At 38.4% G+C, this 57,671-nt stretch carries 36 protein-coding genes (1 of these 36 running past the window's edge); 29 read left to right on the plus strand and 7 right to left on the minus strand.

The window, feature by feature from the left end; translation table 11 throughout:
• Nucleotides 1-571 precede the first annotated feature (571 nt).
• Complete coding sequence (locus DHD80_RS13190; RefSeq protein WP_251741840.1) at nucleotides 572-1,909, plus strand: serine hydrolase; 1,338 nt, start codon at nucleotides 572-574, stop codon at nucleotides 1,907-1,909.
• A 242-nt stretch (nucleotides 1,910-2,151) separates the two neighbouring features.
• Here the strand turns inward: DHD80_RS13190 and DHD80_RS13195 are convergent, their stop codons facing one another.
• From DHD80_RS13195 to DHD80_RS13210, 4 genes are all read right to left on the minus strand, one after another.
• Nucleotides 2,152-2,667 carry a YqhA family protein gene (locus DHD80_RS13195; RefSeq protein WP_251741842.1) on the minus strand — a complete coding sequence of 172 codons (516 nt, stop codon included), beginning with the start codon at nucleotides 2,665-2,667 and terminating at the stop codon, nucleotides 2,152-2,154.
• Nucleotides 2,668-2,764: 97 nt separating this feature from the next.
• Nucleotides 2,765-4,267 carry an aldehyde dehydrogenase family protein gene (locus tag DHD80_RS13200; RefSeq protein WP_251741844.1) on the minus strand — a complete coding sequence of 501 codons (1,503 nt, stop codon included), beginning with the start codon at nucleotides 4,265-4,267 and terminating at the stop codon, nucleotides 2,765-2,767.
• A gap of 181 nt (nucleotides 4,268-4,448) precedes the next feature.
• Nucleotides 4,449-5,288, minus strand: coding sequence for an AraC family transcriptional regulator (locus DHD80_RS13205; RefSeq protein WP_251741846.1), 840 nt, complete (start codon nucleotides 5,286-5,288; stop codon nucleotides 4,449-4,451).
• A gap of 302 nt (nucleotides 5,289-5,590) precedes the next feature.
• Nucleotides 5,591-6,625 carry an ROK family protein gene (locus DHD80_RS13210; RefSeq protein ID WP_251741848.1) on the minus strand — a complete coding sequence of 345 codons (1,035 nt, stop codon included), beginning with the start codon at nucleotides 6,623-6,625 and terminating at the stop codon, nucleotides 5,591-5,593.
• 420 nt (nucleotides 6,626-7,045) lie between these two features.
• Here DHD80_RS13210 and DHD80_RS13215 point away from each other — a divergent pair, with 420 nt between their 5' ends.
• On the plus strand, nucleotides 7,046-7,777 hold the full coding sequence (locus DHD80_RS13215) for an N-acetylglucosamine kinase (RefSeq protein ID WP_251741850.1): 732 nt from the start codon (nucleotides 7,046-7,048) through the stop codon (nucleotides 7,775-7,777).
• Nucleotides 7,778-8,285: 508 nt separating this feature from the next.
• Here the strand turns inward: DHD80_RS13215 and DHD80_RS13220 are convergent.
• Nucleotides 8,286-8,969: a response regulator gene (locus DHD80_RS13220; RefSeq protein WP_251741851.1), complete on the minus strand. Its 684-nt coding sequence runs from the start codon at nucleotides 8,967-8,969 to the stop codon at nucleotides 8,286-8,288.
• A 120-nt stretch (nucleotides 8,970-9,089) separates the two neighbouring features.
• Entirely contained in the window at nucleotides 9,090-9,884 is a 795-nt protein-coding gene (locus DHD80_RS13225; RefSeq protein ID WP_347709970.1) for a histidine kinase, read from the minus strand.
• 432 nt (nucleotides 9,885-10,316) lie between these two features.
• Between DHD80_RS13225 and DHD80_RS20015 the strand changes: the two genes are divergently transcribed.
• From DHD80_RS20015 to DHD80_RS13320, 19 genes are all read left to right on the plus strand, one after another.
• Nucleotides 10,317-10,973 carry a glycoside hydrolase domain-containing protein gene (locus DHD80_RS20015; protein WP_347709971.1) on the plus strand — a complete coding sequence of 219 codons (657 nt, stop codon included), beginning with the start codon at nucleotides 10,317-10,319 and terminating at the stop codon, nucleotides 10,971-10,973.
• Complete coding sequence (locus tag DHD80_RS13235; RefSeq protein WP_251741853.1) at nucleotides 10,973-12,904, plus strand: sodium:solute symporter family protein; 1,932 nt, start codon at nucleotides 10,973-10,975, stop codon at nucleotides 12,902-12,904. Before DHD80_RS20015 ends, DHD80_RS13235 begins: the two co-directional genes overlap by 1 nt.
• A complete protein-coding gene (locus DHD80_RS13240; RefSeq protein WP_251741854.1) occupies nucleotides 12,867-13,838 on the plus strand; it encodes a glycoside hydrolase family 130 protein in 972 nt (323 codons plus the stop codon). Before DHD80_RS13235 ends, DHD80_RS13240 begins: the two co-directional genes overlap by 38 nt.
• A 1-nt stretch (nucleotide 13,839) precedes the next feature.
• Entirely contained in the window at nucleotides 13,840-14,901 is a 1,062-nt protein-coding gene (locus DHD80_RS13245) for a carbohydrate-binding family 9-like protein (RefSeq protein ID WP_251741855.1), read from the plus strand.
• Nucleotides 14,902-14,952: 51 nt separating this feature from the next.
• A complete protein-coding gene (locus DHD80_RS13250; protein ID WP_251741991.1) occupies nucleotides 14,953-16,059 on the plus strand; it encodes a putative glycoside hydrolase in 1,107 nt (368 codons plus the stop codon).
• A gap of 466 nt (nucleotides 16,060-16,525) precedes the next feature.
• Nucleotides 16,526-19,672 (plus strand): glycoside hydrolase family 2 TIM barrel-domain containing protein, encoded by a 3,147-nt coding sequence (locus DHD80_RS13255; protein ID WP_251741856.1) that lies wholly within the window; start codon nucleotides 16,526-16,528, stop codon nucleotides 19,670-19,672.
• A 16-nt stretch (nucleotides 19,673-19,688) separates the two neighbouring features.
• Entirely contained in the window at nucleotides 19,689-22,013 is a 2,325-nt protein-coding gene (locus tag DHD80_RS13260) for a glycoside hydrolase family 20 protein (protein WP_251741857.1), read from the plus strand.
• 11 nt (nucleotides 22,014-22,024) lie between these two features.
• Entirely contained in the window at nucleotides 22,025-24,322 is a 2,298-nt protein-coding gene (locus DHD80_RS13265) for a GH92 family glycosyl hydrolase (RefSeq protein ID WP_251741858.1), read from the plus strand.
• Between the two features lie 54 nt (nucleotides 24,323-24,376).
• A complete protein-coding gene (locus DHD80_RS13270; protein WP_251741859.1) occupies nucleotides 24,377-25,570 on the plus strand; it encodes a PNGase F N-terminal domain-containing protein in 1,194 nt (397 codons plus the stop codon).
• Between the two features lie 20 nt (nucleotides 25,571-25,590).
• On the plus strand, nucleotides 25,591-27,846 hold the full coding sequence (locus tag DHD80_RS13275) for a GH92 family glycosyl hydrolase (protein WP_251741861.1): 2,256 nt from the start codon (nucleotides 25,591-25,593) through the stop codon (nucleotides 27,844-27,846).
• Between the two features lie 452 nt (nucleotides 27,847-28,298).
• A complete protein-coding gene (locus tag DHD80_RS13280) occupies nucleotides 28,299-31,421 on the plus strand; it encodes a SusC/RagA family TonB-linked outer membrane protein (protein ID WP_251741863.1) in 3,123 nt (1,040 codons plus the stop codon).
• Between the two features lie 21 nt (nucleotides 31,422-31,442).
• Nucleotides 31,443-33,353, plus strand: a complete 1,911-nt coding sequence (locus tag DHD80_RS13285) for a SusD/RagB family nutrient-binding outer membrane lipoprotein (protein ID WP_251741864.1) — start codon at nucleotides 31,443-31,445, stop codon at nucleotides 33,351-33,353.
• 103 nt (nucleotides 33,354-33,456) lie between these two features.
• Nucleotides 33,457-35,391, plus strand: coding sequence for a glucosamine-6-phosphate deaminase (gene nagB / locus DHD80_RS13290; protein ID WP_251741866.1), 1,935 nt, complete (start codon nucleotides 33,457-33,459; stop codon nucleotides 35,389-35,391).
• 336 nt (nucleotides 35,392-35,727) lie between these two features.
• Entirely contained in the window at nucleotides 35,728-38,322 is a 2,595-nt protein-coding gene (locus DHD80_RS13295; protein ID WP_251741868.1) for a prolyl oligopeptidase family serine peptidase, read from the plus strand.
• Nucleotides 38,323-38,379: 57 nt separating this feature from the next.
• Entirely contained in the window at nucleotides 38,380-38,682 is a 303-nt protein-coding gene (locus tag DHD80_RS13300; protein ID WP_251741870.1) for an isoaspartyl peptidase/L-asparaginase, read from the plus strand.
• A 429-nt stretch (nucleotides 38,683-39,111) separates the two neighbouring features.
• The gene (locus DHD80_RS13305; RefSeq protein WP_251741872.1) at nucleotides 39,112-40,020 is read left to right on the plus strand and encodes a dihydrodipicolinate synthase family protein; all 909 of its coding nucleotides are present in this window, start codon (nucleotides 39,112-39,114) and stop codon (nucleotides 40,018-40,020) included.
• A gap of 194 nt (nucleotides 40,021-40,214) precedes the next feature.
• Nucleotides 40,215-43,385, plus strand: a complete 3,171-nt coding sequence (locus DHD80_RS13310; protein ID WP_251741874.1) for a TonB-dependent receptor — start codon at nucleotides 40,215-40,217, stop codon at nucleotides 43,383-43,385.
• Between the two features lie 11 nt (nucleotides 43,386-43,396).
• Nucleotides 43,397-44,902, plus strand: coding sequence for a RagB/SusD family nutrient uptake outer membrane protein (locus DHD80_RS13315; RefSeq protein ID WP_251741876.1), 1,506 nt, complete (start codon nucleotides 43,397-43,399; stop codon nucleotides 44,900-44,902).
• A 90-nt stretch (nucleotides 44,903-44,992) separates the two neighbouring features.
• Nucleotides 44,993-46,603, plus strand: coding sequence for a hypothetical protein (locus DHD80_RS13320; RefSeq protein WP_251741878.1), 1,611 nt, complete (start codon nucleotides 44,993-44,995; stop codon nucleotides 46,601-46,603).
• A gap of 15 nt (nucleotides 46,604-46,618) precedes the next feature.
• On the opposite strand, the gene DHD80_RS13325 is transcribed toward DHD80_RS13320, so the two are convergent.
• Nucleotides 46,619-47,335, minus strand: coding sequence for an FCD domain-containing protein (locus DHD80_RS13325; RefSeq protein ID WP_251741879.1), 717 nt, complete (start codon nucleotides 47,333-47,335; stop codon nucleotides 46,619-46,621).
• 172 nt (nucleotides 47,336-47,507) lie between these two features.
• Here DHD80_RS13325 and DHD80_RS13330 point away from each other — a divergent pair, with 172 nt between their 5' ends.
• The 8 genes from DHD80_RS13330 to DHD80_RS13365 form a co-directional block, all read left to right on the plus strand.
• Nucleotides 47,508-47,801, plus strand: coding sequence for a hypothetical protein (locus DHD80_RS13330; protein WP_251741881.1), 294 nt, complete (start codon nucleotides 47,508-47,510; stop codon nucleotides 47,799-47,801).
• A 1-nt stretch (nucleotide 47,802) separates the two neighbouring features.
• Complete coding sequence (locus tag DHD80_RS13335; RefSeq protein WP_251741883.1) at nucleotides 47,803-49,623, plus strand: alpha-L-fucosidase; 1,821 nt, start codon at nucleotides 47,803-47,805, stop codon at nucleotides 49,621-49,623.
• Nucleotides 49,624-49,696: 73 nt separating this feature from the next.
• On the plus strand, nucleotides 49,697-51,910 hold the full coding sequence (locus DHD80_RS13340) for an alpha-L-fucosidase (protein WP_251741885.1): 2,214 nt from the start codon (nucleotides 49,697-49,699) through the stop codon (nucleotides 51,908-51,910).
• 438 nt (nucleotides 51,911-52,348) lie between these two features.
• Complete coding sequence (locus DHD80_RS13345) at nucleotides 52,349-54,721, plus strand: glycoside hydrolase family 95 protein (protein WP_251741887.1); 2,373 nt, start codon at nucleotides 52,349-52,351, stop codon at nucleotides 54,719-54,721.
• Nucleotides 54,714-55,073 (plus strand): hypothetical protein, encoded by a 360-nt coding sequence (locus DHD80_RS13350; RefSeq protein WP_251741888.1) that lies wholly within the window; start codon nucleotides 54,714-54,716, stop codon nucleotides 55,071-55,073. Before DHD80_RS13345 ends, DHD80_RS13350 begins: the two co-directional genes overlap by 8 nt.
• 41 nt (nucleotides 55,074-55,114) lie before the next feature.
• Nucleotides 55,115-55,267, plus strand: coding sequence for a heterodisulfide reductase-related iron-sulfur binding cluster (locus DHD80_RS13355; protein WP_251741890.1), 153 nt, complete (start codon nucleotides 55,115-55,117; stop codon nucleotides 55,265-55,267).
• A 33-nt stretch (nucleotides 55,268-55,300) separates the two neighbouring features.
• Nucleotides 55,301-57,205 (plus strand): acetate--CoA ligase, encoded by a 1,905-nt coding sequence (gene acs, locus DHD80_RS13360; RefSeq protein WP_251741892.1) that lies wholly within the window; start codon nucleotides 55,301-55,303, stop codon nucleotides 57,203-57,205.
• Nucleotides 57,206-57,282: 77 nt separating this feature from the next.
• On the plus strand, nucleotides 57,283-57,671 hold the start of the coding sequence (locus tag DHD80_RS13365; protein ID WP_251741894.1) for a glycoside hydrolase family 27 protein. It continues 856 nt past the right edge of the window; the window shows 389 of its 1,245 coding nt (coding positions 1-389); its start codon is at nucleotides 57,283-57,285; the stop codon falls past the right edge of the window.

The following is a 57,671-nucleotide window of genomic DNA, read 5'->3' on the forward strand; positions in this document are numbered from 1 at the left end:
ATACAGGCCCTCTCAATGAGGGTACTACTTTTTTTTCATAACTTTCAATCTTATGTTAATACCTACTTAAAGGTAGTGAATAGTGATCTAATGATTGCTTGAAGCTACCTTTAGGTTTAGTTCAACAACATATAACGAAAATGGCGGGTTTTATAGAAAAGAACTAAATTAGTTTCCATAACAAACAAAATCGTTAAGCCGTCAAGAACGCCTCGCTCTTAGAAGTGAACCCTAGCATAATCTGTTACAAGCTTAGGAGACTTATATCCATCCTTGGAGTAAAAAAGCTGAAGAACAGTACCAAAGAGCTTCGCCCTAAGATTTTGACCATTTTCCGTCCAATTCTGGCCAAGGTATGCCTACCTGCATACACCCCTAATCTTCAAGGCCCAAAATTGCAGTTCAACAAAACTTCCCCTAATTTACCTAAACTACACTGGAAGATGCTTTTTTTATAAAAAACGGGGTTGTTGCGCAGACTCCTGTTGTGCGCTATTTCCGAAATGCGCTAACTAACTAAGAAATTAGATTACATTGTCATAACAATGTAAACCTGGAAAATTCGAAGTCTTTGAAAAAACATTTAGCAATATTCTCCTTAGCTACATTACTTTTAATATATGCTTGTTTCATAACTAAGAGTGGCTACTTCAATCATCCCTACCCCAATATCGATGAATATATAGCTTCTTTTTTATTGCTGACTTATACTATTATCTTGTTGTTCTGGAAAAAGAATCGTAGAAAAAAAGCGATTTATGGATTTAGTTTTGTTGTTATTTTGATGATATCAGTAAATGTGTTGAATTATTATAATGAATGGCACCCTATACGCTTAAATTTACCTTTAAATTCTTCTCAATCATTTAGGGTTGGTCATGAGCCTTTTGAATGGCGCAAGGCAAAACCTGCAGCATATAATTATGATATCGTAACATTAGGTAACTATTATTCGAAACTGAAAAATTGGAAACGCCTAAGGGGTTTGTTAGTAGTGCAGGATGATAAACTTATTATAGAAAAATATTTTAAAGGGACAGATAAATACAATGCTTTTAATATACATTCCATAACTAAATCTATTACTTCTGCACTGGTTGGAATTGGAATTGACAAGGGAATGATTCCTTCAGAAGAAGAAAAAGTGATGAAGTATTTCCCTGAATATCAAAATCAGGTAGATAGTCCGAAAAATGATCTTACACTAAAACATTTGCTGACAATGAAAGGTGGATTTGCACATTGGGATGCCTATTCAACACCAAAAGAATGCTTGGTTGAGATTGGTATAAATAAAAAACCCGGCACTAATTTCAAATACTTTACTGGTTCTCAAGCGCTATTATCTGCAATTGTTACTAAATCTACTTCACAAAGTACCAAAGAGTTTGCGCAAGAGCATTTTTTTGAGCCTATTGGTATTAAGAATGGTTTTTGGAGATTGCAAGATGGCTATTACTGTGGAGGCGGAGAATCATATTATACAGCGAGGGATTTAGCAAGGATTGGACAGGTATATCTAAACAAAGGAAAGGTAGGTTCAAAACAAATAGTTAGCGAAAATTGGATAGATAAATCATTTACCAATTATACCGATTCCAGTTCTGAATTTAGAATACTAGATGACTATTATGAAGAGGGATACGGATACTGTTGGTGGATTCTAAACTACCAGGGACATAAAATTTACACAGCTAGAGGTAAAGGCGGACAATACTTAATGGTCATTCCGGAAATAAATGCGGTTGTAGTAGTCATTCAGGAATGGAATTTAATGAAAGAGTTTGAAATTGAGAATAATTTACTTTGTGATCTATTTTCTATTTTGTTTAATAATGAAAAAAATAGCTTGGAACAAAAAGATAAGCTTGGATTAAGTCTTGCTAAATTAGATAATGAATTGAAATAAACAGTGAACAACAAGTCAGTTCATCGCAAACCTGCCCAGCCTGCAGGTGGGTAACGGGAATTGTCGAAATAGTGTAATTTTAGAAACCAGGAAATAAAATGGTTAAGCCGGTAAGTATGAGTTCTTTCCTTTTTTGAACTCTGGCTTAAAAACTAATAGAGATTTCTTGATATGGACAAAGCACTACACTGGTTTTAATTCATTCGCATTGCATTCTAGATGTTGAATTGCTTTCATAAATTTTAGTTTTTCTTATTAATATTATCTTCTTTATTGAGGTTTAGAAACTTTAAACCAAGAGCTAGTAGAAGGATTGAAATAGGAAGTATCACAATTTCCCATTTAAGGTTATCGATATTCACAAAAACTACCTCCAGAAATTTTACAAAAAGGATAATGACAATAACTTCTGCAAGTACATTTTTTAAATGACCAATATTTGGTGTTCTTATCCATTTTAGAACGTTTTTTCCGTCATCATATTTTTTGTTTGAAATAAATAAACTGTAAACACCATGCGCAAAAATAAAAAGCACCAGGGCAATTAAAAACGTATCTAAAGATTTTATAAGATACGTAGTTGCTATATCTGCGGGATGTAGATGTGCCTTGTCTTCTGGAATGTAATTAAAGACAACCACTCTAAATGCATTAATGGTTTTTAAAGCCCCTACAATAAAAAGGAGCAGGGAGCCAAGTAGTGATCCTATGATGGCTGTCCAGCTTACATAACGAAATAAAAAGAATATTTTTTTCATGATATTTAATGTTGTTAGTGTTGTAATTAAGGCCTTGAACAATAAAACCCCGGCATAACCGGGGTTTCTATTATAAACTTATTTTATTAAGTTTCAATTAAAAGAATCCCATTGGTTTCTTGTCGTAAGAGATCAACATGTTTTTTGCAACACGGTAATGATCTAAAGCCATTTTATGGTTTTCACGACCAAATCCAGATTCTTTAACGCCACCAAAGGGAGCGTGAGCAGGATAGGTATTGTATTGGTTTACCCAAACTCTACCAGCGCGAATAGCACGAGGAACCTGGAATAATTCGTGAGCATCACGAGACCAAACCCCGGCACCTAAACCGTAAGGTGTATCGTTTGCGATTGCGATAGCTTCTTCAGTAGAACTGAAAGTTGTTAAAGCGACAACAGGACCAAAAATTTCTTCCTGGAATACACGCATATTATTATCGCCTTTTAATACCGTAGGTTGAACGTAATACCCTTCAGAAAGTTCACCCTCGTAGTTTCCAGCCTCACCACCAGCTAATACAGTTGCACCTTCTTCTTTACCAATATTGATATAGTTAAGGATTTTTTCGTATTGTGGTTTAGATACTTGAGAACCGATCATCGTTTCAGGATCTAATGGGTTTCCTGTTTTAACTTCTTTTAAACGCTCTTGCATTTTCTCGATAAAAAGATCAGCAATATCCTCGTGCACTAAAATACGTGTTGGTGCCGTACAAATTTCTCCCTGGTTTAATGCGAACATTAAGGCGCCTTCAATAGATTTACTAAAGAATTCGTCATCGTGGTCTGCTACAGATGGGAAAAAAATATTTGGAGACTTTCCTCCTAATTCCATAGTTACAGGAATAATATTTTCAGCTGCATTGTGCAGTACTTTACGACCTGTTTCCGTAGAACCAGTGAATGAAAGTTTTGCGATACGAGTAGATGTAGCTAATGCTGCACCAGCTTCTGCACCAAAACCAGTTACGATGTTTAATACACCTGCAGGTAAAATGTCACCTATAAGTTCCATTAATGCGATAACACTAGTAGGAGTTTGTTCTGCTGGTTTTACAACCGCCGTACAACCTGCTGCTAAAGCCGGAGCTATTTTCCAAGCTAGCATTAACATTGGGAAGTTCCAAGGGATAATTTCACCAACAACACCAATAGGCTCGTTTAATACAATACTAACTGTGTCTTTGTCGTGTTCTGAAATACTTCCTTCGTCTGCACGAATCACACCTGCGAAATAACGGAAGTGATCTATACAGTAAGGGATATCTGCTGCACGGGATTCCCGAATTGGTTTTCCATTATCGATGGTCTCTAAAGTTGCTAAGTATTCGAAGTTGTCTTCCATTACTTGTGCGATCTTTAATAACGCATTACTACGCTCTGTTGCTGAAGACGTGCTCCAAACTGGGAACGCTTCGTGTGCTGCGTCTAGTGCAAGATCGATGTCTTCTTGTGTTGATCGTGCAGCTTGTGTAAAAACTTTACCGTCTACTGGCGATACGTTATCAAAATACTGACCTTTAACAGGTGCCACGAATTTACCGCCAATAAAGTTCCCGTATCTCTCCTTGAATACAGGTTTTGTTACATTTGCCATAATTATATATTTAATTTTGATTCTTAATTACAGTGCAAATATATATTGGGATGTTTCTTTTTTATTTATTGATATGGTTCAATAACTTATGAAAACAGTTCAAAGTGGGTAGGTGATGTGAATTAAGAACTTCTAATTGGTTTTAAATAACTGTTAAACAATAACTTGTATGATTTGTTTTTTAATTCGTAATTTCTGTTGGACTAATTCCGAATTTGTTCTTAAAGGCTACGCTAAAGTTGGACAGGTTGTTATAGCCAATATCTAAATAAATATCAGATGCTTTTAATTCGCCACCTTGTAGTAGTTCCCTGGCCTTTTGAAGACGCTTGTCCTGTAGCCATTTTCCGGGTGGTTCGTTGTATTCAGAAGTAAAACGACGCTTAAATGTCGAAAGACTCATATTACAGAGGAAAGCAATTTCTTCCAATTTTAAATTAGAATGAACATTACTTTCTACAATATTTTTGAATGGAGAAACTTCATTAGAAATTAGTGAGTGTAAATAAAATTCGAATTTATTACCATACTTGTTTAGGAGATACAGCAAGATCTCTTCAAATTTCAAAGTTATTAGAACATCACTATAATTACGATTTGTATAGGAGTTAGACGATAAAGAGTTAATAAAAGATGCAATATAGTCGTCGTTTTCAATAACGAAATAGGGGACTTTCTCCTTATATGGCTTTACATCATTAGTATACTTGCCTAAAAATTCGATGAGTTTTTTTTCTGAAAAAAAGAAAAGTTTACAATAGTAAATGGCTTCAGTATCGAGTAATTCTGTCCATAGCCAATTCCCTTTTTTTAGTAATAATGATTGTTGATTGTTTACAGCCATAGAGGTATTTGCAAAATGAACCTGTTTTTTCCCCACTTGTAGAAAGCTAAACATATTCATGCTTAGATTGACCTTACTTTTAACAACATCACTGGTCATTCTAAAGTCATACACAAATATATCTGGACTTTTGTTATTGTTTTGAATGTAAATTTCAGGTATATTTTCTGTTGGCATCTGTATTTTTTTATCAGCGTGCAGGTAGCGGTGGTAATTACCTCAAGTATGAGTAAGGTCTCGTATTTGTCGGCTTTTTAGTTTTATTAAATGCTCTCTAAAATATCACTTTCCTCTCGAAATCCCGCTATTTGCTGGTGCCGATATTGACGGTTATTATTATTCCTTATATCCATTGCCTGGTATTAAGGAAACCATAGATAAATCAAAAACTACCAATAGTAACATGACCAAAAATCGAATTTTCTCACATAAACAATAAGATATGGCAAGACGGTTAGCAGACTTCAGCCTATTGTTGCTCAGTTCATCAATTTTAATTGGTTGTAAAAGGTTTTATCCCATGCAGCATAATATGCTCCGGTGAATAAATTTTTGTAATTAGAATCATGGTATTCTATTATTACATTTTCAGATTTGAAAAATGGACAATATAAATTTAATCCACTTGAAATACCATTAGATAAAAAGTCTTTAGCGCGATAGATATCGCTGATAAGCATTATTTTTTCTGGGGCAATTAATTGGATTAATACAGATATTGCTTTCCCCAGGTTGAAACCTATGTTATGAAAGATTTTGATAGAAAGTTGATCTCCCGCTATTGCCGCATTTAATATAGAATCTATTGAAATATTTCCTACTTTTAGTACGGAATTTTGCCCATCTAAAAGTGCCTTATTTACTTTATTTATAATCGCCGAGTACGATACTTCGTTCTCTAAACAATTCTTTTTTCCGCAGGAACATAGTTTGTCATTAAAGGAGAGGGGAGAATGACCAAATTCAGAACCTGGAAAATGCCGTCTATCTGCCATTTTTCCGTTTGATACAATGCTTAATCCAATTTCCTTATGTATGGTAAGTATGAGAGCATTTTCTCTTTTTTCTTTTTTTAATTCAAAGAATGCTCGTTGTGCACTGTAAGAAGGATTTAAAATACATATATTTTTCCTTAATTTCTTTTCCAAATTTTCTTCGATTTCCTGAAACGTGGAAGGAGAAGGAAAGGAGCCTTGGAATTCTGCATACATGGGCAATATGAAGGATATACTTAGGATATTTTGAAATTTAGCATTTAATAGGTCTGAAAGTTTTAGGACAATTGATGTTAAGCTATTTATTAAATTTTCAGTGTCCAGGCCACAATCCTTTAAAGGAATTTCTTCGATAACATTGCCCAATTGATCAAAAAGGAGAGCGTATGATTTATCAAAATTTAAGTGAATTGTTAAAATTAGCAAATTATGCTGATTGGTTAATACAAAATGTCTGTCTCTTTTTTGTTTGGTTTTTTTTATAAATCCTTCGTGGGTCAATTGGTTAACTAAAGTCATGGTAGATGGATAGCTCAAATTTAGAGATTTGGACAAATTATCAATTGTTGAATTCCCGCCTAATAGTAACTGTTTTACCAGTTCTATTTTTTGAAGAGTTTTTTTCTTTTCCTGAGCTGATAAACTTTTTTGAAATTTTTCTTCTCGAAAACTAAACAGTCTCTTGTGCATAAAAATAAAAAATAGATTAATTGTATTATGTATGACAAAAGTAATAATTTTGAGGAATATATAATTTAATTTTCCTGCACTTGAATCCCAGGAAGATTTAGGAATATCAATGGTAAATAAAAAATAATTATAATGGTTATAATAGCTGATAGCGGATCAACTAAATGTGATTGGATAATTACAGATTATAAGGGATCCCGGCAATGTGATTTTAGTACAGAAGGTATAAATCCCACAATCAGTTCCAAAATGGAAATTGAAAAATTGATAGAAAGCAGCCAGGAACTAATGCTTCACAAAGATATCATTTCAAAAGTTTACTTTTATAGTGCAGGTTGTGGTACTGTTAAAGCCGATATGAAAATGAAGGATGTCTTTGAATCATTTTTCAAATCTGTCAAAAGTATAAATATCCATGGTGATATTGCTGCAGCAGTTCATGCAACCACTCAAAACCCGGGGATTGTTTGTATTTTAGGAACCGGGTCTAATTGTTGCTTTTATGATGGGGAACACATCTATTTAAAAAATCCATCATTAGGCTATCTGTTAGGAGATGAGGGAAGCGGTAATGCTTTAGGTCGGGAGGTCTTGAAAAGTTACTATTTAAAAACAATGCCCGAAAACCTAAGGGTGCAATTTGAAAGGGAATATCAAACGGATTTAGATTTGGTGCTAGAACAATTATATCAGCGACCAAATCCAAATCGATATCTGGCTACTTTTGCCAAATTCGTTTTTCAGCACAGAAATGAATCCTTCGTTGAAAATTTATTACATGAAAATATATCTAAATTTATAAGTTCTTGTTTATATGCTTATAAAAAAGAGCTTGATAGATATCCGGTTCATTTTGTAGGATCGATTGCATATTATTCTCAAGATATAATTAAAAAAATATTATTAGAGCATGGTTATATACCTGGCCATTTTATTAAGAAACCCATTGAAAATATTATAAATTTTATTAAGGATAATTAAATGTAGAACCCCAAATAATCGTAGTTCCATGGTTTTATAGGATATTAATTTATGGGTCATTATAATTGAAAAAAAAGCAGGAGAAAAAAAAGCTTTTATGATACCGGCTTGGGAGAACAAAATGTTGATTATTATGTACGTATTTATTTATTACGGAATCATTTTAAGCCTGAAAGCCGACTAAAATTGACCCTCGTTGAATAATACTGCTTTCCAATTTATTATCTATGGATTGTCTCCATATTCTTTTCTATACGATCTGTTATCATCTCTAACTAAAGTTATACTTGTAAATTTGGTTTGTTGGCTCACATCTATGAGAGGGAATAAGATTTCATCCATATAACCAATAACCGAAATATTTTTAACCCTGTTTTTAAAATAGATTACATCGCTAAAACACCAGAGAACTCATCGCTAATACCTCATTGATTTTTTAATCATAGCCTTTAATAAAGAAACGTGGCAATAATGAAAAAAACTTTTGTTTACTTTAGAATTTAAAGAACTAATTTAGAATCGTTGCCCTTGTTTTCTCCAGGTAATTTCTGCCAATAGTATATTTTGTTCCATTTATTTCCACACGATTCCCTTCTAAGGCAGTTACTTTATCAATTGAAATTGTATGGGACCTGTGTATTCTAATAAATTGGGATTTTGGAAGATTTTCTGTAAACCCAGCCAAAGTTTGATGAACCACAAAATTTTTAGAGGGTGTGATTATCTTTACATAATCTTTTAAACTCTCCACTATAAAGATTTCATCCAGGTAGATTTTTTTCATCTTCTTTGTGTCCACCTTTACGAAAATATAATCTTTGCTGATTTTTATATCATTAAAATTGTTTCGTATTTTATTAACGGCCTTTAAAAACCTTGGAAAGGAAATAGGTTTTACCATATAATCCAGCACATCCATTTCGAAACCTTTCAGGGCGTATTCAGAATGAGCAGATGTAATGATAACTTTAGGTTTTTTAGAGAGACTTTCCAATAAACTAAACCCGTCTATGAGGGGCATATTAATATCCAGAAATAATAGATCCACCTCGTTTTCCTGTAGAAATTTTAAACTTTGCAGGGCATTGGTAAAAGTTCCAGTTACTTCTAATTGTTCCACTTGGGAGGCATAATTCAACAATACCTTAATCGCTAAGGGTTCGTCATCGATAATTACGCAGTTTAACTTCATCCTATTATTTTTTGAGTAACTGAAAAATACAATACATTGTGCTCATCCTTCATTGGGTATTGCAGGTGATCTTTAAAAATTTGAAGCATGATTTTTTTAAAGGAATAAACGGTCACGAGACTATCCCACTTTTAGTTTGAAATATACACAATACCTGTCGTTTTGTTTACCATATTCCAGTTTATAATCATTCTCATTATAACTTAATCTTAAGCGTTTTTCTACATTCGCTATACCAATACCGCCGGTCTCTGAACTGATTTTGGAGATTGTTGGTTGAGCAAGGTCATTGGTGATCTCAAAATGCAAAAAATCATTTTTAATTGACATATCTATATCGATAAGTACCTGCCCGTTGTTTTTTTTGGCACCATGTTTAAACGCGTTTTCTACGAAAGGAATAAGTAACATAGGTGGTATTTTTTTGTGCTGAATTTCTCCTGAGATGTTCAATCTGACTTTAAGGTGATCATCATGCCTTAATTTTTCCAAATCCAGGTAATTAATTACACACATAATTTCTTTTTCCAGATCCTGTAATCTCTTTGAAGTATCATAGAGGAGATAGCGCATGAGTTCGGATAATTTTAAGATGATACCGGGTGTTTTTTCCGATTTTTCTAAACTCAGTGCATAAATATTATTTAAGGTATTAAGGAAAAAATGAGGTGATATCTGTGAACGTAAAAAGCGTAGCTCCGTTTCCAGTTGTTCTTTTTTAAGCCTTGATGCACGCTTGGTTTCCCGTAACCAGTCTATAGTTATTTTAATGGCCGTCACAAATGTGATCACATAAAATTCCCCTAACATCATAACAATAGCATAATCCAGGGTAAAATTTGAGGTTTCCGGCCCCTCCCGCCATACGTTATGACTTATAAGCTGGAAAGTAAGTTCAAACTTAAGCAGTACCATTATAAAAATCGCCAACAACAGCAAGAAGCCGAATTTTAGAAATTTCCGGGGATAAACAAAACGGGGAATTAAGTAGTATATAGTAAAATAACTTAATATGATGTGGATGGGAAATCCCAGAAGATTGCCTTTAAGGGAAAATAAAAAATCATTGTAATAACTGCCCCATCTTAAAGTATTAAATAAAAAATATACAACCCAAAAAACAATATGATGTATAGGTTTTATTTTATAATCACTTTCTGAGTTTGGATAGAAAGGTTTGTTAAGCTTAAAATATCCTAAAAATGACATTGGTATCGAAAATGTTTATTTAAGTCGTTGGGCTATCCAAAATTGTTGTTGGTCTAATAAACTTTTATTAGAGTTCCAATTTATAAATATTTAATATTTAGAAAAAAGATCATTTAAAATCGCACTGCTGTACCAAATATGATAAAAAAATATAGCTTTTATCCTTGTTTATGTACTTTGTTTTTCACTTCCCGTAAAAAGAATAGTGAAAATAATGCTAAGTCCAAGATCCCCAACCATTCGGTAAAAGGTATTGTTGATCCATTTATAAATACTGGAGGACATGCTCGTACATATCAATGCGCTGGTATTTGCCTTGGAATGGTTCAGTTAATTCCTGATAACGGGCGTAATGGCTGGAATTGGAGTTCCGATTATTATTCCGATTCAATACCCTATCGAACCCAGTATTGGTTGCATGAAATATTGAAAACACCATACAATACCACCCCAAATGGTCTGAGTGGAAACGAAGATGCCGGCCAAATGTCTGCCTGGTATGTGTTAAGTTCCATGGGGCTTAATCCTTTTAATCCGGTAAGTGGCGAATATCAAATAGGATCCCCACTCTTTGAAAAATCTACTATTTCTTTAAAAAATGGAAAGATGTTTAGCATCGAAGTCAAAAATGTTTCTTCCGAAAACTTTTATATTCAATCGGCCAGCTTCAATGGCGAAGTTTATGAGCGTTCTTATATAAACCATGGGCAACTTGAGAATGGGGGGACATTGCAACTGGAAATGGGTAATGCTCCTAACAAAGAATGGGCCACCGGAAAATTTAACAAAAACTGATGCATATAATTGATGTATTAATAATATTCCTTTATATCGTCGTTACTTTAGGTGTGGGAATCTGGGTATCAAAGAAGGCTTCCAAAGGACTCGATTCTTATTTTTTAGGGGGGAAATCTATAAAATGGTACTACCTGGGTTTAAGTAATGGCTCAGGAATGTTTGATGTTTCCGGTACGGCATGGATGGTGGGGATATTATTTCTTTATGGGGTAAATAGTTTTATGTTTATGTGGATGTGGCCTATTTGGAACCAGATTTTTGTCATGATGTTCCTGGCTGTCTGGATACGGCGCTCCGGGGTGATGACTGGCTCTGAATGGATCTTAACTCGTTTTGGTGATAACAGGGCAGGGCGGGCATCCCACCTTATTGTGGCCATCTTTGCAGTGGTTGCTTCTATAGGTTTTATCGCATATTTTTTTGAAGGCGTAGGCAAATTTATGACTGTGATTTTGCCCTGGGACCTGGGATTAGAACTGTTCGACTTTAATATCCTTACATCAGAACAAACTTACGCTTTGCTCATTATTTTCTTCACTACCATTTATACCATTAAAGGTGGAATGTTCTCGGTAGTTAGTACCGAAGTGTTGCAGTATGCCATCATGGTGCTGGCCGGTGTCCTGGTAGCGGGCTACACTTTTATAGCATTTACCGATACCGAGGTAAGTGCCGCAATACCCGAAAAGTGGAAACTTCTTTCTTTTGAATCTCAACTTAGCGGGTTCTGGGAAGGGAAAAAGGAACCTTTTAATGACCTTATCAATTCGCAGGGTTATAAAATGTTTGGGGCTTTTATAGGAATGACCCTGTTTAAAGGTTTTTTTGCCAGTATAGCTGGTCCCACTCCAAGTTATGATATGCAACGTATTTTATCGACAAGGACTATAAAAGATGCTGCCTATATGAGTGGTTTTACCAACCTTGTCCTTTTTATTCCGAGATATCTTTTAATTGCTGCAATTGTATTGATAGGTTTGGTTTTTATCGCTCCACAAATGGCCGCTGAAGGGAGCATTAACGGTAACGATTTGGAGGTAATCCTCCCAAAAGTTATTAATACCCATGTGCCCGTAGGGATTAAAGGCCTTTTGCTTGCAGGACTTTTGGCCGCATTTATGTCAACATTTTCTGCCTTTGTGAACGCAGGCCCGGCTTATATCGTAAATGATATTTATAAAAAATATTTCAAACCCAAAGGAACAGACCGGCATTATATAAAAGCAAGCCACCTGGCCTCCTTAATTGTGGTGATTCTAGGTGTGGTAATGGGCTTTTTTGCTGATTCTATAAATTCTATTACCCTTTGGATTACGAGTGCCTTGTATGGAGGCTATGTAGCGTCCAATTTTTTAAAATGGATTTGGTGGCGATTTAATGGGTGGGGGTATTTCTGGGGAATGCTGGCCGGACTTATTATAGCCAGCCTTCAATTTCTTCTGGATCAGAATAAAGGAAATTTTCTACCGGATTCTTTATTATATGAATTTGCACATATCCCAGCTATATATTTATTTCCTATTATATTTTTATTTTCCCTGTTGGGATCGTTCCTGGGCACATTTTTAACGCCTCCCACCAATATAAAAACCTTGCAGTCATTTTATCAAAATGTGCGCCCCTGGGGATGGTGGAAACCGGTACGTGAAAATATGAAAGCTGAAGGAATTATGATAAAGAAAAACACCAATTTTGGAAGGGATATGCTTAATTGCTTTATAGGAATAATATGGCAATCGAGTATGATCTTATTACCAATCTACTTGGTAGTGAGGGATTATGAAAAAACAGCGCTATCCTTTTTAATATTTGGGATAACCACGATAATTCTCAAATTCACCTGGTTGGATAAAATGAAAAAGATTGAAGAACCTAAAAAAGTAATAAAAAATGAAAAACAAGCTTATTCCATGGCAGGAGAAGCCTGAAAATAGCAAGGAAGTACTTTGGCGTTATAGCGAGAATCCCATCATTGACCGCTATGCAATTCCTACTTCCAACAGTATTTTTAATTCTGCCGTGGTGCCATTTAAAGATGGCTATGCGGGGGTTTTTCGTTGTGATAACAAAGCCGTGCAAATGAATATTTTTGCTGGCTTTAGCGAAAACGGTATTGACTGGGATATTGAGCATCAACCCATCAGCTTTGCTCCGGGAAACACCCAAATGATTGACTCAGATTATAAATATGATCCCAGGGTCACTTTTATTGAAGATCGGTATTGGATTACGTGGTGCAATGGTTATCATGGTCCAACGATCGGGATTGGATATACCTTCGACTTTAAAGAATTCTATCAATGTGAAAATGCTTTTCTTCCTTTTAACAGGAATGGGGTGTTGTTTCCCAAGAAGATAAACGGGAAATACGCCATGCTTAGCAGACCTAGTGATAACGGTCATACACCCTTTGGAGATATTTATATCAGCTATAGTCCGGATATGAAATACTGGGGGGAACATCGTTGCGTAATGAAAGTTGCCCCATTTGAAAAAAGTGCCTGGCAATGTACTAAAATAGGGGCGGGGCCGGTGCCTATTTTGACCAATGAGGGCTGGTTGCTATTTTATCATGGTGTCATTGCTACATGTAACGGGTTTAGATATTCTATTGGGGCTGCTTTATTGGATGAAAATGAACCCGAAAAAGTGAAATTTCGGTCCCAGCCCTACTTAATGGCTCCTGCAGAAATCTACGAATTAACCGGGGATGTTCCCAATGTTATTTTTCCCTGTGCCAGCCTACATTCAATGGAAGAGGATAAACTGGCACTGTATTACGGTGCGGCCGATACGGTTACCGGATTGGCATTTGGAAAAATTAGCGAAATTATCGCCTTTACAAAGAAAAACTCTTTTTAAAATGAAACAGGTAATCCTAATATTTTGGTGTTTCTTCAGCTTGCTTTTGTACGCTCAAAAACAGGCTCCATTATCCTATGTGGCTTTTAAAACTTCGGAAGAAATTAATATAGATGGAAAAGCATCCGAAGAAGCTTGGAAATTGGCAAAATGGAGTGAAAATTTCATTGACATTGAAGGCGTTGAAACTCCGGCGTACAAGACCAATGTGAAAATGCTATGGGATGAGGAATATTTGTATTTCTACACTAAAATGGAGGAACCGCATATATGGGCTACGCTGAAGCAGCGCGATACGGTTATTTTTTACAACAACGATTTTGAAATTTTTATCGATCCCGACGGGGATGCCCAAAATTATATGGAATTTGAAATAAATGCCCTAAACACCGTGTGGGATTTATTGTTGGTAAAAGCCTATCGCGAAGGGGGGCACGCCATAGATAGCTGGGATATCGCGGGAGTGAAGTCTGCTGTTTATATCGAAGGCAGTCTAAACGATCCTGGCGATCAGGACAAATTTTGGAATGTTGAAATTGCCATGCCCTGGGAGGTTTTAACGGAGACAAGTCCAAATGGCAGTATTCCCGCAAATGACTTCTGGCGTATCAATTTTTCACGGGTCAATTGGGATTTCCAATTAAAGGATGGTAAATATTCCCGTAAACAAGATAACAATGGAAATTACTTACCTGAATATAATTGGGTTTGGTCCCCGCAAGGTGTAATAAATATGCATGAGCCGGAGCACTGGGGCTACGTTTATTTTTCAGATAAAAAACCGGGGGGAAAGGAAGCTTTTACGATTCCCAAAGACGAAAAGATCAAGTGGTTTTTATATGAACTGTACCGGAAGCAAAAGTCTTATCATCAAAAACACAAAAAATGGGCTTTGCCAATAAACAAACTAGTAAAAGGGGAGATGAAAATTGACGGCGAGAAAGTCCGTCCAAAACTTGAAATTCACGAAACCGGTTGGAATATTTCTGTACTAAGTCCCTTCACCGGAAACAAACTGATCATAAAAGAAAATGGGGATTTTATAAAAGAAAATTCCGATTAGATATATTCTATAAACCATGATTAACAAACCATCAATAAATGAATCATTATGATGAAAAATTTAATTTTAATTTTGCTTCTATCGTTTTCTCTCACCTCTTGCCTGGACAATCTGCAAGCACATAAAGGAGGAAAAACACTTTCAGAAACTACCACAAAAGCTGAAAAAGATTTTAAATATTGGACCTGGATTACTGCAGATTCCAAAAGAGCTGATTCTTCGTATGTTTCAGAATTTAAGAAATATAAAGAGAATGGGCTTGATGCGGTACTCATCAATACAGAGACCGATGCTGCTTTACTTTCCCGTTTAACACCTCTTGCAAAAGCCGAAGGCCTCGAAGTACATGCGTGGATGTTTACCATGAACCGGCCCGGGGACAGTATTGCATTGGAACATCCCGACTGGTATGCGGTCAACCGCAAGGGGGAGTCAACATTTGACAAACGTCCATATGTGGAGTATTATCAGTGGATGTGTCCAACTCGGGAAGAATCCACGGGCCATGTGCTGGACCTGGTAGAAGGTCTGGCCAAAGTAGAAGGAGTGGCCAGTGTTCACCTCGATTACATCCGCCTTCCCGATATTTTTCTGCCAATAGGTTTATTGCCAAAATATGATTTAGAGCAGGAGGAGGAATTACCACAATTTGATTATTGCTATTGCGATGTGTGTGTGGCTGAATTTGAAAAGATACACCATAAAAACCCAAAGGAAATGGAAAACCCTGCCATCGATATTGAATGGAAACAATTTAGGCTAAACAAAATAAAGCAGGTCGTGGATCAGGCTTACAAAATAGCCCATAAAAACGGAAAAGATTTAACCGCTGCGGTTTTTCCATATCCTGAAATGGCAGATCATATGGTACGCCAGCGCTGGGATAAATGGGAGATAGATGCGGTGTTGCCCATGATCTACAATAATTTTTATAATGAAGAACTGGACTGGATAGGTTGGGCAACCCAACAAGGCGTAGAAGATTTAAAGCATAAAAATGTAGCCCTACATACCGGCATCTATGTACCCCCAATGAGTCCGCAAGATATTTCTGAAGCTATAAAATTAGCAAAGGAGAATGGTGCAAAGGGTGTTTCTTTTTTTGATGGAAACGCGCTCACCCCGGAAATGCTAAGGGCTATCAAAGATTCGAAATAGTTGAAAGCCCATAATAGGCATTTATTAAAAAATCCAATACGACCGACATAAATAAGGAAAAATGCGATAGTCGGTTAAAATTTTATTCTGATAAGATGAGACTAGGTGGTCTCTATATAATTTTATGGATGAGCCTTTCTTTAGTTGCACAGGAAAATAAATTGGTTGATTATGTAAATCTTTTTATAAGAACGGAGGGGACAAGGAATATCCCGGTGTTACCCTTCCTTATAGAATGGTAAAATGAGGCCCAGAAAATGGAATTCCTGGTTGGGACTGGATCGCGGGCTTTTATTATAAGGATTCCATTATTACGGGGTTCTCGCACGCACCCCTATATATAAGAAACTATACAAATGATTTCTATCAAAATCGAATTAAGGCTGAAAATGAGATAAGTTTGTCTATTTTTGAAACACCTTATTATGTCATACATATTATATTTTTTGTTATGCGCAAATCACCTATGAAACTTTTATTTTTCCTATTCACTTTTATCATCCTTTGCCCCGCTGTCTTATGGGCACAAAAGGAGAGACCTTATTATCAAAACCAGTTAGTAAATCAGGAAAACCGGGAGCCTATGCGGGCTTCATATCATGTATACGAAAATGAAGCTTTGGCAGAAAGTAACAGCTGGCGCGATTCTAATAACTATTTGGACTTAAATGATCAGTGGCAGTTTAAATTCGTTGAAAAACCTGCTGATGTACCTTCGGGGTTTTATAAGGAAAATTTTGATATCGCTGCCTGGGATCAATTAAAGGTTCCATCTAACTGGGAAATGCATGGTTATGGTTATCCAATTTATACCAACGAGAAATACGATTGGCACAACCTTATAGAGATTGACCCTCCAAACGTACCGGAAAGTTACAACCCCACGGGATTGTACCGCAAAACGGTAAATGTTCCTCAGGATTGGAAAGAAAAAAAGATCATCCTGCACATCGGTGCGGCAAAATCCAATCTCAAAGTTTGGGTTAACGGAGAGTATGTTGGCTATGGTGAAGATAGCAAGCTTTTTCAGGAATTTGATATCACTAAGTATGTTCAATCAGGTGAAAACTTAATTGCACTTAGAGTAATGCGATGGAGTGATGGTTCTTTTCTGGAAGATCAGGATTTTTGGCGAATGAGTGGAATTACCCGGGAGACTTATTTAATTGCCCGTGAAAAAGTTCACCTGGAGGATTTCTATGTAGTCCCAAACCTGGATGATAATTATAGGGACGCTACTTTAAAAGTAACCACTAAATTACCTGAGCTGCCTGAAGGAGATAAGCATTCCTTAAAAGTAGAATTAAAAGATGGACAAACCCTCCTGGCAACCGAAGAGCGTCTGGCCCGCCAATGGAAGAAAAACAACCGTCTGATTTTTTCGGTCAAAAATCCCCGAAAATGGTCTGCCGAGGCGCCTAACCTATACAATCTGGTCTTCACTTTAAAGGATAAAAAAGGAGCTGTTAAAGAAGTGATCCATCAAAAGGTAGGCTTTAGGGAAATCGAGATAAAAGATGGGCAACTCCTGGTAAACGGGCGGCCGGTTTTATTAAAGGGCGTAAACCGCCACGATACCGATCCCTCTACCGGTCAAACCATGTCCAGGGAACGTATGGAACAGGACGTAAAGGTGCTAAAGGAATTCAACTTCAATGCCGTACGTACCTCGCATTACCCCAATGACAGCTATTTCTATGAGTTAGCAGACGAATATGGTCTTTATGTGGTGGATGAAGCCAATATAGAATCACATGGAATGGGATATTCACTTACCCGAACTTTGGCCAACGATCCTAGTTGGGAGACTGCTCACCTGGAACGCTTGTCCAGGATGGTAGAGCGTGATAAAAACCATCCCTCTATAATAATATGGAGTATGGGGAACGAAGCGGGGAATGGCTATAATTTTTATAGAGGCTATAAATTGATAAAAGAGATGGACCCCACAAGGCCCGTTCAGCATGAAAGAGCCATTCTGCCCTGGCAGGATAAGGGAAAGATGCAGGTAGAGTGGAATACCGATATTATCCCACCTATGTACCCTTCCCCCTCAGATATGCGAGAATATGCTGAGAATAATCCCAATATGGAACGGCCTTATATTATGTGTGAGTATGCTCATGCCATGGGTAACAGTATTGGAAACTTTGTAGAATATTGGGATATTATTAGAGGGCATAAGAATTTCCAGGGTGGTTTTATCTGGGATATGGTAGATCAATCCATATATAAGACCCTGGAAGACGGCACAAGGATCCTTGCTTATGGTGGCGATTTTGGCCCGGAAGATGTACCCAGTGCCAATAATTTTTTAAACAACGGTGTTTTTAGCCCGGAGCGGGAGCCTAATCCTCATGCGTTTCAGGTTAAAAAAGTTCAACAGGATATCCATACCAAATTGCTGCAGCCCAAAACTGGTGAAATCAGTATTTACAATGAAAGGTTTTTTAAAGACCTTAGTGATGTGGAATTGAATTGGGAACTGGCCCTGGACGGAAAGGTGGTTGAAAACGGGAAGTTTTCAAATTTGAATATTGCCCCACAGGAAACCAGCACCATCACGCTACCCATAGATTTAAATGGAAAAGAATACCGGGAAGCTTTTCTGAATATTTCCTATAATTTAACTGAAAGCACTGCCTTTTTGAAAAAAGGCTATGCCATAGCAGAGGAGCAGCTGTTATTGGATGGTAAATGGACTTCCGATCTTAACATACAAGGGACTGCTGAATTAAGTTTTGAAAAGGGTCAAAATGAGGTTACATTTTCTTCTGAAAAAGCAAGTTTTACTTTCAATAAAAAATCCGGTTTCTTAAAAGCTTATCTATTTGAAGGGACAAAAATCATCAACGAAGGTTATGAATTAAGGCCTAATTTCTGGCGTGCACCCACAGATAATGATTACGGGGCAGGACTTCAGAATAAATTGAAGCCCTGGAAAGAGGCCATGGAAAATCCGGAGTTGAAAAGCTGGGATTTTAGTAAAAAAAATGGATTGGCGGTTGTTTCAGCGAAATATCGTTTAAATGAAGTTTCCGCCAACCTCGATCTTACTTATACACTTAATGCCAGCGGAGAGATCACGGTGGAACAAGATCTTAAAATAGACGAAAACAGTGAAGCTCCCATGATTTTTAGGGTAGGGATGATGATCGCCCTGCCAAAAAACTTTAAGCAGGTGGAATATTATGGTCGAGGTCCGCACGAAAATTATGCTGACAGAAAAGAAGCCGCGCTGATCAAAAATTATGATCAGAGTGTGGATGAACAGTTTTACCCCTATATCCGTCCGCAGGAAACCGGGAACAAAAGCGATGTGAGATGGTTGAGAATAAAGAACGATGATATAGTACTACAGGTAACCGCCAGTACTCCATTTAATTTCACCGCTTTACACTATTTAATGGAAGACCTTGACGATGGTGAACAACGCAACCAACGCCATGCTGCCGAAGTAAAAGAGCGTGACCTCACCAACCTGTTTATAGATACCGCCCAAATGGGCTTGGGTAGCATCAACAGTTGGGGGCACATCCCACTTGAAGAATACCGATTGCTGGACAAGGAATACAGCTGTAGTTTCAAAATAAGTCCCGAAAAAAGTAAATAGCATAAAAAAATTAAAAATGAAGACAATATTAAAAGCTTTCCTGATTTTAAACGTAGCTTTTTTTTCCTCCTGTGGCGATAGTGAAAAAAAAACTTTTTCTGAAGAAGAAGTGATGCTCATTCCAAGGCCTGCAAAAATGGAGCTAAAAGAAGGTTCTTTCCGCTTTGATAAAAACACTGTTTTTGTGGCAAATGATGAGGAGCAGGAAAAACTTTCCGCTTTGCTTATAGATAAATTTAAATCGGCTGCGGGTTTTTCACTTAAAACCGTCTCCGAAAAACCGAAAGCCAACTTTGTTCAGTATAAAGAAAACAAGGAATTAGGAGAAGAAGGCTATACTTTAAAAGTTGATAATAATTCAATATTCATTGAGGCTGGTGGCTTTGCCGGATATCTATATGCCTTGGAAAGCATTAGGCAGTTGCTTCCACCTGAAATAGAAAACGATCAAATTCAGGATGGTACAATTTGGCTTATTCCTAATTTAGAAATTAATGATAAGCCTCGATATAAATGGCGCGGACTGATGCTGGATGTTTCCAGGCATTTTTTTGAAAAGGAATATATCCTAAAAACCATAGACCGGTTGGCCATGCTCAAACTAAATACCCTACACCTGCATTTGGTGGATGATCAGGGCTGGCGTATCGAAATCAAAAAATACCCGAAACTCACAGAGGTGGGTGCCTGGAGGGTAGATCAGGAAAGCAAGCATTGGAATGCCCGTTCCCAGAATGAACCGGGAGTTGAAGCCACCTATGGCGGTTTTTATACCCAGGAAGATATAAAGGAAATTGTGGCCTATGCTAAAGACCGAGCTATAAGTGTGGTGCCTGAAATCGAAATGCCTGCGCACGTAATGAGCGCCATTGCAGCTTATCCCGAGCTTTCCTGTACCGGTGAACCCATTGCGATACCCTCTGGAGGCGTATGGCCCATTACCGATATTTACTGCCCGGGAAAAGAAACAACTTTTGAGTTCCTGGAAGATGTGTTACTGGAAGTTATGGAGCTTTTTCCTTCAAAATACATTCACGTGGGTGGGGATGAAGCCACCAAGACCGAATGGGAAAAATGCCCGGATTGCCAGCGTAGGATGAAAGAAGAAGGCCTGGCGAATGTAGAAGAGTTGCAGAGTTATTTCATAAAAAGAATGGAACGCTTTATCAGTTCCCATGATCGTATATTGATAGGTTGGGACGAGATCCTGGAAGGAGGTTTGGCACCGGGTGCTACGGTAATGAGTTGGAGGGGGATTGACGGGGGCTGGGAAGCGTCTAAGCAGGGTCATGATGTGATAATGAGCCCGGGGACACCCTTATATTTTAATCATTATCAGGGTGATCCCGATAAGGAACCTATTGCCCAGGGAGGTTATAATCCCTTGCACCTGGTATATGAATTCGATCCGGTGGTAGATAGTATGAGTATTGAACAAAAAGAGCATGTTCTTGGAGCTCAGGCCAACCTTTGGAGTGAATATATTCCAACAGAATCCCATTCGGAATATATGTTGTTCCCAAGGCTGGCAGCGCTATCTGAAATACTGTGGACGCCCGAAGAAAAGAAGGATTGGAATAATTTTACCCGCCGATTGGAAAATTTGAAAAAACGCTTCGATTATTTAGACATCAATTATAGCACTACCATGTACGATGTAACTGCTGATGCTACAGTAGATAGTGCTACCGGGAAGATCAGTATCCGTTTGAAAAGTGAACTTCCTGATGCTAAGATTCGTTATACCCTTGACGGCAAAAAACCAAATCCATCTTCAGAAGTTTACGAGGATCCAGTTTTGCTGGATTCCAGCAGTAATTTAAAAGCTGCTGTATTTGAGGATGGTAAGCTGAAAGGAGATGTGCTCGAAAAAGAATTCAGGTTCCATAAAGCTGTAGGTTCAAATGTAAACTATGAACCTAAGTATAGTGATCGCTATACCGGTATAGGTGAAAAAACCACAGTCAATGTGTTACGGGGAAGCAAGAACTTCCATGACGGGCAGTGGCTGGGCTGGATGGGCAAAGATGTTAGCATTAGCGTAGATCTCGGGGAACCAAAGTCAATCTCAAAGATATCAGTAGGCAGTATGGCCGATCAGGGCTCGGGAATTTATTTCCCGGTAAAACTTGAATATTATATAAGTACCGAAAAAGATGACCTTAAATTGGTTGGAGAGATTAACAGGGAGTTCGAAAATAAAGGATTTATAGTTTTAAAGGATTTTACGGCAGAATTTGAACAAGAAACTGCACGTTTTGTAAAAGTGAAGATTACCAATTTCAAAAAATCAACCTATGGAGGTTCATGGACCTTTATTGATGAAATTATAGTCGAATAAAATTACAGCTTATGCGTTTTACCCATTTCATTTTGATAGTCGTATTCGGACAATTGTTCCTACCTGAGGTCCATGGCCAGGAAACTTCTTATGTTAATTTGGTGAACCCGTTAATGGGAACCGATTCTTCTTACGAGCTTTCTTCGGGGAACACATATCCCGCGATAGCTATGCCCTGGGGGATGAATTTCTGGACACCACAAACCGAAAAAATGGGCGATGGGTGGGCTTATAAATATGACGATCATAAGATTCGGGGAATCAAACAAACCCATCAACCGAGCCCCTGGATCAATGATTATGCTGCTTTTTCCCTCATGGCAGTTACCGGAGAGCTGAAATTTAAGGAGGATGATCGCGCTTCCTGGTTTTCGCATAAGGCAGAGATCGCAAAGCCTCATTATTATAGTGTTTACCTGGCTGATTACGATGTTAAAGCAGAAGTAGCCCCTACGGAAAGGGCGGCGATTTTTAAATTTACTTTCCCCAAAACCGATAGTGCTTTTATTTTACTGGACGCTTTCTTTAAAGGCTCTATGGTAAAAATATTGCCGGAAGAAAGAAAAATTATCGGTTACGTGAGGAATAACAGCGGCGGGGTACCGGAGAATTTCCATAATTATTTTGTGGCCGAATTTGATAAAGATTTTGAGCTCACTCATACCTGGGAAGATGAATGGAAATTGAATAAGAATTCTACAGGGGCTGAAAAGGAACACGTGGGAGCGATTGTTGGTTTTAAGACCACAAAAGGGGAAGAGGTAACGGTAAAGCTTGCTTCCTCGTTCATTAGCCCGGAACAGGCACAGCTAAACCTTAACCGGGAAATTGGGGATAACAATTTTATCGAGATCACAAAAAGGGCAGAGGCAGCTTGGAATAGAGAACTGGGGAAAATTCATATAGAAGATAAGAATATAGACCACATCAGGACATTTTATTCCAGCCTTTACCGGGTATTGCTTTTTCCGCGTAAGTTTTACGAACTAAACGAAGCCAATGAAATAGTGCATTACAGCCCATATAATGGCAAAGTACTGTCCGGATATATGTTTACTGATAATGGTTTTTGGGACACCTTTAGGGCGGTTTTCCCGTTTTTCAACCTAATGTATCCTGAGATGAACAAGCAAATTATGGAAGGCCTGGCCAATACCTATAAGGAATCGGGATGGTTACCGGAATGGGCCAGTCCCGGTCACCGCGGCAGTATGATTGGTTCTAACTCGGCTTCTATTGTCGCCGATGCCTATTTAAAAGGAAATATGCATGAAAAGGATATCGAGGTACTTTTTGAAGCTGTTTTGAAAAATGCGAATATTGAAGAAGGAAGGCCGGAAAGCTCGGTGGGAAGGGAAGGAATTGATTATTATAACAAATTAGGTTATGTGCCCTATGATGTGGGTATCCATGAAAATGCCGCACGGACCCTGGAATATGCATATGCCGATTGGGCTATTGCCAAATTTGCTGAAAAGCTCGGAAAGGATAAGATCGCTAAACGTTTTTATAAACAGGCTCATAACTATACCCATTTGTTTGATCCTTCTTCCAATCTCATGAGGGGGAAGAACGAAGATGGTACATTTCAAAAACCATTTAATCCGTTGAAATGGGGTGATGCCTTTACTGAAGGAAACAGTTTACATTATACCTGGAGCGTGTTTCAGGATGTAGATGGATTGATCGACCTGATGGGCGGGAGGGATCAGTTCACCCAAATGCTGGATACTGTTTTTGAACTGCCACCTCATTTCGATGCTTCCTATTACGGGTTTCCAATTCACGAAATAAGGGAAATGCAAATTGTAAATATGGGGAATTATGCCCATGGCAATCAGCCGGTTCAGCATATGATTTATCTCTATAATTATGCAGGTGTACCCTGGAAGGCTCAAAAACATGTCAGGGAAGTCCTTACTAAACTTTATTCGGCCACTCCGGATGGATATAGTGGAGATGAAGATAACGGCCAAACTTCAGCCTGGTATGTTTTCAGCTCCCTTGGATTTTATCCGGTGACCCCCGGGACCAATCAATATGTGATTGGTAGCCCGTTGTTCGACCAGGCCATCCTTAAACTGAAAAATGGAAATAAATACGAGATTCTTGCCGAAAACAATTCCGAAGAAAATTTCTATTTAAGTTCGGTGTTGCAAAACGGAGAAAAATGGAAGAAAACATACCTGAACTATGAGGATATTATGAAAGGGGGGATCCTGAAATTTGAAATGACCGATGAACCCAATAAAAATTGGGGCAGTGAAAAAGATGCAGTGCCTTACTCTCTTAGTTTGGAGAAAAAATAATGTACAACTTCGTCCTGATTTCTTCAGAATAAAGGATTCTAACTAAATAAAAAAATGCTAAAGACAATTCTAAAGCCGTTTTTGTTTGTACTCGGCTTCTTGATCGGCGGGTTAGTAATGGCCCAAAGTGCCCAAAAAATCAAGATCTTTGATGAGATCCCAATGAATTTTACGGGAGAAAAAAAAGTGGTTCCAGGCGTGGAATATTTACAGGATGGTAGAATAATTCTCAAACAAATTCAAGCGCCTGTTTTTCCGGAAGGCACTGATGTAAAAGTTAAAGTAACCTTAAAGTCGGCCGGCGACCGCTGGGACAAATCGGGTTCCCTTTTTGTGATTCCCAATCCCGAAAAGCTGAGTTTTATAGACATTGCCAAAAATACCGCCAGTTATCCTGAAGCGGCGGGCGTAGAAGGTTATCCAGGTATAAAAATTGGCGGCAATTATGAACCTGCTTTGGAAGTTCTTAGGTTTATGACCCCTTTCGGTGTTGGTTATTACAGTGATGAGGAAAAAAATCCGAACATACGGTATAACCGCCCGGTATATGTTCCCAAATGGGAAGATGAAGTAGTATGGGAAATGGATGTTTCCCAACTGGCCGATGAACTTACCGGGGATCTGCTTATTGGCGTCTGGGTGGATACCTGGACCGCCGAAGGTTATGAAATAAGTGTGGAATTCGAATATTCCGGTCGTGCACTAACACTTAAAAAGGTGCAACCTATAGTAAACACAGTATATTATGCAGGTCAAAAACATCCCGACCTTTTCGCTTTTAATCCTTTGAAAGCGACTTTCAACTTGCCGGAAAATGCCAAAAACGCCAAACTTTATTATATCACTACCGGCCATGGTGGTCACAGCGGAGGCGACGAGTTTATTAAATTAAATAATACGCTCAAGTTTGATAAAAAAACTGTTGTAGATACTATTCCCTGGCGGGACGATTGTGCTTCTTTCAGGAGGTTCAATCCTTCTTCAGGGGTTTGGACCCGGAAAGATACGGCCCGGGCCTACAATGAAAATCACGAAAAAATGTTTAAGGAGGTAGAGGAGCGTTTGGCATCTTCAGATTTATCACGTTCCAATTGGTGCCCGGGATCGCTGGTCAAGCCATATGTACTGGATTTGGGAAATTTAGAAGCGGGAAAGCACGAATTGATAATCGATATTGATGCTACTCCTATAGATGGTGATAAATTAAACCATTGGTTGGTATCGGCATATCTTACCTACGAAAAATAAAATATTAGAATTTCTTAAAAATGGGTAAACTAAAATCAAGTTATTTGGCTTTACTGTTCTGTAGTGTAGTGTTCGGACAAGAGCAACCTGTGGATTATGTGAACCCTTTTATAGGCACTTCCAATTATGGAGCTACCCATCCCGGTGCTATTGCGCCCCGGGGAATGGCCAGTGTATCTCCTTTTAATGTGGCGGGGAAAATCAAATTAAACCCGTTGGAGAAAGACAGCCAGTGGCTGTCTAACCCCTATGTTCATGAAAATTCGTATTTGACGGGCTTTTCCCATGTAAACCTCAGTGGCGTAGGTTGCCCCGATCTTGGGGTTATCATAAGCATGCCAACCACAGGGAAGCTTAAAACAAATCATCTTGAATATGGTTCCACTTACTCTGAAGAGGTTGCAAAAGCTGGATATTACTCGGTTACTTTAGATGGATACAATATTAAAACCGAAGCTACGGCTTCAACAAGGGTTGGTGTAAGCCGCTATACTTTTCCTGCCGGGGAATCAAATATTTTACTAAACCTTGGATTGGGACTTACCAATGAACAGGGAGGCATGTTGAAAATCAATTCGGCTTCAGAAGTTGAAGGTTTAAGGATGGTGGGTTCTTTTTGCTATAACAGTCCCGAAGCGGCTTACCCCGTTTACTTTGTGGCAAAATTATCGAAGCCTGCCGATAATTTTGGAATCTGGAACACTCCCTATAAAAATACGGGGAAAGAAGCCCAATGGATGGGATACAATGCCAGGACAAGAATAAAGGAAAGCTTTACCCGGGAAGTGGTGGGTGACAGTATTGGGGCGTATTTCAGTTATAATTTTAAGGAACCTACAAAAGTAGAGGTGAAAATTGGTATTTCTTATGTGAGCATTGAAAACGCCAGGGAAAACTTGGAAAAGGAAGTGGGTAAAAAATCTTTTGATGAGGTTTATAAAGATACCAAAGAAGCATGGAACAAGAAATTATCCAGAATCGAAGTAGAGGGAGGGACAGAAGATAAAAAATCGATCTTTTATACGGCTCTATATCACACCCAGATCCACCCCAATATCCTAAACGATATAAATGGCGAATATCCTGAAGTTGCCACTGGAAAGATAGGAACCACAAATGGAACCCGTTACACAGTTTTTTCCCTTTGGGACACGTATCGCAATTACCATCAATTAATGAGTTTGGTATATCCCGAAGAGCAGCTGCAAATGGTCAATTCCATGCTGGATATGTATGATGAAAATGGCTGGCTTCCAAAATGGGAGCTGAATTCCACCGAAACCTTTACCATGGTGGGGGACCCTGCATCGGTGGTGATCGCCGATACGTATTTAAGGGGATTGACCGGTTTTGATGTGGAAAAAGCCTATAAGGCGATGCTGAAAAGCGCTACCCAAACTGAGAATAACCCACTTAGGCCAGGGCTGGGAGAATATATAAAAAATGGTTATTTAAGTGTTGACAGCAGAATTGCAGGGCCTGTTTCAACTACGTTGGAATATAATATTTCAGATTACGCAATAGCACAGATGGCCAAAGCTTTAGGGAAAAAAGATGATTATCTCGAATTTTCCAAAAGGTCTTTATCCTATAAAAAGCTTTATAATCCCGAAACAGGTTTCCTTCAGCCTAAATACAGGAACGGGGAATGGTATAAACCATTCGATCCTGAAGCCGGTGCCAATTTCACTAAAAATGTGGGGTATATAGAAGGAAATGCCTGGCAATATTTATTTATGGTCCCACACGATATCCCCGAAATGATAAAATTAACTGGGGATACAAAGAATTTTGTAAAGCGTTTGGATTATATTTTTGATAAAAGTCATTACGATATGGCCAATGAGCCGGATATTGCCTACCCATTTTTGTACAATTACAGTAGGGGTGATGAATGGAAGACCCAAAAAAGAGTAGATGACCTTCTCCGTACCTATTATAAAAATGGTCCATACGGCCTGCCTGGCAATGATGATACTGGTACTATGAGTGCCTGGGCGGTATTTGCTATGATGGGAATTTATCCTATTACACCTGCTGCTCCCGTATATGCCCTTTCAGCACCAAAATTCAGTAAGATAAGCATTCACTTGAACAACAATTATTATAAACAAGAAACGTTGGTATTTACTTCGAATGCATCTGAAGGAAATATTTATATAGATAGTATAGAAATCGATGGTAAAGGCAACAAAAGTTATTTTATTGACCATGATAAATTGCTTAAGGACGGCCATATAGAATTTAAATTAAAGGCTACTGAAAACTTTAGATAGGCAGTAAACTCTTTGGTTTAAGAGTAAATTACTTCTAGTATTAATTTTATAATATCAATTCCGGCCAAGGCATGGCAAGCGACTTTCTTCCCCATAAAAAATATCTGGCTAATTTTATAAAGTAGATAACCCTTTCATTTTGGTTATCCACACTGGAAGCAAAAATAAATTTGACTTTATGCATGTAATTTAGCTTGGTTAAACACCAGGCTTATTAAGATAGAATATTTCCTCTTAGTTAGTTATTAAATAAGCTGTAATTAGATTATAGGCAATCCTTTCTCAAAAAATTGACAAAAAACTTAAACGTTTTCGTGAATTTTGTTGTTCAGCTTTTCTGTGTGGTTGTTAGTCGAAATTTTTTTGAAATATTTAAGGGATACTGGAAATTCATTCACAATTAATTAACTGACTAACATCTAAATATGTTTTAACAAAAACACAAAAAACTTATGAGTAAAAAAATCTTCTTTTTTCTTGTGATTGGACTTTTTCTAAATATTGAAAATGTTCTATCTCAACAAAAATCCGTAAGCGGTGTCGTTACTGATGCACAGAATGGAATGCCTTTGCCAGGGGTTACCGTTTTAGAAAAAGGTACAAATAATGGAGTGGCTACCAATTTTAATGGTGAATATTCTATTGAAATTTCTGAAGAGGCTATACTGGTTTTCTCAATGATAGGATATGAAGAAAAAGAAATTTCTCCGGGAGCGGAAAATGTGATAAATATAACTTTAGGAACCAATATGGAAGCCTTAGACGAAGTTGTACTTACAGCACTGGGCATAAAGCGTGAACGTAAATCCCTGGGATATGCTCTACAGGAAGTAAGCGGTGATGCCTTAGTAGAGAGCCGGGAAAACAATCTGGCGAATGCTTTCAGTGGAAAGGTAGCTGGATTACAGGTAATTCGAGGTGGAAATGGCCCGGCTAGTTCTTCAAAAATTGTACTTAGAGGAAATAACTCCCTAACCGGGGATAATCAGCCTTTGATTGTGGTCGATGGAATTCCAATGGATAACTTTACTGGGGCAGCAAATAACGATTACTGGAATCCGTCACCTGATATGGGTAATGGATTAGGTGATCTAAATCCTGAAAATATAGAAAGTATGTCTGTATTAAAAGGGGCTTCGGCTGCAGCATTATATGGATCACGTGCTGGGAACGGTGTGATTCTTATAACTACTAAATCAGGGAAGAAAACCGATGGATTAGGAATCAGCTATTCAACCTCAATTGGTTTTGAATCCATTTTTACTTCTCCTGATCTTCAGGATTCATTTGCCCAGGGCGCGGATGGAGTTTATGATAATCAGTCTGGATCAAGTTGGGGTCCAAAGATTGAAGGTCAAACCGTAGAAAATGCCCAGGGTGAACAAGTTCAGCTTCAGGCGTATGATAATCTTGATAATTATTTTGATACTGGTTTGAGTCAAACCCACACTTTATCATTTCAACAACAGGTTAGTAATGGAACCTCGATGTATTCTTCAGCTACCTACCTTGATGATGATAGTATGATCCCAGGCTCAGAACTGCAACGTTTAAACCTGATGACCCGTGCCACCTCAATTTTTGGAAAGTCTGATAACTGGACAACCGATGTTAAGGTTCAATATATTAGTGCGACAGCTAAAAACAGGCCCCTAAATGGAGCCAATATTTCGAACTCATTTGCAACTATGTATTTATTGCCACGTAGTATCGATGTCACCGACTATGAAGCGGGAAGTGATGAATTTGGTAATATGATATGGTATGTGCCAAGTAATTCAATTAATCCTTACTGGGCTTATCGAAATAACCTGAATATGGACAATAGGGATCGTTTTCTTTTAAATGGTTCTTTGAAACATCAATTTACAGATTGGTTAAGTGGGGAGATCAAGGCTGGTGCAGATTTATATACTACCAATACGGAATCTAAGCTCTTTTCAGGAAGTCCATTGTCCGCTACAGGACGTTACAGTTTAGGCAAAAATACTTTTTCAGAAACTAATTATAGCTTTCTGTTAAGTGCATCTAAAGATAATATTATTGGTGACTTTGGTGCTGCTATGAATTTAGGAGGTAACCTTATGGAAAGAGAATCCAGTTCTATTAGTGGAAGTTCTGGAGAATTGGAAGTTCCCGACTTATTTTCTCTGAACAATGGTGTGGGTAATCCTGGAGTAGGAGAATCATACAGTCATAAAAAGATCAACTCATTATATGGAACTGTTCAATTTAATTATGATGGATATTTATTTGTAGATATAACGGGGCGTAATGATTGGTCTTCGACTTTAAGCAAAGAGAACCGGTCGTTCTTTTATCCTTCTATAAGCACATCCATTGTATTTACCGATATGATCACCGAGAATGGTGGAAGCCTTCCTGACTGGATTACCTATGGTAAAATTAGAGGTTCATATGCCGAAGTAGGAAACGACCTTCCGGCGTATCAGCTAGTTAATTTTTATTCTATTGGAAAGGATCCCAACGGAAATACAACCGCCGGGCGTAATGGTACTCTTTTCAATCCAGATGTAAAAAGTGAGTTAATTAAATCTAAAGAACTCGGGTTTGAAGCGAGATTTTTAGATGGACGTTTGGCATTTGACTTTTCTTATTATAAAACCAATGCTACCAGACAGTTAATCAACTTACCATTGAACCCATTGAGTGGATATAGCTCTATAAAAGCAAATGCGGGAGATATACAAAATGAAGGAGTTGAATTGATGGTAAATGGTCGAGTCCTTGATAATCCACAGGGCCTTAGCTGGGATATGAATCTGAACTATTCACGTAATAAAAACACGGTAAACAGATTGACAGAGAGCGTTACCCAATATGGTTTAGGTGGTTTTGATAATGTGAGCATACTAGCAGTTTCCGGTGAGCCCTACGGAGAAATTTATGGTACTCAGTACCAGAGGGTCGAGGATGAAAATAGTCCGTTTTTTGGTGAAATTGTAGTAGATGCAAATGGAATTCCTTTGGCAAACAATGAAAGAGTGCGATTAGGAAATCAGCAACCAGATGCGCTTATTGGTTTTTCCAATACCTTTATGTTTAAAAATTTCACTTTTGGCTTTCTAATTGACGCACGATTAGGTGGCGAGATTTATTCAGGTACCAATAGAGCCCTCCAAAGCGCAGGTACTGGCTCGGCCACAGTAGTGAACGGTCAGCGTGAAGATTTAGTGGTGCCAGGGGTGGTAGCAGATGAAGAAGGTAACTTCTCTCAAAATACCACAGTAGTTTCACCTCAATTATACTGGCAGGGAATTACAGCGCGGTCCGGAAACCTGGGGATTACGGAAGCTAATATTTATGATGCTACCAATGTTAGGTTAAGGACTGTTAATTTAAGATACGATTTTCCATCTCAATTGATTGATAATACTTTCTTTCAAAAAGCATATATAGGTCTTTCGGCGAATAATGTATGGATGATTGATAGTGAATTAAATGGTGTAGATCCAGAGTCGGTTTACGCTACTGCCACCAATGCAGTTGGTTTTGAAAATCTTGCATCTCCGACGTCACGTACTTTTTTTATCAATCTTGGTGTTAATTTCTAAAAATAACAAATTATGTTTTTAATGAATAAAATTTTAAGAAAAGGACTTTTCCTTATGGGCACAAGTATTCTGATTAGTTCTTGTTCTGATTTTGAAGAGATCAATGAAAACCCTACGGCTGCTACGGCAGAGCAGGTACAGGTAGAGTATTTTATAAATAATTCTATTATAGGCGCCCAACAGGATCCACATATAGCCGAACGTGCTTTTGTTTTATATTGGAAAGCGGCTGGACGTATGGATCGTATCAATTCCCTGCCCGTTGGATATGTAAGTGATGGATGGTCAAGTGATTATTTTAACTATATTTCTGGTTGGCTCAATCATGCCAATACCGCTGTACAAATAGCAGATGAGAAAATTGAGAAAGGTAATATTCAACCGTATACCAATAACTTAAAGCAGGTTGCGCGTATTTGGAGGGCTTATTTAATGAGTGAAATGTCCGATAACTTCGGTCCCATTGCCATTAATGGATTTCAGGGTGTAAATCCGGATTTTAACAGTGTCCAGGAAGTTTATTACTATATGCTGGAAGAGTTAAAAATTGCGGTTGCAGATATGGAGCCGGATGTGATGGTTCCATCCAATGTTGAAAATCTGGATCCTGCTTATTCCTACGATTTTGATAAATGGACTGCCTATGCAAATTCCCTGCGTATGCGTTTGGCCATGAGACTTTCTGAAGTTGATGCTTCTAAAGCACAAGCAGAATTTGAAGATGCGGTTTCAGGAAGTAATTTTATTTCCAGTCTTGATATGAACTTTAAAGTTGCCGAAAAACCAGGATGGGATGCATTAACCGGAGTAATGAGCCGGGAGTGGAATAATCAATATCTCTCTCCAACCCTTAATAACCTGATGGTTGGATTAGGCGGTATTTCTTCTGAGGAACTATTAAATGCGGATTTACATCAATATATTAAACCAGAAAATTATTTAGGTTTAAAACTTGAGGATCATTTTACCACCTTAACTACTAATCCTGTTTCAGAATATTGGTTTGATGGTTTGCCTAAAGAAATAGATCCCCGTGCTTATGAGGCCTATGTGATTCCTGGTGATTTTAATGACCCTGATATGAACCGTTATCCTTCCTGGGCACCGGATGCAACTGGAGTAACGACAAGAAACCTTGTTGATGCTGAAGGGAATGTTGTAAAAGAAATTGATGCGGCATTTACCTGGAATGCACCTAGTATTGGCAGCTGGGGGGAAAAAGGTTCTAAAAATCAGGTTTACAGTTGGCCTGGAGCAATCCCTCGTTTAGCACATCGTTTTAGAAATAGTACCTCCGAAAGGATATTCTTTGGTTCATGGGAATCCTATTTTTTAATAGCCGAAGCTGCAGTTCGTGGATGGGGAGTTCCTATAGATGGGAAATTGGCTTATGAAGAAGGAGTTAAGCAAAGTTTTGAATACTGGAATGTTTCTTCCTATGCAAATGATTATTTGACATCAGAGGAATATAACAGGGTGGGAACTTCGGTTAACTGGGATCATACAGCCGAACCGCCTTCGAGTGTAAGCATGGAATTTGTGAATGGTTACACCGGGGAGTCTGGTACTACATCTTATGAATATCCTGAAAATGATTTATATATGAATGGAAGTGTTAAGAATGATCATTTGACTAAGATTATTACTCAAAAATTCATTGCTCAGGTTCCATGGTTACCTCTTGAGACCTGGAGTGATCATAGACGATTAGGCTTACCATTTTTTGATACTCCGGCTGTGGAAAATCCACTTTCTGATATGCCACAATTAACCAGTGGGAATTTTATGGATGTTCAACAGAATTTCTTTCCGCAACGATTGCGATACCCAAGTAATTTAGCGAATAATGTTCCTGAAGGTTATCAACAAGCTTTAAATCATTTAGGTGGTGAAGATAGTGTGTTTACCCCATTATGGTGGGCCCAGGATTAATTTATAGAGGAGGTGAAAATCTCCTCTTTTTATATTAATTTAATATGTTATACATAAAACAATTTTTGTAATTTTACCGAACTTATTGAAATTTATTATAGTTATGAAAATCGTTCAGGAAGATCAGAAAAATATTGTCTACAAAGCTCCCGGTAAATTTGAAGAAACCCGATTTGAAAAAATCCATAATATGGTTTTTTCAAGCTCAGATCATGCCTCCCAATTGGTTGCCGGGGAAATTGCAGATCTCATAAAGAATAAAAAAGATAAAGGTGAAAATTGTGTATTAGGTTTAGCTACAGGCTCTTCCCCAATAAATGTATATGCTGAATTAGTGAGGTTACATAAAGAAGAGGGCTTGAGTTTTGAAAATGTGATAAGCTTTAATTTGGATGAATATTGGCCTATGGATGAAGACAATGTTCAGAGTTATCACTATTTTATGCACGAACATCTTTTTAATCATATTAATATCAAGCCTGAGAATATCAATATTCCTAATGGAAAAATCCCACAAGAAAAAATAATTGAATATTGTCTGGCATATGAAGCTAAGATAAAAGATGTAGGAGGATTAGATTTCCAATTGTTAGGGATAGGTCGCACCGGGCATATTGGTTTTAATGAACCGGGATCCCATTATAATTCAGGAACAAGGATGATTACTCTTGATCATTTAACAAGAGCTGACGCAGCCCCCTCTTTTCATGGTATTTCGAACGTTCCTAAAAAAGCTATCACCATGGGGATTAGTACGGTTAGAAGCGCTAGGAGAATTGTTTTGCTTGCCTGGGGGCAAAATAAAGCTGAAGTAATTAAAGAGACGATTGAAGGGGAGGTTTCCCCCTCAGTTCCCGCTACTTATTTACAAAAACATAAAAACACCAGCTTTATTTTAGATACAGGGGCAGCCTCTGAATTAACCCGGATAAAAACGCCCTGGCTAGTAGGATCTTGTAATTGGACAACGGAATTAAGAGGTAGAGGGATTATCTGGCTATGTCAAAAGGTAAACAAATCAATATTAAATCTTACCGACAAAGATTATAATGATAATGGGATGGCAGATCTATTGGCTCAGGAGGGTTCCGCATACAATTTAAATATAGAGATGTTCAATAGAATGCAGCATACCATTACTGGTTGGCCAGGAGGGAAATTTAATGCTGATGATACAAACAGGCCGGAAAGAGCTTTGCCTCAAACTAAACGTGTGTTGATTTTTAGCCCTCATCCAGATGATGATGTTATTTCCATGGGTGGCACATTTGATAGGTTGGTAGAACAGGGGCATGAAGTGCATGTGGCCTATCAAACATCAGGTAATATAGCAGTGCCAGATTATGAAGCCTTAAAATTTGCTGAAGTAGCCAGAGATTTAACTTGTGGCGATGATGCCAGGAAAATAGATTCTATTATCCACCAAATTAAATCCAGAAGAGAGAATGAGGTTAATAGTCCTGAAGTAAGAAAGCTAAAGGCTAGGATAAGAAAGGGGGAATCTTTGGGCGCAACACGTTTTGAAGGATTGGATGATAAACAGGTCCATTTTTTAAATCTTCCGTTTTATGAAACGGGCACCATTAAAAAGAGTCCTATGTCCACTGAGGATATCAAAATTGTTAGAGATCTAATTGAAGAAATTAAGCCGCATCAGGTATATGCTGCGGGAGATTTAGCAGATCCACATGGGACCCATAAGGTATGCTTAGATATAATTCTGAAGGTTCTGGGAGAGATTAAGCATAAAGATTTTATGAAAGATTGTTGGTTGTGGTTATATAGAGGAGCCTGGCATGAGTTTGAATTACATGAGATAGATATGGCTGTTCCATTAAGTCCAGATCAGGTTTTAAAAAAGAGGCAGGCAATATTTTTTCATCAATCTCAAAAAGATGGAGTAATGTTTCAGGGAGAGGATATTAGAGAGTTTTGGGTACGGGCTGAAGATAGGAATAAAGAAACAGCGGTAAAATACCGTGAACTTGGTTTGGCGCAATACGCTGCTATGGAGGCGTTTAGGCGTCATTATTACTAATTCAATCCGTAAGCCATTGTTTATTAAGATTATATAGCCTCAGAGGAAATAATTAAATTTTCTGAATATCAAAAAAACTTATCCAGGTTGGAATATATCAGATTCCAATTATTCAGGTGTGTTGATGTATGCTAGGATATGATTTAACAAATAATACCCGATTAAATTTGGCCTCAATAAAGAGTATTAGTAATAATTGTTTAGTTTTTTGAGTTTAGCCAAAGAGCCGGTTATTTGATGCCGGCTCTTTACTATATTATTGCCTTTCTCATTTTTTTGTGAGGGGTATTTTGAGAATTGTGATTATTTCAAAGACAGATTTAAAATAAATTAAAAATGAGAATTAAAATAAGTTGTTTTATTTATCTACTCATCTTTTCCTCTTTTTTATATTCTCAGAATAAAGAAGGAAATATTGTTCAATATTTCGGCAAAGAAAAAGTTGAAAATATCGACGAAGGAAAGGTTGTGCACCTTTTTAAGGAAGGTTTGATATTGAAAAAAAGAAACTTAAGCTTCACTCCGCATTCAGTTGATAAAGATCCATTTTTTGCCAGAATAATAGCCGCCGGGGAAAGCAATATTTATGAGGGAAAGACAGAAATTGATGAATTTTCCGATAAAATATTGGAGTGGGAGAAAATAGAGGCAGGAGAAAATAGTCAATTTGAGGACCCCTTGCTTCGTTCAGGTTACTTGTATCTGGAATATGAATCTGAGTCTAAAAAAACAGTGCTTTTTGAAGCTTCGGGTCATACATTGGCTCTTATCAATGGACTACCCCATGAAGGGGATCATTATGACTTTGGATGGAGTCTCATACCCATACAGCTTAAAAAAGGGAAAAATGAGTTTGTCTTATCCGGAGGTAGGTTTTCAAATATGCGTGCAAGGCTTCTAAAGGCCAACAGCCCCGTCCAGTTTACAGAAAGGGATATGACTCTGCCCGATTTACTAAGGGAAAATCAGGAACCTATAATGGGTGGCATTCGAGTAATGAATACTAATAATAACTGGCTCAAAGGGGCAAAAATATTCGCCAGGATTGGAGATGCTGAGATTGAAACCCCAATCCCTCCAGTTTCACCATTAAACATTCGAAAAGTAACTTTTCAAATTCCCGTACCAGAGGAGTTGACAAATAATGATGTGACCAATGTCATACTTCAGTTAAAAAACAAGGCTGGGAAAGTTGTGGATATAGATACTATTGAGCTGGCGGTAAAATCAAAATTTAAACATCATAAAAAAACATTTATTAGCGATATAGATGGAAGTGTTCAATATTACAGTATGGCCCCTTCTTTAGATCAGAATACCGAAAATCAAGCGATGTTCTTGTCTGTTCATGGAGCATCTGTAGAAGCGGTGAACCAGGCGAATGCGTATAAACAGAAAGACTGGGGGCATATAGTAGCACCTACCAACCGAAGGCCTTTTGGGTTTGCCTGGGAAGACTGGGGGCGTTTGGATGCCCTGGAGGTCTTGACACATGCTGAAGAACTTTTGAAAACCGACCCTCAACATACCTACCTCACGGGACATTCCATGGGAGGACATGGTACCTGGTATTTAGGCGCAACCTATCCAGATAGATTTGCAGCTATCGCACCGGCTGCCGGTTATCCTGATTTATTAGAATATCGCCAAAATTTCATTCGTAGGATGCTGGGTGCTTCGGAAGAAGAGTTTGCCAAAATGGGGACGACTAAAGCAGATTTCTTGCGCATGACCACTTCAACATTGGAAAATGAAACCGATATTGATTTGGATTCGATTATAAGACGGGCGGGAAACCCAAGCAGGACCCTCAAAATGCTAAATAATTATTTGCACTTTGGGGTTTATGTGTTACATGGGGAAGTAGATTCAGTGGTCCCTACCTCTATCGCCAGGAATATGCGGGAACGCCTTGGGAAGTTCCATAATGATTTCGCCTATTTTGAGTACCCAAATGGAACGCATTGGTATGGAAATGAAAGCGTGGACTGGCCTCCAATTTTCGAATTTTTTAAAGCCAGACATATAAAAAGTCCGGGAAGCATAGATGAAATCGAATTTGCTACAGCTTCGCCGGGAGTTTCTGCCGGTTCACATTTTGTAAGTATCCTTCAACAAGAAAAACCCTTTGAAATAAGCTCTTTTAGATTTAACAGAAATGAGCAAAATATTAGTGTGGGCACCCATAATGTGGCAACCTTGAAAGTTGATGCTCAGAAAATGGGGCTCTCTACTTTAGATACTATTTTTATTGATGACCAGGATATTGCTCTTCCCTCCAATGTGGGCGATAATATTTATTTCAGAAAAGAAAACGACTCATGGAAGCTTTCAAAAGCTCCATCAGCCTGGGAAAAAGGGCCACATCGAAATGGTGGATTTAAGGATGCTTTTAGAAATAATGTGATGTTTGTATATGCCTCAAATGGTACCGCGGAAGAAAATGAGTGGTACTATAACAGGGCCAGGTTTGATGCTGAAAAATTTTGGTATAGGGCTAATGGGAATATCGAATTGGTAAAAGATACAGATTTTAATCCCTCTAATTATTCCAATCAAAATGTTATTATCTATGGGAACAAAGATAATAACAGTGCCTGGAATGGGTTACTTAAAGATTCACCAATCCAGGTTTCCAACAATAAAATAATGTTTGGAGATAAAAGCCTGCAGGGGGATCAGTGGGGTGCTTATTTTATTTATCCTCGAAAAGATAGTGAAAGCGCTAGCATAGGAGTGGTTACTGCTACAGGAAATAATGGTATGAGAGGTGCTTATGCCAACGATTACCTAGTGAACGGAACAAGTTTTCCTGATCTGTTAATCTTTGATAACAAAATGATGAAAGAAGGAGTTTCAGGTGTTAAGGCAAGTGGATTCTTCGGGAATTCCTGGTCAATAAAAAATGGTGATTTTATCTGGAGGGAATAGTAGAAGAGTAAGAATTTCCAAGTAATCATTCTTCAAGCAGATTTTGAAATTAAGACTGTGAAACGAAGAAAATTTTTAATAACCGCAGGTTTAACCGGAATAGGAGAAGCTATGATGAAAAGTGTAAATAGTTTTTTAGTAGTAGAGTTAATGCGTAATGGGAAGTCTCCCCAGGAAGCCTGTGAAATAGCTATTGGGAGAATAATTAAAAACATTTCAAATTATAAAGATTTCCAGGTGGGGTTACCGGCTCGCAATAAAGCAGGGGAAGTAGGTTTTTATGGTATCCATTCCGGATTTTCGTATGCTCAGTATAAAAGTGGTGTGAGCTCAAACAATTCAAGTACTTCTTTTGCTTAAATAGACAATATCCACTTAATTATGGTTTTAGAAAAAAGAATTTTCAATATTTCATCTAAAAAAACGAACGGTGTTAATACTTTGGAATTGAGATACCCCATAGCAGAGTCAGATGTGTTTTATCAATTCCTTAATTGGCTGGAGGGGGAGTTTGATTTGTATCAACAAGACAAGCAATCCAATGAATTAGTAATTTATTATCCGCAGATAAAGTGTGTTATTCAAAAAGGGGATCTTAAGAATAAAACAGATGCACGAGTAATTATCGTTAGTAAAACTCGAATTTTATGCGATAGATTCGCTAAAAAAATTAGTGAAGTATATCATCTATTGGATAGTTGTTATTGTATTTCAAAGTAATTTCTTAATTAAATTTGGATAATTAAATAATTCATATATATTTGTTATGTATAACATAATACAATCAATATGCAAATTTTTGCTGCTACTTATACCCCATTAAAAGAAGACCTAAGTCTCAAACTAGATATAATTGGGCAATATGCAAATTACTTAACCCATAACAAAATAAATGGCGTTTTTATTAATGGCTCTACAGGGGATTTTGCTTCCTTAACCATATCCGAAAGAAAGGAACATTTAGAAGCTTGGGTCCCGGAGAAGACCGGTTTAACCTTGATCAACCATGTAGGCGATATTGGTTTAAAAAACGCAATGGATCTGGCCGCCCACTCTGCAGGAAAAGCCGATGCCATTGCCGCAATTGCCCCATTCTATTTTAGGCCATCTAATATAGATCAATTAATAGAATATTGCTCTAAAATAGCAGCAAGCGCCCCCAACCTGCCTTTTTATTATTATCATTTACCTGCATTGACCAATGTTAATTTTGATATCACCGATTTTCTAAAAAAAGCAGTGGATCAAATTCCAAGTTTTGAAGGTATAAAATTTACCCAGAATGATTTAGTGGCTTACCAGGAAGTTAACGCCATGGCAGGCGATAAGGATATTTTCTTCGGGGTAGATGAAGCTTTCCTGCCAAGTTTGGCAACCGGGGCGAAAGGCTGGGTGGGAAGTACATTTAATCATTTAACCCCATTATATAGAGCAATTGCCGATCATTTCTATGAGTGTGATTTTTATGAGGCTCGGAAATTACAAGCCCTTGCTTTAAAATTTGTTCAAACCCTGGCGAGCTACGGTGGTTTTAACGGAGGAGGAAAATCCTTCATGAAAGAAATGGGTGTGGATTGTGGTCCTTCCCGATTCCCTCATAGGACTTTAAATTCAGAGGAGATTAAGGAAGTTCTTAGTGTTTTTACACAATATGGTTTGAATGAATATTTAAACCGAAAAGTTGAAAATCAAATCTAAAATTTTTTTCAATTTTATTATGTAGAACATAAAACATTATTTAAATTGCACAACGTTAACTAATTGTTAAACAAAAAACTTTAAAATTTATGGATGCATTTCACCTAATACAAGGTTTTGACTCATTTTTCTTGGGTTGTTTACCTTGCAAGAAAATAGACAAACGAAAAATTAAGCTGTTCTTATTTATATTTATGCTAGGTTTTTCAACTTCATTTTTTGGACAGGAAAAGGAAATTTTAGGGGTGGTAGTAGATGCCAATGGGGTACCATTAGGTGGAGTAAATGTGCTAGTTCAAAATTCGACAAAGGGTACACAAACTGATTTTGACGGAAAATATTCTTTAAATGCGAACCCGGGAGATGTCTTGGTGTTTAGCTTTCTTGGATTTGAAACGCAAGAGCGGGTAGTTGGTATAGAAAGTACTATCGATGTGACAATGCAGGAAGATCTGGCCAGTCTTGATGAGGTGGTCATAACAGGGTATGGGAAACAATCCCGTGCAAAACTCACTACCTCGATTTCAAAATTGGACACGAGGATCTTGGAAACCTCTACAAGATCTAATGCCGCTACAGCTTTACAGGGAACAATACCTGGGTTAAGGGTGACCAATAACACTGGTCAACCTGGTGCAACTCCTCAAATAATTCTTCGTGGAGGTACAAATTTCGATGGTTCCGGTTCGCCTTTAATCCTTATCGATGGGGTGCCAGGTAGTTTTTATGCCCTTAATGCAGATGATATTGAATCTATTGAAGTTTTAAAAGATGCTGCCGCAACTGCAATATACGGTGCAAGGGCGGCGAATGGAGTAGTGCTGGTAACTACTAAAACCGGGGTGGCAGGAAAAGCGAGTATTACCTATAACCAAAAATATAGTTTTAATTATAGAAGGGAAACCCCGGAATATTTGGATGCTGCAGATTTCATTAGGTATAATAGACAAGCTGTCTTATATTATAATGAAGCAACCGGAAGAACCAACTTCAACGCTGGATTTTTAAATGGAGCAACCGCATTTGGTACAGGTGGCAATACGACAAATTCACCTTTTACTACACAGTATTTAACAGACGAGAATAGGTATTTATTACAGTACCAGGGTTGGAATACAATTACAGATCCTGTGGATCCTAGCCAGGAAATATTATTTAGGGAAAATGACGTTAGTGGAAATATTTACCAACCCAGTAATTCCATAGATCACTACCTGGCTTTTCAGGGAGGGAACGAAAAAGGTTCCTACTATGCCAGTTTAGGTTATCTGGACAATGAAGGTTTGATCCTGGGATCTGGTTTTAAAAGGTATTCAAGTAAATTTACCGGATCTTATGATATTTCAGAAAAATTCAGTGTGAATTCAAATATCTTATATTCCCATTCCAACTTAAATTTAAGTCCATTAGGTAATAATAATACTGTTTTTAGAAGGTTTGCAGGCCAGCCCCCTACCGCCAGGACATATAATAATAATCCCGACGGGAGCATATCTGAAGACCTGAATCCAGGTACAAATGCTGGTTTTGGAAATCCACTATACTATCAGGACAAATTTATTCGTGATAACCTGGAGCAGCGATTAACTGCCTCCGTAGGGATAAATTGGGATATTTTATCAGATTTGACTTTCTCATTAACTGGAAGCCATTTTGCTATTAATAATCAAGATGAGTCATTTAATAAGGCGTACTTAAACGGAAGTTCATTAATAGAGACGAGAAATGCTTCGGCAAGTGTTGATAAAACACTCAGAAATCAGTTAACTGGAACACTTAATTATACTAAGACTTTTGGGGAACATTACTTTAATGTGCTTTTAGGATCAGAATATTTCAAAGATGAATATTATACTTTTAGTGCGGGTACCCAAAATTCCCCTACAGATTTGATCCCAACCTTAAATGCCGGGGCTGAAGCCAGCGGGGTGCCCTATAGTTTCAGAACGCTTCATAAGATAATTTCCGGTTTTGGCCGATTAAATTACGATTTTGATGAAAAATATTTGTTAGGACTTACCTTCAGATATGACGGCTCGTCAAGATTAGGGAATAACAAATATGGCTTTTTTCCCGGGGCATCTTTAGGTTGGAATGTACATAATGAAGATTTCTTCGCAGGGTCGGCCCTTAAAAATATAATTACTAAACTTAAACCTCGGTTGAGCTATGGGGTTAATGGAAATGTGGAAGTCTTAGGTAATTTCTCTTCCTTTGGTGCTTATGGACCTCAAGGGGTGTATGATGGACAAACAGGTTATGCTAATACCTCTTTGCCTACACCAGATCTTCGTTGGGAAAGATCAACAACCCTCAACTTTGGGCTGGATCTATCGTTATTTGATAATAGGATTAATCTAATAGGAGATTACTTTATACGGGACGTTGAAGACAAATTGGCAAATTTAACGCTGCCATATTGGACTGGTTTCAGTGGGATAACCACTAATAATGGAACCTTAAGAAATAAAGGCTTGGAACTTCAATTAGGAGCAGATATTATTAGAGGAGAGGATTTTCAATGGAACTTAAGTGGGACAATAGCCAAAATAAAAAGTTTTGTAATTGAGTTGCCAGAGAATGACAATGATTTAAACCGTCAGGGGGGTACACAAATCTATAACCCAAATACAGGGGAATTGGAGTGGGTTGGAGGCTTACAGGAAGGACAACGTGTTGGAAATGATTTGGTGGTAACTTATGTGCAGGATTATATTTATGCCAATCAGGCGGAAGTAGACTCCGATGCGAATGTTCAGGATGATCTATTGCCAAACCCTTTTCAAAGGTTTCCGGGCGATGTTGCCTGGATGGATGTAAACGGGGATGATGTGATCAACAGTTTTGATCGTAAGGTTATTGGAAGGACCACACCAGATTTTTATGGAGGTGTATCTACCAATTTAAATTATAAAAACTTCGGACTATATGTAAAAACCGATTTTGCGGCCGGTCATATTATTTATAACCATATTCGCGGAAAAGGCCTGGCGCAAACCCAGGGGAATTTGAATCAGGATGCATTAGTGCTTCAATCATGGACTCCGGAAAACACTGATACCGATGTACCAAGGTTCGTTTTTGTCGATGCACAAAAAAATATTTTCAGGGGGAATGAAGGTACCGTAAACAGTCGTTTCTGGGAAAAAGGGGATTACCTGGCTTTACGGGAAATAACTCTTAGCTATGATCTTCCGGTAGGGACTTTTACCGATAAGATCACGAAATTTAGTCTCTACGCAACAGGTTCTAATTTACATTATTTTAAAAGTTATAGTGGGGATACCCCAGAGTTGGGAGGTTATCAGGCAGGTGAATTTCCTTTACCCAGGACCTTTACATTAGGACTTAATTTAACCCTTTAAAAAAATAAACTATGAAATATATATATTTAATAATGGGTTTACTGCTGCTAAACTCATGTGAAAGCGAATTAGAGATTGAAGCACCAAGTGAACTAACCTTTAATGGTTTTTGGGATAGCGAAAATGGGGCTAGGGCCGCACACTCCGGACTTTATGGATCGTTTCGGGCTGAAGCCAGTACTTTTTGGGCTTTGGGAGGTATAAGAAGTGATGTTTGGGGAGGCCCAACCTTTGAGTCTCCTTTCAGTATTGATCTCATAGAATCCAATATTACTGTTTCTACAGCTCCGTATGGAGGTTGGGCAGGATTTTACCAAAGGATTCACCAACTCAATGATTTTATAGCCAATGTGCCTATGATTGAATTTAACAATGAAGCAGATAAGGATCATATGATGGGACAGGCCTATGGCCTAAGGGCGTATTTTTATTATACCCTTCTAAAAACTTGGGGAGGGGTGCCTTTAACTACTGAAATATTAAACACTACATCTCCGGAAGGTTTAAGTAAAGCAAGATCTTCCGAAGAAGAAGTTATGCAACTTATCAAGGAAGATATAGCACGTTCCCTGGAATCTTTCGGGGATGATGATTCTTTTTGGAATGGAAATAGAAATTTTTGGTCTAAAGCAGCCTCACTTACCTTAAAAGGAGATGCTTATATCTGGTCTGGAAATTTACTGGGCGGGGGTAATGCCGATTTTTCTGAAGCAAAAAATGCATTACAGGAAGTGGTGGAGATGGGGAACATAGATCTTGTTTCTAATTATGGGGATCTATGGGGACCAGAAAATGAAAATAACAGCGAATTTATTTTTGCCATACAATATGAACAGAATGAAGCTGAAAATTTTTACAATTCGTTTACAGGAAGAACCACAGAAATATGGCCTCAGTTTAATGAAGAAGGAGAGTCTATGGAAGGTTTTGTTATAAATGGTTCTAACCGTTACGGCCCAAGTATAAAAACCCTCTTAATTTCAGATGATAATTTGGATGCCCGAAAGGACGCTACTTTTATCAGGTTATATAGCGATTCTAATGATGGAGCAGGTTACCCTACTTTTAATGAGGAAAAGTATTTTGGATCAATCCTTAAGAAGTTCCTGGGACGGGTAGATGGAAGTGTAAGAATTTTTGATAACGATATTCCTGTTTACAGGTATGCTGATGTTTTATTACTGTTGGCCGAAGCTAAAAACCATTTGGGAGAAGATCCTTCAGAGGAAATAAATTTAATTAGGCAAAGAGCGTACGGAGAGGATTATGATCCTGCAGTGCATGCCTATTCTAATGCATCTATGCAAGAAAATACCGAAGCTATCCTGGAGGAACGATATGTTGAGTTTATTGCGGAAGGAAAAAGATGGTGGGACCTTAGAAGGGCAGGTGACGAATATGTCATAGAAAATGTACCCTTTTTAGAACCTGGTGAAGAGTATAAATTATTGTTGCCAATCACATTGGATATGATCGGGCGAAATCCACTTCTGGTACAAACCCCGGGATATAATTAATTCAGAATATAGTTTAGTTGGAATCTTTCTATTGAATTAATTTTAAAAAGGTCACATCTGTGGCCTTTTTTTTATATTAGGAAGGTAAACATGAAGAAAAATATACTGCATAATGGAATAGAATTACCTGATAACTGGCCACCGTTTCTTGAGGTTCCAAATCAAAGGAAAGCTTATCCTGTTCCCTATTTAGAAAATAAGCCTGAAGTCATTTTAATAGACCTGGGGAGGCAATTGTTTGTCGATGATTTTTTAATATTGGAAACTGATTTAAAAAAGGTATTTCATTCTCCTATATATTATGATAAGAACCCAGTTTTAGAACCTTCTGAAGCATGGGAAAAAACGAACAAGGGGGCAGTGTATGCTGCCCCATTTAGTGATGGTGTTTGGTATGACGAAAGAGAAGAAAAATTTAAGATGTGGTATATGGCGGGAGGCGGACAAAAGTACCCGCATATTGATAATGCCTATTACACTTGCTATGCAGAATCGAAGGATGGAAAACATTGGGAAAAAGCCATTCAGGATATAGTAAAGGGAACCAATGTTGTCGATACTACTTTAAGGGATGCCGCTACTGTATGGTTTGATAAAAAAGGAATCAATCCTCAGGAGCGCTATAAACTTTTTGTAATTGATAGAATAAAGCGGGATGGTAAGTCTAGGTTGATTTTAAAGTATTCTTCTGATGGCATACATTGGTCGGAACCAAAAGCCATCTCAGGTGAAATGCGTGATCGATTCTCATCATTCTTCAATCCTTTTACCAACAAATGGGTATTGAGTATGCGTTGTGAAACTGAGATTTCTGAAAGATCTAGAAGTTATTCAGAAAATTCTGATCCTCAAGCACTAGTTAAAAATATAGATAAGAAAAATAACAAAGATTTATTTTGGTTTGCACCTGATGGAAAGGAACCCAGGCATCCTAAATTCCCTGAAATAGATCCGGGTATTTATAATTTCGATGTAATTGCTTATGAAAGTATATTCATAGGATTTTATTCTGTTTGGCAGGGACCATCAAATCAAAAAGCCGGTGAATTGGGGATTCAAAAACGAAATGAAGTTTTATTAGGCTATAGTAGAGATGGTTTTCATTTTGATCGTCCTCATCATAAACCCTTTTTTAAGGTTGAGGAAGAAGAAGGAGCGTGGAATTGGGGGAACGTACAATCCACAAATGGTTCCCCATTGATTATTGGTGATTGGTTGTATTTTTATTTAAGTGGAAGGAGATTGAATCATATATTGTGGGATAGCTATATGTCCACAGGTTTAGCGAAACTGCGAAGGGATGGTTTCGTTTCAATGCGGGCAGGTAACAATGAAGGGACAATAATTACTAGGTCTCTACGCTTCAAAGGAACATATTTATTTGTGAATGCAAATGTTGCTCATGGCCAATTAAAAGCAGAGATAATCGATGGAAATTTTAAACCAATCCCTGGATTTACTAAACAAGAAAGTTCAGGAATGCTCTTAGAGGATAAAACAAAATACGGATTGAGCTGGAAGAATCGCACGAATCTTTCCGAACTAATGGATAAAAAGATTCAGATAAAATTTTATATGAGGAAGGGTGATTTTTACTCATTTTGGATTTCTAAATATTCATCAGGAGAAAGTTCTGGATATACTGCAGGTGGTGGGCCAGGGCTTCATCCCGAGGGAGTCGATCTTCCACTGAGATTTTAAGATCAATGGATAACTTTATTTCTTATGAAAAATTGAATCAAAATGAGGCTCTAAATGCTGTCTCATAGCATTTCGAAAGGTTTCCGGAGTTCCTATTTTTATATTGTCGACCAGCATTTTATGGGTAACGAATTTCCCGCTGGAGTATCGATATTCAAAATCTTCAGGTTTATTTTTGAGATGTACATATTCAAAAACGGGAAGTAGTAATTTCTGAAAACGTAAAAGGGTTTTATTTTGTGAAATTTCATAAAGTTTCCCGTGAAAATCGATTTCCCTTTCTAATCCAAAACTAATTTGCTTGGCTTCTTCTTCCTCTTCAGCATTGACTATCTCTTCCAGATCCTCCAGGTCTTTTTGGGTTTTCCGCTCAAATAAAAAATCGGCCATACCCATTTCTAAAATCAATCTAAGTTCAAAAAGGTTTTTTAAAACATCCATGCCCAATAAACTTGGATCTAGGATCCTTTCAAAATTGGCAATGATATCCGGCTCGGTTAATATCATACCCCGGTGTTTCTTGGATTCTATAAGGCCTAAGGTTCTTAATCTTAATATCGCTTCCCGTATTACCGTTCGGCTTACCCCTAAAGTCTCGGCAAATTCTAATTCTTTGGGAATAGCATCTCCTGGTTTAAGATCATTATCTTTAAAAAATTCAAGTAATCTAAGTTCAACTTTATCTACTAGCGAAAGGGTTTCTACAGGTTTAAGGGCTTTAAACTTTTTCATTATTTTCTAAATTATCTTATTAATTGTTAGATCAGCTAAGATTTCCAAATTGATGGATTTGTATAGTTGATAAAATTACATTTTTAATATGAGACATTATGTAATACATATTAAAAATATATTATATTGAAACTTTAATCAGGCGCAATATATTTAAACCTAATTAGAGTTTATGAAGCTTTACTTATTAAACCGTAATAGGAGGGAAAATTCTTCATTTACCATAACTGTTCATTGCTATTCTCATTTTTTGAAAATGTGGCATTATCATCCGGAATTGAAATTAATGCTAATTATAAAAAGTATCGGAACACTTTTTATAGGTGATAGTTTAGAAAAAAAGGGCGAAATAGGTCTCTCGGGAGAGTTACCCTTGTATAAGGATATTAAAAAGCTATCAAATGAAGGATTTATTACAGAAAATGATTACTCCATAGATGGCGGATTTATAAAATTACAGGGATAAGATGATGAAATTAGATATTTTAAAGCAAAGTTTAGGTAAGTGGATTTTAATACTCTTAGCGTTAATCTTTTTTATACCCACACGAGCACAGGATTCAGAAGAACAACGCATAAATCGTCTGAATGAACGGGATTACCCGCAATGGTTCAGCGATGCGAAATTGGGCATTTTTATTCACTGGGGATTATATTCGGTTCCGGCTTATGGTGGCAAAGAATCTTATGCTGAATGGTACCTGCGTGGCCTACAAACCGGTGATTCCTTGCGTACTACTTTTATGAAAAAGAATTATGGTCCCAACTTCGACTATAAAGATTTTGCCGGTTTGTTGAAGGCTGAACTTTTTGATGCCGAAGAATGGGCAAAATTGTTCAAAAAGGCAGGGGCCAAATATGTGGTACTGGTAACCAAGCACCACGACGGTTATGCTTTATGGCCAAGTAAATTCAACCGTAACTGGAACAGTGTGGATATTGGGCCCAAAAAGGACATTGTTGGTGAAGTTACCGAAGCAGTACGAGAAGAAGGCCTTAAAATGGGATTGTATTATTCGCTGGCCGAATGGAACAATCCTTTGCACCGTTGGTACACAGATCCGCATGATAGTATTGGTAACTATGTAGAAGAGTATATGATCCCACAGTTTAAAGAGTTGGTGGGCACTTATAAACCTACATTGATCTTTACCGATGGTGAGTGGTACAATACTGCCAAACAATGGCATGCCGCCGAGCTCATCAACTGGTATTATGACCTCGTTGGTCCCGACGCCATTGTAAACAACCGCTGGGGGCATGGCCTTGATACGGGCTTTTTAACGCCTGAATATAGTGCCGGTATCACTGAGACCGACCGACCCTGGGCTGAAGTAAGAGGGATTGGCCGTTCTTTTGGACTAAACAGAAATGAAGATTTAGCGGCTTACGGGACTTCCAAAGAACTCATCACACGTTTTGTGCAAACCGTGGCCAATGGCGGCGGCATGATTTTAAATGTTGGTCCAAAGGCTGATGGGCAAATCCCCATGATCCAGCAGGAAAGGCTGGTTCAACTTGGGAATTGGCTGGACATTAACGGCGAGGCAATATATGGCTCAGAGCCTTACGAGGTGCATAGTGAAGAGAAGCAGGTTGAATTAGAACGGGTAGATCCAACGATCGATTTTAATTGGGTTCGTAATTCTCCAATGAAAGAAATCAAAGAAGACGATTTTACGGTACACTGGGAAGGCTATTTGGTGACACCCAAAACCGGGACTTATACTTTTGAAGTCCGGGCCGATGATGAAGCGCGCGTAAAGCTGGACGGGAAATTCCTGCTGAATCAGGATTACACCGCTCCAGATAATGAAGCAGAAGTTATGGGAGCGCAAACTGCGGCTTCTACCCAGGCAAAGCTGAAATTGAAAAAAAATGAAGTTTATCCTATCAGTATTGATTACAGGGAAAAAAAGCAAAATGCCTCAATCAGATTATTATGGAAAACCGATGGACAAGAGCAGGAAATAGTTCCGGCATCGGCATTTTTTCAGGATAAAAACAAAAACCAATCCGGGCTCAAGGGAACCTATTCTTCTTTAAAAACCCATTTGGCCTATACCCAAAACAATGGTAACATCTACGCGATCAGTTTTGATTGGCCTGGCGAAGAACTGGTGTTGCACATCTCCGATCCCGGCAAAATTGCCAAAGTAACAATGCTCGGACTGGACCGTAAACTGGACTATATGTACGAAAATGGGAAACTATACATCGATACCTCAAAAATAGGTTTCAATGACCTGCCTTCATATGATGCGTGGACATTTAAGATTGAAGAGTAGTAAAAAGTTCAAAAAGACGAAGAACAAAGAATAGATAAAATAGTAGAGGTATTTTAAAATTTTGAAATCAATAATGAAAAACATCCTTAGAATACTCATAAGTTTTATGCTGCTGCCGGTAACAGCACAGGATGGGCTTAAAATGCCCGTTGCCAATACCATAAAAATACTGGAGGACGATTCCCAAAAAGAAATCATCTTAAAAGCTGCCCACGTAGTGCCCAATCCTGCCCAGTTGGAGGCACTCAAAGACGGATATATCGCTTTTGTGCATTTTGGCCCCAATACCTTTACCAAAAAAGAATGGGGCACCGGTATGGAAGATCCAAAGGTTTTCAATCTGCAAAACCTGGATACCGATCAATGGTGCCTAGCCATGAAAAAGGCGGGCATGAAAAAAGTGATTTTTACGGCCAAACACCACGACGGATTTGTGCTGTGGCAAAGCCGTTATACCGATCACGGAATAATGTCTTCCCCATTTAAAGGTGGAAAAGGGGATGTTTTGAAAGAACTTTCAGAATCCTGTCGAAAATATGGTTTGAAGCTGGGCGTTTACCTTTCCCCGGCAGATTTATACCAAATTGAGAACCCCGATGGTCTCTATGGAAACCTCAGCGAATATACCGAAAGGACTATACCACGACCCATTGATGGAAGACCTTTTAAAAATAAAACGACATTTAAATTCAAGGTTGACGATTACAATGAATACTTCCTCAATCAATTGTTTGAACTGCTCACTGAATATGGGCCCATACACGAAGTCTGGTTTGACGGTGCTCACCCCAAACGAAAAGGGGGCCAAATTTATAACTATACGGCCTGGAAAGAATTAATCCATAGTCTTGCCCCGGAGGCGGTGATCTTTGGGAAAGAAGATATTAGATGGGGTGGAAATGAGTCGGGGAATACCCGCAAAACCGAATGGAACGTAATTCCCTACGAAGGGGACCCAGACACCATGAGCGTTTTTGGTGATATTACCGGAGATAGCATTGGGATGAGGAGTCAGCTTTATAATGCCAAATATTTGCATTATCAACCGGCAGAAATAAATACCTCTATACGAGAAGGTTGGTTTTATCGCGATGATGAAACCCAGCAAACCAGAAATGCAGATGATGTTTTCGATATCTATGAACGTGCCGTGGGCGGGAATGCTATTTTTCTACTGAATATCCCCCCGAATCGTGAAGGGCTGTTTCCAGCTGAAGATGTGGCCGTTTTAGAAGAAGTGGGGGAGCGTATCGAAGAAACTTATAGCAATGACCTTTTTAAAAATGCCACATATGATCAAGCTTTTTTTGACGATAATCTGGAAACCTTTATGCTGCTGAAGGACGATGAGACCGCGGTAACAATGGAAACCGGGGAACCTGTGACGATCAACCGATTGCTGGTCCAGGAAGCTGTGGCCACCCATGGGGAGCGGGTAGAAGGACACGCACTGGATGCCTGGCTTAATGGTTCCTGGCAGGAGGTGGCAAAAAGTACCAATATTGGCTTCAAACGAATTTTAAGGTTTCCGGAGGTAACTTCAGATAAGTTTAGACTAAGAATTTTAAGTTCCCGTTACTGGCCTGCAATTGCAAAAATATCGGCTCATTATTATAAAGAACGTCCGCCACAACTCGAAATCATCCGCGATTCGGAAGGGATGGTTAAAATTTCAGCTAAAAAAGATGAGTTTACCTGGAAAAGGGATCCGGAACAAATTCCTTCCGAAGAAAATGTAAAAATTACTTACTGCATTGGCGATGGGACACCGGTAAAAACCTATAAAAAGCCTTTTCTTCTCAAGGAAGGAACGGTGAAAGCGGTAGCAGTCCAGGATGATGTAAAAGGAAGTACCACCGTTGAAACCTTCGGGTTACTGAAAAATACCTGGAAAATCCATGCCGATAGTTTTGCAGGGGAAAATCGTGCAGAATTGGCCATTGATGCAAATCCACATACTTTCTGGCTTTCCCAAGCCAAACCTACCCCGCATTATCTGGAGATCGATTTGGGTCAGAAACGAACTTTAAGCGGTTTTAGCTATACCCCAAAAGCTTCGGAGAACAACTCCATGATCGAGAAAGGGGTCATTAAAATAAGTGAAAATGGCAAAAAATGGAAGCAGTTGGAAAGCTTTGAATTTGGTAATTTGATAAATGATCCCACTACCAGGGAACATCATTTCAAACAAAAGGTCAATACGCGGTTTGTAAGGTTGGAAGTGACAAGGATTGCCGGGGATGGCGAAACCGCTTCCGCAGCTGAAATCGATTTGTACTCAGATTAAAAAGAAATATTTGAATTATGAAATATGCATAACGAAAATCTATAAAATCACGGATGGTCATATGCAATTCGCATATGACCATTGAAAAACAATGAACCTCTCCAAATGAAATTAATACGATTTGGAGAGGTGGGCAGCAAAAAGCCCGGATTGATTGTCACCATAAATAATACGATGTTTCGACTTTTGGCGAAGATCATATAGAAGATTTTTTCGAGAAAGACGGATTCAAACGATTGGCTACCTGGCTCGAAGAGCATAAGAATGAATGTGAAATCATAGGTAGTGAAATTCGCTTGGGATCTCCAATTAAACGACCCTCAAAAATTGTATGTGTTGGTTTGAACTATGTGAAACACGCTGAAGAAACCGGTGGAGTTAATCCTAAATACAAAATTTTAGAGAACACAAATTAGGAACTTCCACACATAAAAAACTATGTACAAAATCTTTTTAAGCATATTATTTACCTGTTATACAATTTCCGGGGTGTTTGCCCAGGGAGATCTTGCTTCTTCTAAAAGCTTATGGTATCGCCAACCGGCTTTCAACTGGATGGAAGCTTTACCTGTTGGTAATGGTCGTCTAGGGGCTATGATTTTTGGCGTACCATCTAAAGAACGTATCCAGCTTAATGAAGATTCCCTCTGGCCGGGCGGGCCAGAATGGGAGGACAGCAAAGGGAACAAAGAAGACCTTGAAGAAATAAGGGAATTATTAAAACAAGGGAAAAAACAAAAGGCAGATAGTTTGATAGTCGAGCGGTTTTCCTATAAAGGAATTGTACGTTCCCATCAAACTATGGGCGACCTTTGGATCGATTTCGGTGACGACAGAAAAGTAGATAATTACACCCGAAGTCTCGATCTGCAAAAAGCTATTGTAAAAACCAAATATTCCATAGAAGGGGAGACTTATACGGAAGAAGTCTTTGCGTCAGCAAAGGATGATGTCCTCGTTATCAGATTAACCACAACAGCAAGTGAAGGAATGGACTTTCGTTTATCGCTATCAAGACCGGAAGATCACGGGCATCCTACAGTTTCAGTTTCCAACCCTTCAGATACAGAGATCAGTATGAAAGGAATGGTGACACAGTATGGGGGGAAAGTGATGTCTAAAGCTTTTCCAATTAAAGAAGGTGTAAAATTTGAGACGCTCCTGAAAGTTGAAATTGAAGATGGCGAAGTCATGGCTGAAAATGGTCAATTAGCGCTTCGGGGAGTAAAGACTGCCGTTATATTTTTATCGGGAAATACCAGTTTTTACCATGGAGATTTCAAAGAGGAAAACAGGAAACTAATAGGTGCTGCTTCAGCTTTAGGTTTTGAAAAATTAGAAAAACATCACATCGCTGATTACCAGGAATTATATGGTCGTATGAGCCTGGATTTGGAAGGTGATGAACTGGACTCTATACCTACCGATTTGAGGATAGACCGGATCCGAGAAGGTAAACCGGACCTGGATCTGGTAAATACCCTTTTTCAGTTTGGTCGTTATTTATTGATCAGCTCTTCCCGGCCGGGATCCAACCCCGCTAATTTACAGGGGATCTGGAACGAGCATATTGAAGCTCCCTGGAATGCAGATTACCACCTGAACGTTAACCTCCAAATGAATTACTGGCCGGCCGAGCTAACAAATTTAAGCGAACTCCATAAACCCCTCTTTGATTTTGGGGACAGGCTGATCGTGCGGGGAAGGAAAACGGCGCGGGAGCAGTACGGGATAAAGCGGGGAGCTGTCGTCCACCACGCCACAGATATTTGGGCACCTGCTTTTATGCGTGCCGAACAGCCTTATTGGGGAAGCTGGATCCACGGGGGAGGTTGGCTTTCCCAACATTACTGGGAACACTATTTGTTTACAAAGGATACAGAATTTTTGAAAACCAGGGCTTATCCGGCTTTAAAGGCTTTTTCAGAATTTTACCTCGATTGGCTAGTATGGGATGAAAGGTCTGAAACATGGGTTTCGGCACCCGAAACTTCTCCTGAAAATACTTATATCTCAAAAAATAGTAAACCTGCTGCCACCTCTTTCGGAAATGCAATGGGGCACCAGATAATCGCCGAAGTTTTCGACAATACCTTATCGGCCGCAAAAGAATTGGGTATAGAAGACGGTTTTACCCGGGAACTGAAAGCTAAAAGGGAAAAATTACATCCGGGTGTTGTAATAGGGAACGACGGCCGTATACTTGAGTGGGATGAAGATTATAAAGAAGCTGAAAAAGGTCACCGCCATATGTCGCACCTCTTTGCGCTCCATCCCGGGAAGACAATTACACCGCAGGATTCTATTGCTTTTGAAGCTGCCCAAAAGACCATTGCCCATCGTTTGGAGCATGGTGGGGCCGGTACGGGATGGAGCCGTGCATGGATGATCAATATCAATGGAAGATTACTCCAACCCGAAAAGGCTGCTGAGAATATCCAAAAATTTATGGAGATTTCTGTAGCCGATAACTTGTTCGATATGCACCCACCATTTCAGATCGATGGCAATTTTGGTTTTACCGCCGGTGTTGCCGAAATGCTTTTGCAATCCCATCAGGGTTTTTTACATATCCTTCCGGCTTTGCCCGATGCCTGGAAAAATGGAAAAGTAACCGGTCTAAAAGCTCGTGGAAATATTGAAGTGTCAATGCAGTGGGAAAAGGGAGAAATTCAGGAGCTTATTCTTTTTTCTAATGAGTTGAAAGACATTCTTGTAATTTATAAAGATATAACAAGAATAATATTATTACCTGCAGGTCAGAAAATCAGGTTAAATAAAGAGCTACAAAACCTTCCCTCCAATGACTAATTTTTTACATGGTCTAAAAGCGGGAGAATCCAAAATTGGTGTGGCCGGCCTGGTCATGGCCATTGTGGGCGGAGCGCTAATGCCGCAATTGCAGGGGTTTCTCATAGATATAGGTAGGGTAGAAGTGGATAATGTGAAAATTATTGAGGTACCGGAAATCAATTTTTCGTTTATCCTGTCTTTTATTTGTTTCCTGATCATAACCCATTCCTGGCAGCGTGTACATAGCAAATATGAATTCAACCTGGAAAGAAAAGTAAACCCGGATAAACCAAATCCCAGAGTACAGGAATGGGAACGCCTGATGTTGAAATATCAAAATGCTTTACCAGGAGGAGTTAAGCCAGGGTAGAAATGGGTGTTAATGGACAAAATATATGATTTTAAAAGCTAATGTTTAAAGTCAGCCTTTTTATTCCTTGTTTTATTGATCAGCTTTATCCTGAAGCGAGCAAAGCAAGTTTAAACCTGCTTGAAAAAGTTGGTTGTGACGTGGTGTTTTTGGAAAACGTTTTATGTGCGGGGCAAAGGTTGCGAAAGAATTAACAGTATTAATAATTTGAAAAATATCATTTAATTATGAGTAATTATCACATTAAAAACCTGGAGGAATATTTTCAGGTATATAGAAAGTCTGTAAGAGAACCGGAGAATTTCTGGCAGGAAGTGGCCGAAGAGCATTTTGTATGGAGAAAAAAATGGGATAAGGTTCTGAAATGGGACTTTACCAAACCCGAAATAAAATGGTTTGAAAATGCAAAACTTAATATTACAGAGAATTGTATAGACAGACATTTACTAACCAAAGCTGAGAAAACAGCTATTATCTGGGAGCCAAACGATCCTAAAGAAAAGCCTCTCCATATTACCTATAATGAGCTTCATAAAAAGATCAATAATGTTGCTAATGTTTTAAAAGATAAGGGGATCAAAAAAGGGGACAGGGTTTGTATCTATCTGCCTATGATTCCTGAATTGGCTTATGCCGTTCTGGCTTGTGCACGGATAGGCGCGATACATTCGGTAGTGTTCGCTGGTTTTTCTTTTTCAGCATTAGCTGCGAGGACCCTTGATGCCGACTGTAAAATGCTCATAACTGCAGACGGTTCTTTCCGCGGAAATAAAACAATAGACCTTAAAGGAATTGTTGATAAAGCTTTGGAGGATTGCCCCGATGTAGAAACTGTTCTAGTAGCGAAAAGAACCGGAGCCGAAATTAATATGAAAGAAGGCCGTGATCAATGGCTGGAACCTTTGATGGAAAAGGCTTCAGACGAATGTAAACCAGAAGTGATGGATTCTGAAGATCCCTTATTTATTCTCTATACGTCGGGCTCTACAGGAAAACCTAAAGGTATGGTCCATACCACTGCAGGTTATATGGTATATTCAGCATATACCTTTAAGAATATTTTCAATTACCAAAATGATGATGTTTACTGGTGTACGGCCGATATTGGTTGGATTACCGGGCATTCTTATATCCTTTACGGACCTTTGCTAAATGGTGCAACCACAGTAATGTTTGAAGGAGTTCCTTCATATCCGGATTTTGGCCGATTCTGGGAAATAGTTGAAAAACATAAGGTAAATCAATTTTATACAGCACCAACCGCAATTAGGGCATTGGCCAAGAAGAACCTTGAGTTTGTCGACAAATATGATCTCTCTTCGCTGAAAGTATTGGGAAGTGTTGGGGAACCTATCAATGAAGAAGCATGGCACTGGTACGATAATAATATTGGAAAAAGCAAGAGCCCTATTGTAGATACCTGGTGGCAGACAGAAACCGGGGGGATCATGATTTCTTCAATTCCTTTTGTTACACCTACCAAACCAACTTTTGCAACCTTACCATTTCCGGGAATCCAGCTCGTTTTGATGGATGAAGAAGGCATAGAGATAAAAGGAAATCAGGTAGATGGACGCCTATGTATCAAATTTCCATGGCCTTCCATGGCCAGAACTATCTGGAGAAATCATGATCGATACAGGGATACTTATTTCTCAACATTTAAAAATAAATATTTTACCGGTGATGGTGCACTTAGGGATGAGGTTGGTTACTACAGGATTACCGGTAGGGTAGATGATGTGATTATTGTTTCCGGTCATAATTTAGGTACTGCGCCAATTGAAGATGCCATCAATGAACATCCGGCGGTAGCAGAGTCAGCGGTGGTTGGGTTTCCAAACGAAGTAAAAGGGAATGCGCTTTATGGTTTTGTGATTCTTAAAGAAACCGGGGAAAAGCGCGACAGGGATAATTTAAGGAAGGAAATAAACCAGACAATCGCAGATAAAATTGGGCCTATTGCCAAACCAGATAAGATTCAGTTTGTAGAAGGTTTGCCTAAAACAAGAAGTGGAAAGATTATGCGAAGAATTCTTCGGAAAATTGCTTCGGGAGATACTTCCGATCTTGGGGATACCTCTACCTTATTAAATCCTGAAGTGGTAGAAGAAATAATTAAAAACCGATAGAGAATAAGTTTTGTTACGATATTTACCAATGAATTTCTATAAATAGAAAAAGAACATCTATTTACAAATACACAATCATGCGTAATTATAATATTTCCATATTCTGCTTACTTTTATTATTGGGTTTTTTCTCGGGTTGTCAAAACAGAGAACAAAACCCAGATAAGGATTCCTTCATAGTACGACCTCAAGTTCCAATTATGGGATGGGCCAGTTGGAACAATTTCAGGATAGACATCAGTGAAGATATTATAAAAGCACAGGCTGATGCGATGGTCGAAACAGGTCTGATAAAAGCTGGGTACACCTATATCAATATCGATGATGGTTTTTTTGGAGGCAGGGATTCAGAAGGAAATTTAATAGTTCATCAACAACGCTTTCCTGGAGGTATGAAATCCTTAGCTGAATATATTCATAACAAAGGATTAAAAGCAGGGATTTATTCAGATGCCGGGATCAATAC

The sequence above is a fragment of the Gramella sp. AN32 genome, assembly GCF_023718305.1.
GTDB classification, from domain to species: Bacteria; Bacteroidota; Bacteroidia; order Flavobacteriales; family Flavobacteriaceae; genus Christiangramia; species Christiangramia antarctica.

Excerpts from the sequence above, each read along its gene's own strand:
- DHD80_RS13200 (WP_251741844.1), bottom strand. The coding sequence starts at position 4,267 with ATGGCAAATGTAACAAAACCTGTATTCAAGGAGAGATACGGGAACTTT.
- DHD80_RS13240 (WP_251741854.1), top strand. The coding sequence starts at position 12,867 with ATGAAAAACAAGCTTATTCCATGGCAGGAGAAGCCTGAAAATAGCAAG.
- DHD80_RS13205 (WP_251741846.1), bottom strand. The coding sequence starts at position 5,288 with ATGCCAACAGAAAATATACCTGAAATTTACATTCAAAACAATAACAAA.
- DHD80_RS13260 (WP_251741857.1), top strand. The coding sequence starts at position 19,689 with ATGAAGACAATATTAAAAGCTTTCCTGATTTTAAACGTAGCTTTTTTT.
- DHD80_RS13220 (WP_251741851.1), bottom strand. The coding sequence starts at position 8,969 with ATGAAGTTAAACTGCGTAATTATCGATGACGAACCCTTAGCGATTAAG.
- DHD80_RS13245 (WP_251741855.1), top strand. The coding sequence starts at position 13,840 with ATGAAACAGGTAATCCTAATATTTTGGTGTTTCTTCAGCTTGCTTTTG.
- DHD80_RS13255 (WP_251741856.1), top strand. The coding sequence starts at position 16,526 with ATGAAACTTTTATTTTTCCTATTCACTTTTATCATCCTTTGCCCCGCT.
- DHD80_RS13315 (WP_251741876.1), top strand. The coding sequence starts at position 43,397 with ATGAAATATATATATTTAATAATGGGTTTACTGCTGCTAAACTCATGT.
- DHD80_RS13235 (WP_251741853.1), top strand. The coding sequence starts at position 10,973 with ATGCATATAATTGATGTATTAATAATATTCCTTTATATCGTCGTTACT.
- DHD80_RS13355 (WP_251741890.1), top strand. The coding sequence starts at position 55,115 with ATGTTTAAAGTCAGCCTTTTTATTCCTTGTTTTATTGATCAGCTTTAT.
- DHD80_RS13310 (WP_251741874.1), top strand. The coding sequence starts at position 40,215 with ATGCTAGGTTTTTCAACTTCATTTTTTGGACAGGAAAAGGAAATTTTA.
- DHD80_RS13215 (WP_251741850.1), top strand. The coding sequence starts at position 7,046 with ATGGAAATTGAAAAATTGATAGAAAGCAGCCAGGAACTAATGCTTCAC.
- DHD80_RS13210 (WP_251741848.1), bottom strand. The coding sequence starts at position 6,625 with ATGACTTTAGTTAACCAATTGACCCACGAAGGATTTATAAAAAAAACC.
- DHD80_RS13195 (WP_251741842.1), bottom strand. The coding sequence starts at position 2,667 with ATGAAAAAAATATTCTTTTTATTTCGTTATGTAAGCTGGACAGCCATC.
- DHD80_RS13305 (WP_251741872.1), top strand. The coding sequence starts at position 39,112 with ATGCAAATTTTTGCTGCTACTTATACCCCATTAAAAGAAGACCTAAGT.
- DHD80_RS13295 (WP_251741868.1), top strand. The coding sequence starts at position 35,728 with ATGAGAATTAAAATAAGTTGTTTTATTTATCTACTCATCTTTTCCTCT.
- DHD80_RS20015 (WP_347709971.1), top strand. The coding sequence starts at position 10,317 with ATGATAAAAAAATATAGCTTTTATCCTTGTTTATGTACTTTGTTTTTC.
- DHD80_RS13275 (WP_251741861.1), top strand. The coding sequence starts at position 25,591 with ATGGGTAAACTAAAATCAAGTTATTTGGCTTTACTGTTCTGTAGTGTA.
- DHD80_RS13350 (WP_251741888.1), top strand. The coding sequence starts at position 54,714 with ATGACTAATTTTTTACATGGTCTAAAAGCGGGAGAATCCAAAATTGGT.
- DHD80_RS13265 (WP_251741858.1), top strand. The coding sequence starts at position 22,025 with ATGCGTTTTACCCATTTCATTTTGATAGTCGTATTCGGACAATTGTTC.
- nagB (WP_251741866.1), top strand. The coding sequence starts at position 33,457 with ATGAAAATCGTTCAGGAAGATCAGAAAAATATTGTCTACAAAGCTCCC.
- DHD80_RS13280 (WP_251741863.1), top strand. The coding sequence starts at position 28,299 with ATGAGTAAAAAAATCTTCTTTTTTCTTGTGATTGGACTTTTTCTAAAT.
- DHD80_RS13325 (WP_251741879.1), bottom strand. The coding sequence starts at position 47,335 with ATGAAAAAGTTTAAAGCCCTTAAACCTGTAGAAACCCTTTCGCTAGTA.
- DHD80_RS13335 (WP_251741883.1), top strand. The coding sequence starts at position 47,803 with ATGATGAAATTAGATATTTTAAAGCAAAGTTTAGGTAAGTGGATTTTA.
- DHD80_RS13330 (WP_251741881.1), top strand. The coding sequence starts at position 47,508 with ATGAAGCTTTACTTATTAAACCGTAATAGGAGGGAAAATTCTTCATTT.
- DHD80_RS13270 (WP_251741859.1), top strand. The coding sequence starts at position 24,377 with ATGCTAAAGACAATTCTAAAGCCGTTTTTGTTTGTACTCGGCTTCTTG.
- DHD80_RS13345 (WP_251741887.1), top strand. The coding sequence starts at position 52,349 with ATGTACAAAATCTTTTTAAGCATATTATTTACCTGTTATACAATTTCC.
- DHD80_RS13320 (WP_251741878.1), top strand. The coding sequence starts at position 44,993 with ATGAAGAAAAATATACTGCATAATGGAATAGAATTACCTGATAACTGG.
- DHD80_RS13285 (WP_251741864.1), top strand. The coding sequence starts at position 31,443 with ATGAATAAAATTTTAAGAAAAGGACTTTTCCTTATGGGCACAAGTATT.
- acs (WP_251741892.1), top strand. The coding sequence starts at position 55,301 with ATGAGTAATTATCACATTAAAAACCTGGAGGAATATTTTCAGGTATAT.
- DHD80_RS13250 (WP_251741991.1), top strand. The coding sequence starts at position 14,953 with ATGAAAAATTTAATTTTAATTTTGCTTCTATCGTTTTCTCTCACCTCT.
- DHD80_RS13225 (WP_347709970.1), bottom strand. The coding sequence starts at position 9,884 with ATGGTACTGCTTAAGTTTGAACTTACTTTCCAGCTTATAAGTCATAAC.
- DHD80_RS13340 (WP_251741885.1), top strand. The coding sequence starts at position 49,697 with ATGAAAAACATCCTTAGAATACTCATAAGTTTTATGCTGCTGCCGGTA.